Genomic DNA, 48048 nt, shown 5'->3' on the forward strand with positions numbered 1-48048 from the left:
CAACTCTGACACACCGAGCAGGTAGCGGCTCAGTCCAACAAGCGATTATGCAACACAAACTGCGTGTCGCATAAATACTAAAATGTTATGTTTAAGGAAACCTATGCGTATATTTTTACCCTTAGCATTATTAATAGTGCTAATCGGATGCGCTGAAAAAGAATGGACTGAGGGTGTTTCTATTGGAGGTTTTAAGAGAGGCCTTTCTACTCAAGTCAATTATGATATTGGCGGTAAAACTAGTTTTAAAGTATTTCTCGAAAGTGAAATTTATCAAAAGCTAGAGTACCCAATAGAGATAACCATTTTTTTGAACAACGAGGTTTGTGATACTTCAGTAGCAAAAGAAGTTAAATCACAAACAATTGCGAAAGTTGAATGTACCGGTGATTTAGGTGCAGGATTACATACTTATGAAGTTAAGGTCACTTCAAGAAATGGTTTGGAATACATTAGTAACGAAGATGATTTACAATACAATAGTATTCAAGGTTCAATAACTTATGCGCTAGAAAGTAGTAATTAAAACATAACAAGAGCCTAAACCAAAGGACACAAAAACAGCAGGCTTGTGCTCCTTCGTCACCAATTTTAGCCTGCTATTTTATGTCGTTTATTAAGGCTTTATACGTATAAGGGAATCAGCAATGGATAACTTTCCAAATTTCTCAGGTAAATGTCTTTCAATATCCATTGTGGATGATGATGCCAGTCACGATCTATATAACCCTAGATTTGAAAATCAAGCAGGCCGTATTTTTATCGTAGGTGAATCACCTGATGGGTGCACTGAATCTAATTGGGTATCTGGTGTCACTAGCTGTGTCGCATGGGATAGAGTTACCGACTATTTCGTATTTGATAGTTTGGATGAATACAAAAAAGCGGTAAAAATATCAGAAGATTTTCACTCTGAATAATGCGTATGACAAGGATTTTTAAGTCGGACTCGTAATAGATTGCTCGATTTAACTTCGTTTCACATTTTAGCAAGCTATGACTCGCCGCTTAAAACGGCGTTGGTAGAAAAACGCGCGATTCACTCTCTAAAAACTAGTTGTGCTACAAGGTAATTTAAATGTATAAATTTACCACTATTTTAATATCGTTGTTGTTTGTGACGTCGTGCGCATCAACTTCCCCACAGCTTAATTCAGGTACTCCTGTTAATATTTATGGTGTTTCTTCGTTATCACCTAAAAATGGTAGTTGGTCTGTCATTACGTCAACAGGGTATCAGCTTGCTCTCGGAACTAAGCTGAATGATGACAGCAGTGGCATTATAAATTTGTCACTCTATCAAATTCCCGAGTTTGCCTCCGGTGAAGAGTTTCTTTCGCATGTAGTCAAACATCGAGCAAACTCACCGGATATTGGCAGGTTTGATCTTGTGGAAAACTCAGAAGAGTTGGTACAACTTAATGGTGCAACGTGCATCAAGCACAAAACTATTTCTCAAGATAACAGTGCTAAAGTCGGTGGCAATAAAACAGGCGTAATGCTGATAGAATATCTTGGATATAATTGCATACACCCATTTAAAAAATCTATTGGTGTGCATACGGAATACTCTCTACGTCACTATAAGGGTAAAGAATATCCTGAATTAGCTCAAAATGCAGAAGAGTTTTTTAGTGATATACAGTTTAAAGCGTTTTAGTAGCATAACGAAGCAATCAAGGGCTGATTAAAAAAACTGGCTTGTGCTCATTCGTCACAAATTATAGCCAACTATTTTTGCCGCTTAAAACGGCGTTTTATTTCAAGGAAGACTAAGTGCAATTTCCAGAGCTAGAAACATCTCGTTTAATTCTTAATAAGTTATCAAAAAGTGACTGACAGGCTTTACTTGATATTTTCACTGATGAAAACGTTGTTAGATATTACGATATCGATGTTTTTAATTCAGAAAAACAATCATTGGAGTTAATTGATTTTTTTAATCAACGCTTTGCTGACAAAGTAGGTGTTCGTTGGGCTATTCGAGTTAAGAGTTCGGGAAAACTAATTGGTACGTGTGGATTTAACTCAATAAACTTGAAGATGAAAAATGCAGGTATTGGCTATGAGTTATCCTCAAAGTATTGGGGACTTGGCTATGCTTGCGAAGCTGTTAACACGATTATCCAATTTGCATTCTCTAATGACCAACCTTTAGGCGAACTCTACCGGATCCAAGGTGACATTATGATTGGAAATGCTGCTTCTGAGTCAGTGTTAAAAAAGCTAGGTTTCAAAGAGGAAGGAATTAGGCGTTCAAGTGGTTTCTGGAAAAACGAATTCCATGATTTAAAGTGTTTTGGTTTAATAAAACCTGAGTTTAAAGAAATATAACAAGTTAATAAAATAAAGGACTTAAAATAGCCCTTTGAATTACAAACTATAACGGTCTGATTTTGGGCAAAGTGAGTTAAACCTAGCGCTTTAACTCACTGAGATGAAAAGTATAAGACTAACAACATGTCTTACACTATTTAGGCAGGCTTTAAACTTTAAGTTCTGTATAGCACTTTGATTACATGCCAACCAAAGCGAGTTTTCACTAGATGTGGCTCTAAGATTTCGCCGCTGAAAGCTACTTTGTCAAACTGTGGCACCATTTGCCCACGTCTAAATTCACCTAAGTCGCCGCCTTTTTTACCTGACGGGCAGGTTGAATGCTTTTTAGCCAAAGTCTGAAACTTAGCACCTTTTTTTAGTTGCTTGATGATGTCTTCAGCTTGTTCTTTGTGCTTAACAAGAATGTGCAGTGCGTGCGCTGTATTTGCCATGGGAAATCTCGTAAATTAAAACGCGCGTATTTTATCACGGCAATCAACACTGAGCCACTGCGGCTATTTATGTTTACTTGTTGCCTGCAAAAACCCTGTCACCAAACAAAATTGTGCAATGTAATACGTTATCATTATTGCGATATCTGCATGCACTATTTCTAAATAAAAACGGTTAAGGCCAAGAATAGAGTCTGATATTACAAACACTGCCCCACCTAACACTAAAAAACCGTTCGATTTATCAGTCATCCAAGTAAGGCTTGCCATTATGCTAAGTACCAACATATAGAAAATCACCGGAATGAGCATGTCATTCAGGTTTGGATAAAATAAACAAAAAACGATGATGGCCAAAAATAGATAAAGAAGTACAACGTCTAGTCGCCAGTTTTTGATTGGCAACATAGTAATGATATAAAAAGCGTGGCTGACAAAAAATGCCGCTAAACCGCCTATAAACAGTTGCCCCGTATCAAGGGCTAGCAACACATCACCTAGTGCTGAAAAACTAAGAGCGAAAAATAAAGTGATATAAGTGCGATTTTGTAACTGACTACGCTCTTTTAACACCACCACAATCAACAGGCCGATTGGTAATGTTTTAAATAGCGCCATAAAAGGCTGAGGTAATGCTGGTTGTAATAGCAATAAAGCAATGTAGACCGAACTAAAGATTAGAAAGAGTGTGTTCATATTCTTATTATTGTTATTTGTTCCCAATAACGAGAATAGCAAGCTTTACTCTAAATGTTTATAAAAAATGCTGCTTTTGTTTTTCGGTCAGTAACTTACACAGTGTCCGTTTGCCAAAAAAACGATAACGATGACGGCCAACCCAATCATAGATACGATCGCGAAAACCTTTTGGCAGTAGCTTGAACACCTTAGCCAAAGAGAATGGAAAACCTAATTGAGTTGCGATAAATAACACAGCGTCACTTTGTTTATATAGCTGGTTTTTATCAATCACTAACATTGAGGAAAGTGGATCGTCAACTTGATACGCCTTTAATAAACGCTCACCTTTATCGCTTTGCATGGGGCATAACTTAAAGGTTATTTGCTTATCAAAGCGAACAATAAACTGAACACAAAAATGGCACAGGTTGCACTGACCATCAAACAAGATGACTGGGCAGAGAGTATGCAAAATCAACCGCTTACTTGCACTACTTGTTTTCCGGTAAAACCACCAGCAAGTTGTTTATTTAAAGCTGCTGAAACAGCCTCTGCGGTAAAATCAACGGCATGAATTTGCGGCAGTTTAATCTCGCCACGGGCTGCATTATCGAGTAATAAGTTACCCATAAAGCTTAGCTTTTGCTGCGCACATAAGCTATTTGCAAGCCACGCTCCGCCTAACGATACAATGCCAATATTTGGTGCGCGCCTAAACATAAGCTCTTGTTCAAATTTAGGTAATTCATTTAAACAAGCAATACGGCCACAAAAGCGCATAAGCTCAACGTTACGAATAGTGGTATCACCACCAATACAATCAAGCACTGCATCAAAGCCTTGCGGACCTAATTCACGGCGAATCTTATCTTCAAGTTTTGGGTCTTTGTAATCAAACACCACATCAGCACCTAATTGCTTAAGTAACTTATGATTGTGTTTGCTGGCAGTGGTAAACACGGTGGCACCACGTTGCTTAGCAAATTGAATAGCGAATTGGCCAACGCCGCCTGCACCTGCATCAATAAACAGTGAATCCCCTTCGCTTAGCTGTAACTTATCAAGGGCAATTAATGCCGTCATACCTGAACAAGGTAAGGTTGCAGCATCTGCCGGTGATACGTTATCTGGCACAACCGATACCGCATAGTTTGGTACCGTTGTGTATTCAGATAACACGCCTTGATCACCAAGGCTGGCGTGCCATACCACACGTGCCCCCACACCAGGGAATACACCTTTATTTGCTTTAACAACCACCCCAACAGCATCATGGCCTAGTACATGCGGGTAATGCCATTTGCAAAAACCTTGTTTTGCAAAGTTGGCATCACCATGATTTAAGCCCACATATTCAACTTTTATCAAGAGCTCGTTGCCTTCAGGGCTCGGTACTGGCACAGAAAGCTCAGATAACGCAATCGCGTCATTTGGCTCAAGCAGTGCAAGCGCGCGCATTGTTGACGGAAGATCTGTAGTTTGTTGAATATGTGACATTTAATACTCTGGGTTAAAGGTTGTTTAGTTCAAAGCTCCAACGACCATTAAATGCTTGATAAGCACTTACTTTGGCCTGTAATGAAGCAATTGTTGAATCAACAGCGTTCTCTTGCGCTATTAAAACATCCTGTCTCGCATCTAACAACTCTAAGTAAGGAATTTGTCCTTCTTGATACATTGCTTGAGCTTGACCAAATGCTTTATTCGCATAATTAAAACGCTGATCAGCATAACTTAACTGTTGCTGTTGTTTGACTAGCCTTTGTAAAGTAAGTTCACTATCGCTAATGGCTTTTAATACTTTACTTTGATAGTCACTGTAAGCGGCTTCACTTAAAAACTGCTGGGCATCACGCTGAGCTAATAATGCAGGATAGCTGAGTAATGACCATTCAAGTTTTGGCGTTACTTGCCATTGTTGCACAGTATCTTCTAAACCATTACTGGTTAAGCTCACCACACCTGCAAACCCTGCCAAACTAATATCTGGCAGTAGCGCTTTTGAGGCGGCAACACTTAGCGAATAAGCCTGACTAAACTGATACAAAGCACTGGTGATATCTGGTCTCAGTGCCATTGCTTCACTGGCTTTAGTAAACGATACGCTAAATTCATGGCTTAATAACTCAGGCTCTTCAACCAATGTTATATCGCTTGCAAGTCGCCCGGTTAGCACCGCAAGGGTAGCGAGGTCGCGATACTGCAAGTAGCTAAGCTCAGGAATAAGCGCTTGTTGCTGTTTTAACTGCGCAAGAGTACGGTTAAGATCAAGCTCATTCGCAACCCCCTCTTCTACTCGCGCTTTTAATACATCAATACTTTGCTCGAGCGCCTCGATTTGCATCTCAATGATAGCTTGCTTTTGCACATTACCTTGATAGCTTACATAGCCTTGCACCACGGCTGAAACCACTTCAACCTGTAATGCTCTTAACTGCTCTGCTTGGTTTAGCGCGCCCGCATTAGCAGCATCGACAAGTGCGGTAATACGACCAAACAAATCAAGCTGCCAATTAACATTAACACCAGCGTTTGATTGGCGGGTAATAACACCATCTAAGCTGCTGCGCTCTGCGCCCACGCTTAGGCTGCCCTGCGGATAATAATCCGCGCGGGCTGCACCTAAACGGGCAATGGCTGCATCAAGTTGAAGTTGACTGGTTTTTAGGTCGTGATTCATTGCTAATGCATCAGTCACTAAATTGTTTAACTGGGTTGAATCTAAACGGCGCCACCAGTTATTCTCGCTCGCACCTTCGTTTTGTTCACCAATTTGTGTATCGCTAACAAATTGTGTCAGGCTCACTTGCTGCTCTTGGATATCGACGCTTTGTGCGCAGCCTGCCAGTGCTCCGGCTAATAGCATTGCACTAACTAGTTTGCCGTGTTTAAAGATTGCATGAAGAGGCTTATGCATCATGTTGCTCCTTCTGCGATTTTTTAGTGACTAACATATAAAACACCGGGGTGAACAATAAGCCAAACACAGTTACACCAATCATGCCTGAGAATACTGCGTTACCCATGGCATGACGCATCTCAGCACCTGCACCAGTTGCTAAAACAAGAGGTACAACACCTGCTGTAAAGGCAATTGACGTCATTAAAATTGGGCGAAGTCGTAAGCGACACGCTTTGATGATAGCTTCAAGATGAGACAGCCCCGTTTTATGCTGATCTCGTGCAAATTCAACCATCAAGATGGCATTTTTACTTGCCAGTGCAACCAGTACGATTAATGCGATTTGCGTGAAAATGTTGTTGTCATCACCAACAAGCCACACACCTAACAAGGCCGAGAAAATCGTCATAGGTACAATCAGAATAATAGCCAGTGGTAATCTTAAGCTCTCGTATTGCGCAGCTAGTACCATGAACACAAGTAATACAACCAGTGGGAAAACATACACCATGGTATTACCCGCTAATATTTGCTGATACGTTACTTCTGTCCATTCAAACTCAATACCATTTGGTAGTGTATCGGCAAGGATTACTTCAATCGCATGCTGTGCTTGGTCTGAGCTATAACCTGGCGCTGGGCTACCATTTAATTCAGCTGTTGGATAACCATTGTAATGCATTACCCGATCTGGGCCTGTTGTTGGTGTGACCGTTAATACAGAACCGAGTGGCACCATCTCACCCATGCGGTTACGTACTTTAAGATTCAAAATTTGCTCAGGTTCTTGCCGATAATCAGCATCAGCTTGTGCATTAACCTGATAGGTACGACCAAACAAGTTAAAGTCATTCACGTACACAGAACCTAAGTACACCTGTAAGGCATTAAATACTTCATCAAGTGGAATACCTTGAATAAGTGCTTGCTCGCGGTCAATGTCGATATCCATTTGTGGCACTTGAATTCTAAAGCTTGAATAAAGGCCCATTAATGCAGGGTCTTGCTGCGCTTTAGCAATAGTTGCTTGTAAGCTATTAAAGAGTGCTTCAAAACCTTTATTAGCACGGTCTTCAATTTGTAGTTTAAAGCCACCCGTAGTACCTAAGCCTTGAATTGGCGGTGGCGGAAATACCGCAACAAACGCTTCATCAATACTAGCAAACTTTTGATTTAACTGAGCCGCAATAGCCATTGCCGACATACTCGGATCTTGACGCTCTTCAAAAGGGGCAAGCGGTGTAAATACAATGCCGCTATTAGGGCTATTTGTGAAACCATTCACCGATAAGCCAGGAAACGACACTGTATTTGCAACACCCGGTACTTGTAATGCAATTTGTTCCATTTCTTGCACGACTTCTTGAGTTCTATCTAAGCTTGCCGCATCTGGTAGCTGTGCCACAGCCACTAAATATTGCTTATCTTGCTGTGGAATAAAGCCACCTGGTACAGTATCAAACAATTTAACTGTGCCACCGACAAGCGCAATATAGGCTACTAATACAATCACACTCATACGAATTAGTTTTTGTACCAGCTTTTCGTAGCCATTAGCGCCTTTATCAAACAAGCGATTAAATGGTTTAAACAGCCAGTTACCGAATACGCGGTTTAATAACTTAGTTAAACGGTCTGGTTTTGCATCATGACCTTTTAATAATAACGCCGATAACGCCGGCGATAGAGTTAACGAGTTAAACGCTGAGATAACCGTCGAAATTGTAATAGTTAAGGCAAATTGCTTATAAAATTGACCAGATAAACCCGTAATGAAAGCCGTTGGAATAAATACCGCACACAGTACAAGTGCAATGGCGATAATTGGTCCTGTTACTTCGGTCATTGCGACACGGGTTGCTTCAAGTGGCGATAAGCCCTGCTCGATATTACGCTCAACGTTTTCAACCACCACGATAGCATCATCAACAACAATACCAATGGCAAGAACCAAGCCGAATAGCGATAAGGTATTAATCGACACACCCAACCATTGCATTACCGCAAACGTACCAATCAAAGATACCGGTACCGCAATAAGCGGGATAACCGATGCACGCCAAGTTTGTAAAAACACCACAACAACGATTACAACTAATGCGATTGCCTCTAGTAGCGTTTTAATAACAGCATCAATGGAGCCACGTACGAATACAGTTGGGTCATAAACAATGTCGTATTCAACACCTGCCGGAAAGTCTTTTGATAATAATTTCATGGTTTCACGCACTTGATCAGAAAGCTCAATCGCATTTGAACCAGGGCGTTGGAAAATCGGCATTGCAAGGGCTGGTTGCCCATCTAACATCGCTCTAAGTGCATAAGTGTCCTGGCCTAATTCTAGGCGTGCAACATCACTTAAACGTGTAAGCTGACCTTGCTCACCTACTTTGATGATCACATTTTCAAATTCTTCTTGTGAGCTTAAGCGCCCTTTTACATTCATCAGAATTTGAAATTGATTACTTTTCGAAGTTGGTTGTGCACCTAAACTACCCGCAGCAACCTGTTGGTTCTGCGCGCGTAATGCATTTACTACGTCCATGGCTGTTAAGTCACGTGCCGATAACGCATCAGGGTTAAGCCAAACACGCATTGAATATTGACCACCGCCAAACATACGTATATCACCCACACCAGGAAGACGTGCAATTTGGTCTTTGATATACAAATCGGCATAGTTCGCTAAGTAAGTTGTATCATGCGTTTTTTCAGGCGAGTACAAATGCACCACCATGGTTAAATCTGGTGATGATTTTTCAGCTACAACACCTAAACGCTGAACTTCTTGCGGTAAGCGTGGTAGCGCACTGTTAACACGGTTTTGCACTTGGACTTGCGCACGGTCTAAATCAGTCCCTAATGCAAAGGTAACTGTTAAAGTCATACGACCATCACTGGTCGCTTGCGAAAACATATACAACATGTTTTCAGTACCATTGATTTCTTGCTCAAGCGGCGTTGCTACCGTTTCGGCAATCACTGTTGGATTTGCACCCGGGTAACTTGCCGTTACTACTACTGTTGGCGGCACCACCTCTGGGTACTCACTCACTGGCAATTGAAATAACGAGATTGCCCCTGCGATGAGAAAGATAAGCGACAGCATCGCTGCAAAGATGGGTCGCTGGATAAAAAAGTGTGAAAATTTCATTTTGACCTACTGTTTAGCAACCAAATCTGAGTGATTATTTGAAAGAGTGAATGCAATTCCATCGCTATTAATAGTGACTGTGTTTGGTGAAATAGGCATACCAGGACCAACACGCGCCGGGCCATTCACAGCAATCACATCATTTTCGTTTAGACCCGATGTAATCGCTCGTAAGCTGCCGTAACGCTCACCCACAGTCACTAATTTATATTCAAGAACATTGCCTTCACCTACGGTAAGTACAAAGCGATTCTTTAAATCAGTACCAATTGCACGTTCTGGCACGATGACTTTTTCGCTCACTTTATTGGCAGCAAGTTTGATACGAGCAAATGAACCTGCACGTAATTGTTGTTCATCGTTTTCAAACACTGCACGTACACGAAGAGTGCCGGTAGTTTCGTTGATTTGGTTATCAATGAAGTTGATTTTGCCATTGTAGTTAAAGCTGGTTTGACCCACTTTTTGCATCACAACAGCTTGTTCACTTTGCGCTGTCACATCAGCAAATGACCGATTCCACGTGCGTTCATCAATATCAAAATAAGCATACATTTGCTGGTTTGAAACAATGCTTGTTAATACACTTTGACCTGCAAGCACGTTGTTACCTTTGGTGATATTCGCGCGCGATACAACGCCATCAATTGGCGAGCGCACTTGCGTAAATGCTAAATCAAGCTCTGCGGCAGTAAGCTCAGCCTGAAGAGCTAACAATTGCGCTTCGCGTTGTCTTAGTGTTGATTTACGAGACTCAGCTTGCTCCGTTGAAATCGCTTTACGCTCAGTTAAGCGATCTGCGCGTTTTGCTTCGCTTTTAGCTTGCTCAAGTGCTGCCTTAGCACTTTCGATTTGCGCTTTTAAGCTATCTACTACGGCAGCAAATGGACGAGCATCAAGGGTGAAAAGCAAATCGCCTTCTTTAACGCTGTCACCTTCTTTAAAGTTAATTTTATCGATAACACCCGAAACACGCGGCATAAGCGCGACTTCTTGTGGTGCTTCTAAACGCGTTGTATAGGTGTGCCAATTTTGTACCGGCTTAACAAGCACTTGTGCTACATCGATTGGTTGTAAATGCTGTTGCTGCGCTGCTTGATTGGCTTCTGTGCCACACCCTGCAAGCGTTAAGCTCGCAATGGTCACTGCCACTGCAAGAATAGATTTGTTCATCACGACTCTCCTGTTAATAGATTGGAGACAATGTTACGGAACTAATTAGCGGATAAAAATGATAGATTTTTAAATTCATTAATGCCAGAATGGCACCAATAAAGTTTGAGGAACTGCTATGGATACCACCAGCCGCTTATTAATGTTGCTTGAAGTGATTGAACGAGGCTCATTTGCTAAAGCTGCTGAGTCTAGAAATATAGACCGCTCAGTCATTTCAAAACAAATTAGCCGTCTTGAAGATGAATTAGGAGTGCGTTTGCTCAATCGTACCACGCGTTCTTTTTCGTTGACTGCCGCTGGCGCAGAAATGGTAAAAAAAGCAGCTGAACTCAGAGATTTGTTATCAGATACCGTAAGACTGGCAGAGAATTACCACCAAGAACCCCGTGGTACGTTAAAAATTACCTCATCAAGTATTATCGGTAAGCGTTATATCCAACCAGTCATTAACGACTTTCAAAAACGTTTCCCGCAAGTTGAAGTGGAGCTTCGTTTAGACGACAGACTGATTGACTTAGTATCAGAGGGCTATGATTTGGCTTTCCGTGTTGGCGAACCAAAAGACTCATCATTTATTGCCCGTAAAATTGCCCGCAATCGTATGTTATTGCTTGCTTCACCTGAGTTTATTGAAACCTACGGTATGCCAAAACATGTTGAGGATTTAAAAGAGCTACCTGCTGCGAGCTATTCAAGCCCGAGTAAACGTATTAGTGGTATTCGTTATCGCAATGGCGACGGCGATATTATTGAGCAAAATATCAAAAGCGTCTTTCGTGCGAACGATGCCGAAGTACTTTTGATGAAGGCTATCTCAGGCAATGCATATGTTTTAGCACCGGCCTTTATTCTTGATGATGAAGTTAAACGTGGCGATCTCGTACCAATTTTAACCGATATGGAATTACTCGATTACAGCGCGGTGTATGCGGTTTACCCACACAGAGACTTGCCTGTAAGAACACGTTTATTCTTTGATGCTATGCGTGAATACATAGGCAAAGATATTCCAGTATGGGAAGCAAACATTCCTGACTTTGACACTATGTACAAAGGTTAAGTTTAAAACGTTAACTCGCTTTATTTTGTTGGCTTAACTCATACGCCGTTACCACTCTATTTCGACCTTGCTGTTTGGCTTGGTATAGCGCATCGTCAGCACGCTTAATAAAGTTTTTCAGGGTTTGATTTGGCATGTAGCAAGCAACACCAATACTAATGGTCAAATTAATAGCTTGCTCATCAATGTTGTGGATAGTTGTTGCTAAGTGCTCGCGCAGCATATCTGCAAATTCATAGGCACTTTGCGGGTCGCTGTCAGGTAAGAAGATAGCAAACTCCTCACCGCCGATACGAAATACGTAACCTTTACTAATGCGTTGCCTAAAGAAACTGGTGACTTCAATTAAAATGCGATCGCCCACATCGTGGCCATACTGATCATTAATATTCTTAAAGTAATCAAGGTCGAGCATTAAGATGAACAAGCCGTTTTTGTTTTTTAGTTCAACTTCAAAATAATGGGTCATCGCCAAGCGGTTACCTGCCCCGGTTAAAGGATCAAGTAATGCTAAGTTTTCGAGCCGCTTACCATATTCTGCACGACTATTCTCAAAAGTATGCGATACCGCCCAGATACTGATGTAAGTAAACGAAAAATTAAGTAAAAAGTTAACACTATTGAGAGGTTCAAGACTTGATTTGGTTAATAGAATAACACCTTGTAGCACAGCCACTAGAAGCGACAAGACTTTGCCGTATTGTTTACCTAATAATAGATAAAATAAAACCGGTAATGAGCAAGTCCAAATAAACAGCAAGCTTTTAACATTGCTGAGATACGTGCCCAATGTGATGAGTAGCGTTAAAAACACGCATAAGGTAAGCGACTGCCAAAGATGGCCATTGCGTTTTCGAGTATAAAAAAAGATATAAAAACAAAACGATGCAAAAACGACTTCTAATGCCCCAAGGACAAAAAAGTCATTAATAAAAAGATTAAAACCGGCGAATATTCCTGCCAATGCACCCAAACAAAAGCCCATCCATTTAAGAACGTTATTTCGTAATGCTTGAGTGCCTCTTAGCGCCCCAATATCCATCAGGTTTCTCGTTATTGTTTAAGTTGCCTAATTTTAACGCGAAACAAGAATTATAGGAACAAGTTATTAAGCAAACTTGCATAAAAATGCAAACGTTTACATAAACACCAGAAAAACTAATACTTTTTAACTTTGATTTTCAAATGAGAAAATGTGCAATGAGGTACACGATGCTAACAAGAAGCGATTTTAAAGCGCGTCCAAGCACAACGAGCACCTAGCAGCTAATCATTAATCAAGTCACTGACCTCTTCAATTAACTCATCAAACTCATCGCGTACGTTACGACGCTGTTTATCGGTTAATGTAGGTTTTATTTCTAATAACAAGTTAACGTAGTTATCAAGGTTTTTATCATCGGCGGCAATTAACTCATCGCTCATAAAGGCATAACGGTCATTAATGATAACAGCGAGTTGACTATCAAAATCTGCTGGTTTTTGCTTTTGCATAAATAGCGCTTTTAATGCATCTAAACGCTTTTGCTTGTACTGCATCCACAGTAAGAATGTACTGACTCGCGTATTTGATGAGTTCTCTATCAGTGTTTGTTGCTGTGCAGATAGCTTGGTACCGAACCACTCTTTATAGTTTTCAAGGTTTTCTTCTAAACGTTCATTTTTATGTTGCTCAGGCGATTTTTCTTCGTGTTCTTTGTATTCATCATTAATGTTTTCTTGCAGCGCAGCAACAAACTCAACTCGCTGTTCATATGAAAGAGAGTTTGCTAAATCAATAAGTTCAGGCTCTATTTTATCAACCAGCGTTTGCCAATGCTGCTTTGCTTGTACAAAGTGTTCTTTAAGTTCGTTATGATCAACTTGCTTATCTAACATAGTCTTTAAGCTTTCAAGATCACGTTTGTATAAAGGAAGTTGTGTTTCTCGATGCCAATCGCGGCTGGTTTTGACGATATGCTTAAATTTATCAGCTTGGTCACTGTTGAGGTCAACATAATCATCAATCCAAAACCCTGATAACCAACCTAAGTTATTGTAAGTGAAGCTAGGAGAACACCCAGCAACGGTGAACAACAAACTAAATACGATTAGATACTTTGATAGCTTTTTCATTGTAGTTTTTTCAAATCCTGTTTCAAAACAAAGTAAACATACCACCGAGAACAAATATTCAGCAACAGCAATTAAATGAAATTAATTATCATTTAAGTATTGACGAACAGCTAAACCTAAGTAATAATCGTTATCAACAACTTGGTTCGCTAAACTATTCTCACAGCAACATCATGCTGTTAAAGGCTTTGATGCTGTTTAACCAAGTTAGTTCAAGACGTAACTCTTGATTGTCATCTGTTTCCTCGACCCAAACGTAGACATAAAACGTTACACTTTACTTGCTACATTGCTCATATCGGTGACGGTAGATATGACACGAAAAAGCCCGCTACGGGCTTTTTTTATTTCTTTAATTTTTCTGTAAAATCTGTATCTTAAGCCTACTTGTTAATTGCAAAGCTTGCCGCTGTCTATAAATTGGGCATTTGCAGCTGTTGGGTCTAAACTAAAAGTGATGTTTTGCTCAGTGGCTGTTTGGCAATGCATTTTATCAATAGCTCAATGCTTTGTTATTGATACCTAACACACATTTGGAGGCAGACTATGATCAAGCCTAATTTTAAATCACTATTGCTCGCTAGCACGTTAATCTTGTCACCTTTAGCAAATGCCAGTCTTGAAGATGCCCAATTAGCGGCAAATGAAGGTCGTTTTGAAGAAGCGCTTCATGAATTTAATTACCTTGCAGACAGAGGTTATGCCCCTGCAATGTATGAGCTTGCTAAAATGTACGAAGGTGGCTTTGGTGTGCAACGCGACTACCGTAAAGCAGCAGAGTTGTACGAAAAGGCAGTAAAAAAAGTACATGCTGATTCAATGTTTGCATTAGGTGTACTTTATCAAGAAGGTAAAGGTGTAAAACTTGATAAAGAAAAAGCAATTTCATTATATGAAATGGCATCACAAAAAAATCACCCGGCAGCTCAGTTTAATTTAGGGGTTATGTACGCCAATGGCGAAGGGGTAATTCAAGATTACCGCACAGCACTCAGCTGGTACCAAAAGGCGGCAGCGAATAACTTTACTCTTGCTCAGTTCAATATGGCCTTGATGTATTATGAAGGTTTAGGTGTTCCTAAGAACCTCGAGAAATCATACATTTGGAATACCATTGCTGAATACAACGGCAACATGGATGCAAGCCATAGCCGTAAGCTTGATGAGCGCAATATGATGCCTGCAGAAATTGAAGCTGCAAAAGAAAAAGCAGACGCGATTTATGCAAAAATTCAGGCTGGTTTATACGCACCTGATGGGCGTCTATAACACGCAGTGTACTTGCGCTTAACGGCGCAAGTACATCCATTTTAATAGTTTGATCAGCAACTTATTTTGCTTTAGCAACAAGCTGGTACGTGGATTAAACTTACCTGATACTAGGGTATTTCGTGCATGGCTAAAGGTTTTAAAGCCCTCAATACCATGATAGTGCCCCATCCCTGACTCACCAATACCACCAAATGGTAACTGATCGGCTGTTACCTGCATCAGTACATCGTTAATTGCCAATGTACCGCTTCTGATTGATGAACTTAACTTACTTATTTTGTTTTTGTCATGACCCAAAATATACAAGGCAAGAGGTGAGGAGTCGGCGTTGATAGTGTCAATAACCTGTTGCTGTGATTCATAACTCACAATTGGCAGTAAAGGACCAAAGATCTCTTCTTGCATTACCTGCATATCGTCATTTACTTGCGTTAAAATATGCAAACCCATGCGATGTTTAAGTTCATCGACTTGATGCCCTTCTATTGGCTCAAATACTTGAGCACCTTTGTCTTTTGCATCATTTAGTGTCGCAATTAAACGTTGATACTGCCTATCAGAGACAATAGACGTTAGATTCTTACCTTCAACACCTTGTTTAAAATGCTTTTTATACAATTCACTAAGTTGTAAGACTAACTGGTGCTCAAGCTTTTTGGGCACAAACACATAATCAGGCGCAACACATATTTGCCCTGCGTTATTTAGCTTGCCGAATAACAGGGTTTTTGCAGCCTCTTTGATATTCACATCATCAAGAATAACAACCGGTGATTTACCACCTAACTCAAGGGTAACTGGGGTGAGGTTTTTACTGGCCGCTTGCATCACTCTACGCCCTACTGATGTTGAGCCAGTAAATAGTAAATGAGCAAAAGGTAAATCACAAAAAGAGGCGGCAGTGTCGGCTTCGCCTTCAACAATAATACAGTGCTCAGCAAGTGCACCTTCCATTACCTGCTTAATAACAGCATTGGTATGTGGGGTGAATTCGCTCAGTTTTAACATCACGCGGTTACCCGCCGCTAATGCGCTAATAGCCGGTACTAATGCTAATTGAATTGGGTAATTCCACGGCGCAATAACGCCCACGACTCCTTTAGGCTGATAATGAATGTGTGCCGATGAAGGCCATAAACTGATACCCACACTGCGTGATTCGTTTCGTGACCATTTGGGTAAGCGCTTGATGATGTCAGTTAATGATTTTACCGTTGGCAGTAAATCCCCCAGTACTGTATCGAACTCAGTACGGTAACCAAAGTCTTTGCTTGTTGCTGCAACTAGGGCTTGCTCATTTTCAATTAGGCGGGATTTAATCGTTTTTAACAGCTTAATACGCTTATCAATCGCTAAATAAGGCTCTGCCAAAAAGGCGTCATTGAGTTTTATAAACTCGCTCTGTAATTGTGCGTGTATATCAGTCAAAACATCATCTCTTGATAAACGATTTTAGCCACTATAACTAGCTATATTTATCTGAGCAACTTAATAAATGTAAAAACAGCGCTCATAGTGAGCGCTGTTATTGGTTGGAATAGGTTGAAAACTTAAAGGCTTAACTAAAAACCAAATACTACTGCGGCAATAGTCATAGTAACTACAGTGATCATCGCAATAGCAATTATGTTCAGTGCAAATCCAGAGCGGATCATATCGCGCATTTGAATTTGCCCAGAGCCAAATACTATCGCATTAGGCGGTGTCGCAACTGGCATCATAAACGCACAGCTACACGCAATAGCCGCTGGAATGACCCATACCAGCGGTGTACCAAATACTGACTCAGCAACAGGGCCTAATAGTGGTAAGAAACCTGCCGCTGTAGCTGTGTTACTAGTGATCTCAGTTAAGAAAGTGATTAAGGTTGCCACTGCTAGAACACTTAACACCAATGGAATTGCACTCGCCCCTTCAATCATGTGAGCAATATATTCAGCAAGGCCAGATGATTTGATTTGCGCAGCCAGTGTTAAACCACCACCGAATAGTAGTAACACGCCCCACGGTACTTTAGCGGCACTTTCCCAATCAAGAATACGCTCACCATCACCTTTGTTTGCCGGTAACACGAACAATAATAATGCTGCAGCAATAGCAATACCGGTATCAGAGATTTTTAAGCCCGATAAGTCGGCAAGTACAGGTCTGAAGATCCAGCATACTGCCGCTAAAACGAACACGGCTGCTACGCCTTTTTCAGCGCGCTGCATTGCACCAAGTTCTTGTAACTGCGATAAGAATAACGATTTAGTATCTTTACTTGCTGCTTTGGCACAATCGGTATCTACTTTATAAGCAAACTTAGTTAACCAAACCCAACATAAAGCCAGCATCACAGTTGCAAGTGGTACACCTACTTTCATCCACTGTGCAAAGCCAATATCAATTTTGTAGCTGTCTGATAGATACGCAGCCATAAGTGCATTAGGTGGGGTACCAATTAAAGTAGCAATACCACCGATACTAGCACCATAGGCGATTGATAATAACAACGCTTTACCAAATTGATCATTTTCAGGGTTAGACTGTTTAACCAACATAGTAATCGACATAGCAATCGGTAACATCATCACAGCAGTTGCTGTATTTGACATCCACATTGATAAAAATGCCGTTACTAGCATCATGGCTAAAATTTGTAGGCTTGGCTTAGTACCAGCACGAAGCATGGTATTAAGCGCAATACGCTTATGTAAACCCCAACGCTCCATCGCGATTGAGATCAAAAAGCCGCCTAAGAATAAAAAGATCAAAGGGTGTGCATAAGGTGATGCGACCCCTTTGATTGCTGCAATGCCAGCAAGAGGTGATATAACCAGTGGCAATAATGAAGTAGCAGGAATTGGCACAACTTCACTGACCCACCAAGTAGCCATCCAAAATGCAAGGCCTGCGGTACGTAATGCTGATACACTCATACCCGCTGGTGGATCGATTAAGCAAGTTAATAACATCACTAATGGGCCTAGCAGTAACATTACTGTGCTCATTAATGGGCGTGGCTGTGAGCCATCTTTTGTTTGATTTACTAATGACATACCGACTCCTTAGAACTTGTATTTAAGGCCAATTGCAACGCTATTGTCTGATTCAAGTTCTAAATCTAAATCAGTATAGAATAAGTATGCTGTGGTTTGTTTATCAAAAACATAGTCAACACCTGCTGTCCATTGTTTACCTTCTTCAGCATGGCGAATTTTTGAGTCGTCTTTAACATATTGCAGCTTAGGTACCCATTTATCGATTGCATAGCTTGCGCTAAGTGCATAGCCATTGCCTTCTTTCGTACCGTCGGTTGATTCACTGCGCTGGAATAAACCCGCTAACTGTAGGTTATCAAGTTTCCATGCTGCAACAACGCGGCTTGCTGTTAACTTATTAAGTGCATCAACATGGCTGATAGCAACATAATAGTCTTTAGATTTTAATGCACGGTCACCATAAATAACCGTTGCCGCAAAACCATCTTCATCGTTGCTACTGTCATCTTTAGGTGCATAAGTTAGCGCTAGTGATGCCCCACCGTATGTTTTTGAGCTGTAGGTAATGGTATCGCCGATACGGTCTTGACCAGGGATCAACTGAGCGATATCAGCTTGGGTTTCGTTAAAACCGTCTACTTTACCTTCTGAGTATTTAAAACGGGTGTCGTTACGGCCGACAACCACTTCACCAAAATCGCCTGCAAGGCCTAAGTAGGTATTACGAGCTGAAAATGGCTCACTGGTATCGTCATGCTCAAAGCCTTTTACTTGAACTTCGTATTTGAATACTGCTTTTAGCGACTCAGTTAGTTTGTGGCTACCTTTAATACCAATACGAGAAAAAGGTGCTTCGATTTGCGTACCTTCATCTGCATAGCGCATAACGCCTGTATCTGTGTTTGCTATTTGAACTTCTGCTTTACCGTATACCGCGTAGTCTGCTGCCATTGCTGAGCCTGCTGTGCTAGCTAAAATCACAGCCGCTGCTACGCGTGTTTTTGTATGAGTGAATATTGTTGTCATTATGCGCCCCTTATTAGGTTCAAATTGTTGTTCCTAACTATTAAGGCAAGTTGGTTGCCAACTTAGTTAATTTTAAAAAAGCTGTTAAATAACAGTAAATTAACTTTATTGACGTAAAAGGAGCTGTTTTTTATGGGTGGATATCCACACATTTTTAAAAATATGCTGTCACCAGTTCCACCCATTGTGAAGAGTTTAATGTGAGAGGGTTGCTTAGTCTTTGAACATTTCGCGATTAATACCGTATTTGGTCATCTTGTCGTAGAGGGTTTTACGTGCAATTTGTAATGTGACCATGGTCTCTTTTATGCTGCCGTTGTTTCGTTCTAGCGCTTCTTCGATAAGTGACTGCTCATAAAAACTAATTTTCTCGGCAAGGCTTAAGTCTTGAGCAAGCTCATTGTCGCTGTTTGCATCGCTGTACGAGGCAAAGGCCAGATCAGAGCCTAGCAATACCGCACGTTCGGCCTGATTTCTAAGCTCTCGTACATTACCCGGCCAATCGTAGGCAAGAAGTCGTTGTTTTGCTTCACTACTTAGTGGTGCAGGTGGTTTATGAAAACGTGTTGCCGCTATCGAGCTAAAATGTTTAAACAACAGTGGAATATCGGCCTTTCTGTCTCGTAATGCCGGAATACTCACTTTAACTAAGTTTAATCGGTAATATAAATCGGCTCTAAACTCCCCCGCTTCGACTAGTGTCATTAAGTCTACTTTGGTGGCAGCAACAATACGCACGTCTAAATCAATGGCGTGGTTATCACCTACAGGCGTTACTTTACGCTCTTCAAGTACCCTTAATAACTTTACTTGTAAACTTGCAGGCGTTGACTCTATTTCATCTAAAAAGACAGTACCGCCTTTAGCAAATTCAAACTTACCTTGGCGAGATTGCGTAGCACCTGTATATGCGCCACTGGCTGCACCAAAAAGTTCGCTTTCGATAAGCTGTTCGGGGATTGCGCCGCAGTTTATGGCAACAAAATTAGCCGCTGATCTGTTACTTTGATCGTGCAAGTAACGGGCAACTAATTCTTTACCTGTGCCAGTTTCACCTTCTATTAAAACATCAGCGGGAGTATCGATAACCGCATTGAGTAAATGCATCATTTGTTGCATTTGCTCAGTTTCACCTAAAATTCGCACACCGGGCGCAGAGGTTTTTTCTACTGCGATTTTTAATGCGCGGTTTTCCATCACTAAAGCACGTTTTTCTGAAGCGCGCGCGATACAATCTAACAATTGCTCTGTGAGTGGCTTTTCGAATAAATCATAAGCGCCAAGTTGCATGGCTTTAACAGCCACTGATACATCGGCAAAGCCAGTCAGGAAAATAACCGGTAGCTCACTATCAAAGGCCTTAACTTGTTCTAAAAATGCCAAACCGTCCATTTTGGGCATGTTTATGTCACTTAAAACAATCCCTTCAAAACGACGACTTAATTTTGAAAGTGCCGCAGTTGGCTCACTAAAACACTGAACTTGATAACCTTCAATCTCAAGGAGTTGCTTTAATGAATCGCGTATCACCGCTTCGTCATCAATAACGATTACCTGATTACAGGTCGCTGCAACTACACTCATGATGGTTCCTTATTTGTTTGTAAGGTTATTATAAATTGTGCGCCGCCTTCAGGGCGGTTATGCGCAGATAATCGACCGTTAAATGAGTCGATAATTTGCCGTGAAATAGATAAACCTAAACCTAAACCGTTGCTGGTTTTAGTACTGTAAAATGGCTCAAAGATGTTACCCAATGCATGTTGATCAATTCCTGGGCCTGTATCAAGAATTGATAGCTTCACTCGATCGTCGAATAGTTCGAGATCAAAACTTAATTCACGCTTTTCAGACTCACTCATTGCTTGGCTAGCATTGGTGATCACGTTAACCAAGACTTGTTCAAACTTAACGCTATCGACCCACACTGTTATATTTGCATCAATATCAGCAGCTTTTACCTCGATATCGTCTTGCTTTAACTGGGCGCTGGCGATCATTAACGCATTTTTTAACATGGTCGCTAAGCTTTGCTGCCTAAGTTGGGTTTGTGCGGGTTTACTAAAATGCTTAAGCTGAGCGACAATTTTGTGAACACGCTCTATTAGAGATTGCACCAGCACTAAATTTTCGCTGGCTTGCTCAATACTGCCTTTAATAAGCAGCCTCTTTGCACTTACTAAATAAGTGTTCATGGCACTTAAGGGCTGATTGATTTCATGGTTAATGCCCGCACTTAATTGACCTATCGTTGCAAGCTTAGCTGTTTGGATCAGTGCTTTTTGCGCTTTTTCGAGCGCTTGGGTTCGTTCAATTACTTCTTGCTCAAGGCTATGTCTTGAAAACAAAAGCTTTTTGTAGCCCGCAAAGCGCACCATCGCCATATGAATAAGCACAACAGCAATAGCATAAAACACACTAAACCAAAGCAGTCGAGGTATTTGCGCAAGCTCCACATTAGTTACATCCACCAGCACACTGGCTTTGGCCTTTATAATGTCTATTGTTTCGGTGGCACTAATAAAGCGCGCTTGCTTGCCATTAAGCTGAATATTTTGCTGTGCGGTTTGTTCACTTAAAGACTTATGATTATGATTAAGTAAACTCGGTTTATGAGACAAGTAGCGGCGCGACTTAACCAAAGCAGCCATTTGTTCGTCGTTAAGCGATTCAAGTGACTTTAATCGCCAGTCCTCAACGTCTGACATCACTATGACGCTATCTTCTAGTGCAATATAAAAGTGAGTGCTGTCTGATGCATTAAGTAGCTGGCGGTCTTGTTCAAACTTTTTAGCATTCACTTTTAAAGTGACAACGGCAATAACGTTACCTTTATCAATAACCGGCTCTGAAAAGTAAATGCCCCGCTCACTTGAGCGCATACCTAAAGCAAAATAAGCTACTTTTTCACCCTGCTTGGCTAAATAAAAATAAGGTCGAAAAGCAAAGTTACTACCCAAAAAGGTGTAATCGACCTGCCAGTTACTACTTGCCACCACCGAGCCTGTTAAATCCATTAAATAGACGTCAGATGCACCACTGGCACGTTGAATATCTTCTAAATAATAATTAACAGCCTGCTCGCCTATACCTTGCTTAACCACAAAAGATTTAACTAAATCATTGGCACTGACTAAGGTCGGAATTGTTTTAAATCGGGCTAATTCGCTTGAAAAGTAATGACTTAACTGAGTAGCTTGAACACGGCTTTGTTGCTCTGCTTGTTGATAGTCGTGAGCGCGTCCAACGTAAAAAACTAACACAAGCAACAATAAAAGCATTGCACCTGCAATAACTAACTTTTTACTTAATGACGACATTCAAACCTTTGCGAGCAGCGCAACTAGAAATTGAACTGGTAGTGTAACGATAAATCTTCTGTTGTACCAGCGACAGCGCCATTGTCCATTCGTGGATCAAACACGTTATATTTTTTGCCTAACAGGTTTTCTGCTTTCAGCATCAGTTGGCTGTTAGCGTTTAACTGCCACTTTAAGCTGCCACCTAATAAGCTATAGGCAGACTGTTTGAAGTGAGCACCGGTAACCGAACTTACCTCAACTTTATCACGCCACAATAAGTTTAAACTCACTTGCCAGCTGTCAGATAAGTTATAACTACTCACTAAGCTTGCAAAACGCTTAAAGCTCGCATTAATTGGATCTTCAAAGTATTGCGTGTAAGTGCCCGTTACAGAAAACTCTTTACTTGATTGCCAAGTACCATCAAGCTCGATACCACTGTTTTGAGTATTAAATGAGTTTGTAAAAGTAAACAAGGCATCATTAGATTGCGTTGGCTCAATGTTTATAAAATCATTGAGTTCATTATAAAAAAGCACCGCATTAGCTTGTAACTCTGAGGTTTGATAATGCCAAACAAGCTCAGTGGTTTTGACCGACTCAGAGCGAAGTGACGAGTTACCTACGGTGACATCATCATTTGAAAAAAGCTCATTAGTAACCGGAGTTCTGAACGATTCGCCATATTGCACTTTTACGGTATGCTCTGGGTTTATTACATAAACGCCCGCAAGGCGAGGCGAAAGTTTACTGTCGATGTCTTTCACATCGTCATAGCGTGCCCCTACAAATAAAGTAAGTGAATCTGAATAAGGTATTTTTAACTGCCCGTAGGCGCTATATGTTTCGAAGGTATATTTAAGTGATGCAAATTCAGGAAAGTCCATCACAGTCACAATACCTTGCTGATAATAAGCGGGGTCAATAATGACTAACATCGACTCATCATCATAGTAATTAGTACGCACCCCAGCCTCGACCTGTTTAGCCTCTGCGTATTCTATACCTGCTGCAAGCTGCCATTGGTTTTCAAATTGATAACTCAGTTCAGTCTCAAATTTGCTATCAGTTGTTTGCCAAGCTGGGCCAAGTAAAAAGTCAGGTATATCGTCAAAAGCAGCGATTAAACCAGCACTAGAGATATTATGTTTAGTGTACGAGTAACTAGAATCCAGCTTTAACTTGTCGTTATTAATCCAGTTATATTTAATGCCAACAAAAGTGTTATCACTGGTGTGTTGATTTTGTGTTGAATAGCCAGCAAGGTTTAAAAATTCATCAAGGGATGTTTCGTTGTAACGAGCACGTAATTGCAGCTTTTTGTAATCAACACCTGCTTCTAGGTATATTGCTTCAAGAGGATCTTTTACACCTTGCGGGTAGCTTTCGCCGCCTTTTTGATCATAAGAAAAACTCGCGAAGAGTGCGCTATCATCACTAAAAGAGGTATTAAACTGCCCTGTTGCCCCGTAGCGACCATTGTTGCCAACCACAAGTTGCAGTGCATTTCGCTCTTTAGAGGTAACAATATTCATCACCCCTAAAAACGCATTACTGCCATATAGCGCCGAGCCTGGACCGCGAATAAACTCTATTTTTTCAATAACTTCAATAGGTATATAAGGCATGTAAACAGAAGCTTTACCAAATGATGATTCATTGACACGCTCACCATTGATCATCACCAGTACATTGCCGCTATCAAGGTATACACCTCGAGCATGATCTTTAGGCACAGCACCAACCCAATCTCCACGGGTTGATTGCATACCTGGCACAAAGTTCATTACCTCATAGGCGTTATCAACACCAAGCGCTTGAATTTGTTTACGGCTAAATACACTCATGGTTGAAGGAACAGATGACAAAGTTTCGCTGGTTTTACTAGCAATATCGACTTGCACATTAAGCAAGTCTTCAAAACTTAAAGAGAATAAGTCTTGCTCTTCAGTCGCGTTTGCAACCAATGGAATGGTTGAGGCAACTGCAATTGAAAAAAGTGCTGAACATCTTAAAAGCTTCACGCTGCGAGATACCTGTACTAATAGCCTATGCTGCAAAAGCAACACCTTGTTTACACTATTAATACAAAAGATTGGCAAGCTTGCAATGTTTTTATAGTTTTAGTTGAAGAGTTCTCGAAAGTGGATACAAAAAAACCCACTTTCAGCTAAAAATGGGTTTTAATTTTATTGAGCTAAGCTTAATTAAGCTGTTTCAACATTAGCAGTACGCTTTGCCTTGATGTACTTATATAAACCAATAAGTGACGCCGCTATCCAGAAAATTTCGATAACAAAACTAGCAAGGTTAAAGTTATAACAAAGGCTAATTAGTAACAGAATCGCGCCTGTTAAGTTCATCATGTTATACACAAGGCCGGTTGGCGATGCTTTATTCAGTTGTAATAAAAAGAAAGCACCAACCACTAAGAATGTGCCTGTCATGCCAATAATATCAAATAAAAGTGCTATCACGTGCGTGAGTCCATTTTGTTCATGTGTTTATACCCATACAACTGGCCCAATCCATGGGGAGGGTTGTTTTCATTCATTGAAACAGCAAACCGGTCAATAGTATCAGAGCATGAGGGATAAACGAGGATAAATGTCCGTATTTTAATTACAGTTAATATTTACTCAAAGCAAATACTCAGATCTTCATGGTTAAGCTGCTCTAGCTTTGTCAAAGATGATTGACAAAATTCAGTGGTATACATGGTTTTAAACTCCGCAGGCACTTCATTTACCCACCAAGAGGTTCGATCAGCAATAGATAAAGAAAGGTAAAAAACATCAAACTTTAGACCATCTGCCACATAAAAGGATGATTTGCCTAAATGAGTAGTGTCACTTTCTATTTTCAATATGCTGTTTGGGGACTCGACAGTAATCCAATCAAATTGGACGACATTAGCTTTATTTTCTATAGGCTTAAGTCTAAATGCGCCATATTTGTAGAGGTTATCGCTTGGGTTTATAGCTCTTACGAACACATATTCATTTATGTTTATTTTTGAAGCTGTCTCTCCACATGAAGTCAAAATGGGCAAAACGCCAAAAACCATAAGCAAAGCAGCAAATCCATGTTTAACCAAGTTAATCTTTTCCTTCTTGATCGTGTTTCCCAGTAAAGCCAATTTACAGAAATGGTATTAATACTCTTTAACTAACTTTAAATTAAACATCAAAAATGCGGCAAATACTAATCTACTTATGCGTTACCTTACCACCGATAATTTTTAGAGCAGGTGCACCGCGGATCATTGTTTCGCGGGCGAATTGACGTTGGCAGTCAGGGCAAATACCAGTTTCATTGGTAAAATCTTGGCTAATACGTTCAACAAAACATTTAACCAACGCCCCTTTTCCGCCTTTGCGGTATTTAAATAACTGGCTTTTACATTGTGAGCAAAAAATATCGACTGTTTTGGTCGGGCCTTTTTTGTTTGGTTTTGCCATTACAACTACATTGCTAAAATAAAACCTTACTTTATCATGTTAAGGCCAGAGGCCCAAAACTAAGCCGATAACAGAAAACTGTAATATTGAATAACTTGCATTAACTAAGAACAATTTTAATGGGCGTTGTTCAAAAATATAGCCAATACCTAAGGCACAGCTAACCCAGCACAAGCCAATAATAAACCCTGTGCCAACAGCCACTCCCACATTGACATTTGCGCCAATAAATAACGATAAACTAAATGCAATTAAACAACATAAAACAAAGCTGCCGCCAAACACCATAACTGGGTTAATACTCTGTAGGTCAAGTTCAGTTAAACCACAGCTTTCCATCCAAATACGTTTAAAAAGCCAAGGTGAATACCACACAGCGCCCAATAAGAAAGATGCAAGGGCAGCAAAAAAGATCGCGAAGTAATTAAGTTCTGAAAAATGCATACGCCAGACTCATACAACTAACAGGTTTAATTTGACTTTAGTTAAGGATCAGCGATGCAGCAAATCAAAAAGGCTGAGTTTTGTACCTATTAATATCTAAACCATACTTTAGGATTAACCGCAGAATTATTTCAGTTTAATAAACAATCAATTTAGTGTTGTACGGGTTTTTTCTGCAATTTACGCTGTAGGGTTCTTCTGTGCATATTCAGTTGGCGCGCAGTTTCAGAGATATTACCATTGTTGTTATGCAATACATGTTGAATATGCTCCCACTCAAGACGCTCTGGCGACATTATTTGGCTTGGCTCTGGGTTTACCGATGAGGCACCAGCTTCAACATCACCCAAGATTGTTTTTAGTAATGAATTGAAATCGACAGGCTTTGGTAAGTAGTCATCAGCACCTAAACGTATCGCTTCTACTGCACTGGCAATACTTGCAAACCCCGTGAGCAATACGATACGCGCTGAAGGAAATTGTTCTCTTAAAGGTTTAATTAGCGCAAGGCCGTTATCATCCCCGAGTTTTAAATCCACCAGAAAGTGGCTTGCCTCGAAAGTGGTTGTTTTTTGTAAAGCTTGCTCCGCGTTATGAGCAAGTGAACATGTGAAGCCTTGTTTTGTAAAGCGCCTCGCAAGCGTGCTGGCTAGGTTTACATCGTCTTCAATAATTAAAAGTTTCATACAATTTTTAAACTAACCATCGCAATCGCGCCTTGCTGTGGGTGATTACTTAGTGTTAATGAGCCATTTAAGCGCTCTAAGGTTACATTAGAAAGCATAACTGCCATTCCCATTCCATCGCTACTTGGCATGAGCTGACCGCCTAATGATGCCATTTGTTGCTCGCTAAATCCTTGACCGAAATCACGTAACGACAATGAAAGTGTTTGCTCATCAATTTGCCATTTAGCTTCTATGTTGTGTTGCTGATTATGGTTATTTGCCGATACGGCGTTTTGCAACAAGTTTAAAATAGCCGGTAACAGCATGGCATCACTTAAAATCGAACAATCAGGGGCGTCATTTAGCCACTGTAAGCTTTGCTCAGGAAAATGCAGAGTCATCGCATCTTGAATCGTGTTTTGCAGTGTTTTAGCACTAATCACTTGTTGTGTTTCACCGGTTCTTAGTGCATTTGAAAGTGACCTAAAATGAGCAAGTTGCTCTTTACACTGTGCTAATGGCTTAGCCATTTCTTGCACAATAGGGTCATCAGCTTGTTGCTCTTTTAGCTCTTCAAATAATAACTGTAAGTTTGCTATCGGCGTTGCAAGTTGATGCGTTACTTGTGCTGCTGCCCCATCAAGCGTTAATAACTGCTCATGCCTTAATTGTTGCTCGCGGGTACGTGCAATAGTAGCTTCTCTGGCTCTTAACGTGCTGTTTAATGTGCCAATTACAAAGGCAATAACGATGGCGCTTATAACAAAGTTAATCCACATACCAATAAAATGATGAGTCATCTGCATTTGGTGCATGGTATGTTCGGGCATTTTTATCAGTAAAAAACTATAAGCTGCGATTGCTAACACAGCTGTGTAAGCAAGCCCTTTCGCATTAACAGTCACCGCCGCTATCATTATCGGTAACAGTAATAACGAAACAAATGCATTGGTTGCCCCACCACTTAGTGAAAGCAAAATAGTTAAAAACAATAAGTCGGCTGTCAACTGCATCAACACAGCTGCAGGCTTGGCTTTCGTGACATTTCGGTAAGCAAATATACTTAACAGCTGAAAGATTGCTTCAATACAAATTACAGCAAGTAAAGGCAGTAAGGGGATTTGGTATTCAAAAAGAAAATATACCGCAATAACAGCAACAAACTGCACGGCGATTGCGGCGCTTCTTAAAATTAGTAGGCGACTGATCGCCGGATCGGTTTGCATAACGGACTCTTTAAAGCTTAATCATCGTCCATTGAAATTGTAAAAACAGCACAAGGCGTTCCTTGATGAAACACCATTTGCCATTGTTTACCATTAAAACGCCACAGTGACATACGAACTGAGTAGTTAAACTCTGAGCGAGCTGAACGTCTAAAGGCCGCTTGATAGCTTAACTGTGCAATATCATCACTGAGCATTCGGCCTTTAAAATGTTGATTATAAAACTGCGGTACCACCTCAGTTGGCAGGCGGGTTAAAACTTGGAACTTATTAAATGACGTGCCATCAGCGGCTATTTCAATAAAATCATCATCAAGTAATGCATCAAGCGCTTCAGCAGATTGCCGTACCTCTGGCTCAAGGAGCTGTCGCTCTGCATCAATTAAATGATTAAATAACGTCTCTTTAATTTTACCGCCCATAGTAACCCTTACTGTTTGAGCACTTTACCGCCCTTCATAACAAACTGAACCTGACTAAGTTCGCTAATGTTATCAAGTACATTCATATTCACGCTGATAATATCTGCTTGTTTACCAACACTCAAGTCACCGAGGTTATCACTTTGACCTAATAGTTTAGCAGCTTCAACGGTGGCTGATTTAATTGCTTGCTTTGGTGTCATGCCGTATTTAACTAATAACTCGAATTCTTTAGCATTATCACCATGCTTAGATACGCCTGAATCTGTACCAAAGGCTATTTTAACCTTGTTTTTTAACGCTAATTTAAACGATGCTTCCATTTTTGGCGCAACTACTTCAACCTTATCAGCAATTGCTTTTGGCATATTAGGGTTATTTAGCACCTCTTCTTTAACTGTTGCGCCAGCGAGTAAGGTTGGAACTAAATACGCGTCTTGCTTTTTGAAAAGCTTAACCGTGTCTTTATCTAAAAAAGAGCCATGTTCGATTGAATCAACACCTGCTCTAAGTGCTGCTTTTATACCTTCTGTTCCATGAGCATGAGCGGTCACTTTGCGGCCTAAATGATGGGCTGTGTTTACAATGGCACTGAGTTCTTCATCAGTAAATTGCTGATTAACCCCTGCCGCTGTATTACTTAAAACACCACCTGTCGCGGTTATTTTAATCACATCGGCACCGCTTTTAATTACATCGCGCACTGCACGAGTACAATCGGCTGCGCCATCACACACACCCAAGCCACCCCCTTCTGTCGCTTTGGTAATATCACGGCGATAGCCATGCATATCACCGTGACCTCCGGTCGGTGTGATCATATCTCCCGCAGCAAAAATGCGCGGGCCAACAATATCGCCACGTTCAACCGCACGCTTTAATGGAAAGATAACTTGATAGCTGCTACCTAGGTCACGCACAGAGGTAAAACCTGCATCAACCGTACGTTGTAAGTACTTTAGAGAGCGAAGAGCGTAATCGGCTTCGTATTCAGTTGCCCATTGGTGAGGGTTACGTTTTGCATCTCGCTCAAAGGTTACATGAACATGCATATCAATCAGACCCGGCAATACCATCTGATTTTTTAAATCAATAACATCTGCATCACTGAGGTTTAATTGCTGCTTTGATAGAAAACCAGCTTTTATTGCGGCAATTTTATTGTCTTCAATAACCAGCGTTTGCTGCTCTTTGACATCTTGATCAGTGCCTACCAGCATCTTTCCAGCATGAATAATGGTGGTTTGTGCATTAACAACAAACGAAGATAATAAAGACAGTACCGATAATGTGCTTATTTTTAGGTTTATTTTTTTCATAATCGCCTCTTTTTTATACTAGGTTTAACTTAAATACTGAGTAAATGCCATTATTTACGACATAGCGCAGCAATGAACTAGTGTTAACAAGTGAATTTTGATATAACTTCGGAAAAATTTAACAAGTCTGACCACATAAAGAGAACACATTATGTCTTATGCCCAAATTACTGGCTGGGGTAAATGTATACCACCAGCAAGCATCAGCAATGATGAAATTAGCAATATTGTTGATACCAATGATGAATGGATCACAACACGTACAGGCATCAAATCTCGCCGTGTCAGCCATGTTTCTACTGCCGATTTAGCTACCGTTGCCGCAAAGCAAGCGCTTGCTTGTGCTGGTGTTGATGGTAAAGACATTGATCTTGTGCTTCTTGCGACTTGTACACCATCAACTATGGTGGCAAATACGGCCTCTTTAGTGCAGAAAAATATTGGTGCGGTTGGCGCAGCAGCAATGGATACTAACGCTGCATGTTCAGGCTTTTTATATGCATTACAAGCAGCAACGGCACAAATTCGTGCAGGCATGATCAAAAAAGCGGTCGTTATTGCTGCTGAGCGCATGACTTGGTACATCAACTGGGCGCGCCGCGACAGTGCTGTATTATTTGGTGATGGTGCTGGTGCCGTTGTATTAGAAGCCTCAGATACACCATCTGGATTACTTGCGACTAAAACCGGGTGTGACAGTGAAGATCGCGATATCTTGCACATCGAAAACTTTGGTAGCGATTTAAATAAATACGAGCCAATTGGCCCGTCTAACTTATTATTTGAAGGTCGCGAGATCTTCAAACGTGCTGTTAAGGGAATGAGTGAAGCTTGTGACGACGTGCTAAACCAAGCACAGTTAGAGCTTGATGACATTGACGTATTAGTTCCTCACCAAGCAAATTTACGTATTATCCAAGCGATTCAGCAACGCTTGAAAGTAGCTGACGAAAAAGTAATGGTAAACATTGCCGACTACGGTAATACGTCTGCTGCAACAATTGCGATTGCAATTTGTGAAGCTGTTGAGCAAGGCCTTATCAAGCCAAACTCAAACATTATGTCAGCAGCCTTTGGCGCTGGTTTAACTTGGGCGGCGAGTTACATTAAATGGGGCGATCGCGTGACACCTATTGCAGTGTCTGATGCAGCTTTACCTGAATGTGATAAAACAGGCCTTGAACTTGTTGCACCAGCTGTTGCAGCATGTAAAGCGGCAGAGTAATCCTCGACACTCTTTAGTAGAAAAGCGCGGCTTAGTCCGCGTTTTTTTATGAGCAAAAAATGGACTATATAATGGAATTATTAGGCATACATCACGCTGCAATCATTTGTAGCAACTATGAAAAATCAAAGCATTTTTATAATGAAGTATTAAAACTGCCGATTATCCACGAACTATACCGTGCTGAACGTGACTCGTATAAATTAGATTTAGCACTTCCTGATGGTAGCCAATTAGAATTATTTTCGTTTCCTGGAGCACCACAAAGACCAAGCTATCCAGAGGCACAAGGGCTACGCCATTTGGCGTTTAAAGTTGCCGATATTGCAAAATCTAAAAAATATTTAGAACAACAAGGCATTTCGGTTGAAGAAATAAGAGTGGATGAAATCACCGGGAAGCAATTTACATTTTTTGCCGATCCCGATGATTTACCTTTAGAGCTTTACCAACTCTAGATTATTGGAAGCGATCTTGTAGGTAATTAAACACAGCGCGAATACCCAATGCCTCACCACCTGTAGGGCGACCCGGTAATGCACGTAGGTTCCAAGCCATGACATCAAAGTGAACCCAAGGAGTGCTTGGCTCAATAAACTCTTTTAAGTAAAGAGCTGCAGTGATCGCACCACCAAAAGGAGTGGAAGCACAGTTAGCAATATCAGCTACGTCACTTTTTAATAATGCTTTATATTGATCAAATAACGGAAGTTGCCATACAGGATCATGGCAGCTTTCGCCTGCATCCATCAATTTGTTAGCAACATCACGGTTATTTGCAAAAAAGCCCGGTAATTCAGTACCTAGGGCTACACGGCAAGCACCAGTAAGGGTAGCAAAGTCAACGATAAGATCAGGGTTATCGTTTTGTGCTTCAGCAAGTGCATCACACAGCACTAAACGACCTTCAGCGTCCGTGTTATCAATTTCTACTGTGATCCCTTTGCGAGTTTTGATCACATCACCCGGTCTAAATGCATTTCGAGAAACCGCATTTTCAACTGCAGGTACCAATACGCGTAAACGAATTGGTAGGTTGGCAGCCATAATTAACTGCGCAAGACCAATAACATGCGCGGCACCGCCCATGTCTTTTTTCATATTTCGCATGCCTGAGCTTGGTTTTAAATCTAAACCACCAGAATCAAAACAAACACCCTTACCAACTAATGTAATTTGTGGAGCATCTTTTGCGCCCCAACGTAAATCAAGTAAGCGAGGCTTATTCTCAGACGCGCGACCAACCATATGAATTGTTGGGTAGTTTTGCTCTAATAATTCATCACCAACCCATTCGCTAAACTCACCATCAAAGGTGTCGGCTAAATCAGCCATCACTTGCGATAGGTGTTGCGGCATCATATCTGCAGCAGGCGTGTTAACTAAATCACGCACTAAATTAATGGCACTTGCATGCTGCGATAAACGCTTAACTAAGCTTTCATCTTTAATAGCTAGTGTGGCACGTGGCGATGGTTTTTCTTTATATTCACTAAACTCGTAACCACCTAACACAAAACCCAGCGCTACTTGTTCTACAAACTTGTCATCACCTTGAATTTGATAACAACCTGCTGGCAGTTTTGTTGATAAGTCACCCGCTAACCAAAAGTCTTGTAAATCATTAACTAAACAATACACATGCTCAAGAGAACCGGTTTCACTATCAGCAATTAAGGCCATGCCTTTGTTTTTAAAATCACAATTTGTTAGCCAATTTTGTAAGGCTTGCGGCTGCTCGGTTAACCACGTTGATAGGTCAGCTTTAGCAATAAATGACAGGGGAATTCCCGTAGAAGAATGGCGAATTAATGAACTCATTAAACGACTCGATATAAAGAAAAGGTATTTAAGCATACCAATATCTTGATACAAAAGGTATAGGCAAAATCAGATAAGCAAAACCTAATCAGTCTTTGTTTTGCTTCTCTTTTTCTTCTTTTTCTACTTGTTGATCAATCTCTTTAATCGACTTATTGATATTGAATGAGCTAGGTAGCACATCAACACCAACCCATTGACCCAGTTTTACAACCAAAGGAATTGTCACTGGGGCAAAAGGTAATACAGCAAATACGCCCAAACCGAGCCCTTTTAATATATCTAAAAATTGCTCATTGGCAGTATGCAATTCCTCTTTAGTAGCTTGGCCTTGGGTGTATCGCCTATAGATATGAAGCATCTCTTTTGTTTCTTGCTTTTCTTGGGCTAGTGCGATTTTAAGTGCTACCATAGCGCGCTTGAAGCGTAGTGTCTGACGCTTTTTGGTAATTTTGGCCACTCTGAATGGGGCTCGATGAATAACTTTGTATAATCGCATTTGGCTATTTTCACACAGCATGTTAAGTTCACAAAGCATAATTTACTTATATTAGTTTTTGTTTTACTCTTAGTACTCTATTCGTAATTATTTTTCAGTATTAAACATGAACACACCTATACAACAGGCTGAGCCAAAACCCCAAAAGCCGGCCCCAGATGAATGTTGTGGTGGTGGTAGTTGTTGCCCATGTGTTTGGGATGAATACCGAGAAAAATTAAAGCAATGGCAATTAAACAACATTCCGCAACAAGCCTAATAGACCGTTCCAAATCCAATTTCGCTTAAAAACCAATCAAAAAATTCCTTTTTTAAAATATTTTTAGATATTTTATATACTTTCTTACGCTTAAAAGAAAAAATAAGAATAAATTATCCCCTTTGATTTCATGCACATAATTAAAAAAACAATAATAACGTGCAAATAAAAACGCCAAAAACAACATCACATTAACAATTTGCAAAATAAATTTACAGGCTGTATAAGAGATTTACACCAAGTTTATTATTTAACTTCGGTGACATAATCATAAATATTCTAACTGGGGAAGTCAGAATGAAATTCAAAAATAATGCGCTACAACAAGCAATTAAATTTGCTTTAGCGACAACAACAGCTGGCCTGTTTGTGTCGGGTTCAGTTGTTGCTGCAGAGCAAGCAGCAGAAGAAACGAAAGTTAATAAAAATGTAGAAAAAATTGCCGTGGTTGGTACTCGTTCTGCGCCACGTTCAATCGGCGATTCACCAGTACCGATAGATATCATCGGTGGTGAAGAGCTAGATAAAGGCGGCAACACCGATATGCTAGAGCTTTTAAAAGGCTCGGTTCCTTCTTTTAACGTTCACCAAAACCCAATTAGTGATGCAGCGTCACTTGTACGCCCTGCTAACTTACGTGGTCTTCCTTCTGACAGCACATTAATACTTGTTAATGGTAAACGTCGTCATCGCGCATCAGTTATTGCCTTCTTAGGTGGTGGTATCAATGATGGTGCTCAAGGTGCTGATATCTCAGTTATTCCAAGTATTGCCCTAAAGCAAGTAGAAGTACTTCGTGACGGTGCTGCGGCACAATACGGTTCTGATGCAATCGCTGGTGTAATGAACTTTGTATTAAAAGATGCCTCTGAAGGTGGTTCATTCGAAATTCGTCAAGGCGAATACTACGAAGGTGATGGCGATACAACACAAATTTCAGGTAACGTGGGTCTACCATTTACCGATAGTGGTTTTGCTAACTTAAGCTTCCAATACAAAACAGCTGATGCAACTAGCCGTTCAGTACAACGCCCTGATGCGGCGGCACTTAACGCAGCAGGTGTACCTGAAGTATCTTCTTTAGCACAAATTTGGGGTGCACCTGAAGTTGATGATGATATTACAATCTTTGGTAACATTGGTCTTGAGTTAAGCAACTCATCTGAATTCTACATGTTTGGTAACTACTCTGAGCGTGACGTACGTGGTGGTTTCTACTATCGTAACCCACACACTCGCCCAGGTGTTTACTCAAATGACGGCGGTGAAACACTGCTTGTTGGTGATTTAACTGGCGATATGAGCGGTAACTGTCCTACCGATATCATGATTGATGACAACGTTTTAGATAACCCAGATTACATCAATGGTGTTGCTAACAACCCAGACTGTTTTGCATTTAACGAAATGCTTCCGGGCGGTTTTACACCTAACTTCGGTGGTAACATCACAGATACCGCATTAACAATTGGTACTAAAGGTGAAATCACATCTGGTATCCTTGAAGGTGCTTACTATGACTTAAGCGGTACAGTTGGTTACAACGAATCTCGTTACTTCATCTACGACACAATCAATGCATCATTAGGCCCAGAAAGCCCGCGCGATTTCAGCCCAGGTAAATACTCACAGTTAGAGAAAAACTTTAATGCAGATTTATCAAAAGGTTTTGACTTTGGCTTAGCTTACGATGTAAACGTTGCCGGTGGTCTAGAATGGCACGAAGAAACATTCACAGTTGTTTCTGGTGACGAAGCGTCTTTCACAGCTGGCCCACTAACAGAACAAGGTTTTGGTATCGGTTCAAATGGTTTCCCTGGTTTCAAACCATCTGATGCGGGCGAGTATACACGTCGTAACTATGCTGCATACGTTGATGTTGAAGCACCATTCACAGAAGACTTCTTAATGGGCTTAGCACTACGTTATGAAGATTATGATTCATTTGGCTCAACAACTAACTACAAGTTAACTGGTCAATACCACTTAACTGAAGACTTAAACATTCGTGGTTCAATCAGTACAGGTTTCCGTGCACCAACTGTTGGTCAAGCAAATGTAAGTAACGTTCAAACAAACCTAAGCAGCGGTGTACTTGTTGACTCAGCACTTTTACCACCAACAAACCCAATTGCTGTGCAATTAGGTGGTACAGAGCTTGAACCTGAAGAATCACAAAGCTATACATTTGGTGCAGTTTGGACACTTGGTGACTTATTCTTCACAGTTGACTACTACAACATCCAAGTTGATGACCGTATCAGTCAATCAGATAAAATTGAGTTAAGCCAAGCTGATAAAGACACACTTGAAGCAGCAGGCGTACCAAACGTACAAAACTTAGCGCAAGTAAGCTTCTTCACTAATGACTTCGATACAACAACGCAAGGTGTTGATGCTGTAGCTAACTACTCAACTGATTTGTTAGGCGGTAGCTCAACATTCAGCTTAGCGTACAACTGGAACGACACTGAAGTAACTAAGTCAACAGACATTACTGGTGAGTTTAAAGTAAGCCGTTTAGAAAATGACTTACCAAATCACCGTGCAACGCTTAGCTGGGCACAACAGTGGGAGAATTTCTCTGCATTTACACGTGTTAACTACTATGGCGAATACCAAGGCGTACACGTAGATTACGATGCAACAGCGAAAACAGCTGATGCTGCAGTGACGATTGATGCAGAAGTAACTTACTTCCTAACTGAAGAGCTTAGCTTCTCTGTTGGTGCGACCAACTTATTCGACCAAGAAGCAGAGAAACTTGATTTCTATGACAGTACTGACATCCCTAACAACAACTGGGGTGGTAAATACTACGAAACGTCGCCATATGGTATCAACGGCGGCTTCTATTACGTGAAAGCTACGTATACTTTCTAAATAGAACAGCTTTCTAGGTTGAACAATCAACCTAGAAAGTCGATACCCCGGATTTATTCTGGATATTTATAGTTAACCAAGGCGAAAGACATTTCGCCTTTTTCGTTTTATAGTAAATAAAAATAACAAATAACCCGCCATTCCTATGCTGTTAGAAAAAGCGAATCAACTACTGAATGAAAACAAGCTTAAAGAGGCCGAGTTTCATTTTAAAACCATTCTCGATTCAGATCCTGAAAACGGCGAAGCGTTATTTGGATTGGGCCGTATTGCACTGCGTTTAGAACGTTATGATGCTGCTGTTTACCTTCTACAAAGAGCCTGTGAACGATTACCTCATATGCTTGAACCGCTCCATGCTCTTGCCGATGCTTTTAATGGCGTGCATTCACCACAAGATGCCTTAACCGTACTCGAATATGCAAAATCAATTGCCAGCCACAACCCTGAGCCACACTACTATCTTGCCCAACATTATTTAACCTATGGCGAGTTAGACAAAGCCTACGGTATTTTAAAGCATGCCCTTGGTATGGGAAATTACCCTGTAAAGGCGTACATTTTATTTGAGTTAGTGCAGTTTGGGCGTTTTAACAATGAACAAAATTACATAAATGAGCTACACCAATTTTTAACTTTGACCAATAACCTGCGCTTAAAAATGGTGTGTTATTATGCACTGGGTAAAAGCTACGATCAGTTAAATGATACAGAACAAGCTTTTAACTACTTTAGCCTAGCTAATAAGCTACAAACAAAACTCACGCAGTTTAAAACCCGTGACTTAGTGCCTTTTTATCAGCGCATCATAGAGCAAAATACAGCTGAACTAATTGATGCCAGAGACAAAACATTCACCGGCACAATTACACCCATTTTTATTATTGGTATGCCAAGAAGTGGCTCAACGCTGGTAGAGCAAATGCTGGCAAGCCATGATGATTTTGCCAGCCTTGGCGAAGATGCCAGTATCAGTAATCAGGTTGTTGCATACCTTGAACAACAAACACAACTCCCCTACCCAGATTGCTTAGCAGAGCTAAACCAAGGGCTAATTAACAATGCCCGTAATATTTATATCGAACGAATAAAACAAGCGCCAGTTGTACGCCCCTTTATGATCAATAAGCTGCCTGCTAACTATCAGTCACTTGGATTGATTTACTTACTCTTTCCTAACGCCAAGTTTATTAATATGCAGCGCGAGTATAATGCAATTGCTTGGTCGGTGTTTAGCAACTATTTTGCTGAAAACGAACCTTACTTTTGTTCACTCCCAGAGTTTAAGCAATACTTTGATTTGTATCAGCAGTTAATGGAGCATTGGCAAAACGTGATGCCAGAGGCGGTTTTTGATTTAAGCTATGAAGCACTTATCAATGACAGCGAACAAACACTAACAGCCCTGTGTAAGTTCTTAAACATTGAGTACAGTACACAGTTTTTAGATTTTTATAAGTCAAAAAAACCGGTGGCAACGCTCAGCAAAACGGCTGTAAGACAGCCGTTAACTGATAAAGCATTAGAGAAATACAAACGCTACGAGAGCGCATTGCACACGCTTATGCGTGAGTCTCAAACCAGTTCAACAAGTCAGCAAACTGATCAAAACGCGCCTGTGGGTGAGTAAGCATATTTATGTGATCATAATCGACCTTATGGCCAAACTTACACCCATAAATGGTCATCGTTTGCTTGCCGATGCCCGACTCTTCCATAAACTTTTCAATATCAATCGGCTGGCATAGGGCTTTATCTTTAACACCTGCCACATGCATAATGGGCGGTAGTGCCTTATCAGCTAATGCGTTGGCGTAATCAAAGCCATCGTCAGTATCGACCCAAGGTTTACGTTTAGCCCACTGCATACTTTGATAATGTGACTTACGGGTTTCATCATCACTGCCCCATTTCAGTTTTTTAGCCGGCACAAAACCATGCTTACGGGCAACTAATGGCGCCAAACCATACCAAATCAAATTACCTTGAATATACTTGCTTGGGTGATGGTTATACAAAGACCGTTTAGAACCAAAATAACCGCAGGCTTTCACATCATCAATCAACTCAGGAAAACGGGCAAACACACTGTTCATTAACACCCCGCCCCATGAGTGTGCCACCCAATAACGCGCAGGCTCGCCTTCAAGCTGCTTAATTTTATCTAAAAATGCAGGGATATCTTCTAAAATAGCCTCGGTTTGACCATACTTTGCATGCTTTGAAATCGCAGGTTTACTCTCACCACGACCACGTAAATCTGCCACATAGCAAACATAGCCATGCTCAGCTAAAAATGGCGCTAAACCTTTATTGCTGTGGGTGTAAAAGATTTTACCATTTTCAACGGCACCATGCATAAAAAACACCGCAGGGCCTTTCGCATCAGTCTTACTAATACGGCGTAAATGTAAGGTTTGGCTTTCGGCGAGTTTAATAAACACCGATTCTTGTTTAATCGTCACGTTTGACCTTTTTATTCTTATAGACTCATCGTACCAGTGTTAAATTACGCCAGTCTCTTCTGCAAAGCAAGTTTTTGGTGTGGCGATTGCCATTCAAAATGAGAATCTCAGGCACGATGAGATTTTGATTAAATAGTAACACCAATGCAGAGCCAATATTCATTGATGTTAGAAGTTCGAGATACATAAGCCTTTGGCTAATTGTTTGATGATTTCTATGTTACGTAATTAACATATGCGGAGGAGATGGCCTTTTGCCATGAGCGTTCCAAAGGCCATCATTCAGTGTGAACAGATGTTGAGCATGACCATACTTGGAAAAAATGTTAGAGCATTTATTCGTAACGCCCGCATAAAATGCGGATAATGCTTGGCTAAAATTAGCGAAGAATGAGCGCCAGCCAAGCGTTTGACGTCATTTTTGATGCGCTTGTTAGGTATTCTTGTACGCCATAATTTGTTTTTTTATGTCTTGAAACGATTGTTCACCAACTTCTCTTTTAGGAATTATGTGCGCAGTTACGGGCGTGTTATATATAAACACATGGTCATCATTATATATAACTCTTGTTAAAGACTCCCAAGTATTGAAGCTTTCAGAATTAGCCGTTTTTTCTTTTACGCCCTCAGGAGATAAAGAAATAATGTGTTCACAAAACACCTCTTTTTGTTCTATTTCTTTAGCCATTTTCTTAGGGTAATTTTTGTAGCAAAAATATGACCAAATAGAAGAAAAGAGAGCTCCGCCAATACCGCCACCATAAAACGCTGGTTTATCCATCAAAAATGCAAATAATGAGCATACTGTAAGTATGAGCAAAGGCATATAGTAAATGCTCCATGCTTTCTTTTTAGCCCATTGCTTATTATTAGAGATTGCATCTTCACTTAGAGCTAACAGATCATCTAAGTTATTTTTATATGAAATTTGCACCTAACGTCCTTGAATATCTAACGCCGCAAATAAACGGCAAAAATTAGTTGGCTAAAATTTGTGAGGTACGAACAAAGCCAACTGATTTTTGTCCGCCCTTTTTAATTTGCTTTGTTAAATAACACATTAAAAGCCAATTACATTTTTAAATTTATAAGCCAACAAACAGATAATACCAACAACTAGAAAATGTAACCTGTAACTTATTAGAGAAAATGATTTACTAGCTTCAATTTTTAGATAGCTTTCTTCTGAGCTCTGTTTTAGGAAATCAACTGGTAAGAAGTCAGCAATAAACACCAGTGCACCTGCAACTGCTAGAGCTATACCGATTATTAGTAAGATTTTACTCATTTCTCCGATTCCCGAGTGTTATATTACGCGGAGCGCACCGGCGCACTTTAGTGCGCCCGAGTGACGCGAATTGTTATAAATTTTCTCGGACAAACTGCTCAACACCGAGATGCCGCCCCTTGCTTTGGTAGTGCCCATCTAAGGCGTAGGCCATCTTTTCTAGTGGAGCGTTGTCATACCGAAAATCTTGAATCTCTCGAATGTAACGCTCTATGAAACCTTGAGGCCCGAGCTCACGCCATTGCAGCACATGAACCAATTCATGGAAGTGCAGCCGAAGCTCGTTTGCAGCTTCTTTCTTTACGTAATAGGTATCATTGTAGGTAATACCTCCCACATCCATGTCGATGAAGTCTCCTAAACCTGCTTCCCGGAGTCCTGGAAAATCAGGCTTTGGGATTTCGTCGGTAACAACGAAAAACGCTGTCTTCAGAAATTCAGGCGAGTAGAAACCGTTGAAATGCTCTTCAAAGACGGAGCAAGACCGACGCACTTCCCTATGTGAGGAATTCACCTGATGTATCCATTCCTCAATTTCTTCGATAATTACTCCTCCTATTTATAACATTTTAGTATTTATGTCATCACCAACATAAAAGTTAGTGCAATATCAAATTATGGAGCAGAGCCAATATCATTAGGCGAATCACTATATCTGATAGCTCAAAAGTGACCTATAGAGGTGTTTGTTATGCATAGCCAAACTCCAAAAGAGCCATGAATGCAAAAAATGATAGAGCACTTCCAACCAAGTAAACCCTCGCTTGCTTGTAACTATTAGGATTGTCACTTTTATTGAGCATCTTCACCAAACCTGAGCCAAATGCTTGTAGGCTGCCTGTGGATATTTTCTGCTCTAGAACGATCATTCCTAGATTGGCAGCAAAGAACATAAACAGTATTAATAATGTTACCGTTGCAACAATTCCTGCCGTACTTTCAATATTTACCAAGTTGAATCCTTTATATGTATAACGCCTGCTTAACAAGCAATGTGTTGGCATGGCTTTTTGTGTTGTTTTCCAAAACCATGATAACTAATCATTTTCAGAGATAAGGCGTTTGTTATATTGCATTGCAAACGTTTCATAATCTCTCGATTTTAAGTGGGTAATATTAACTAGTACCAAGCGTTGAGAGCCATATGTAACTGCGAAACTTACAGCTACATCAGAGTTGGTATCTAAAACGACATCTGAACGTTTGAAACTAGTCTGTTCAAAATTACTGATTTTAGGAAGTACCAATGCTACTTCTTTTTCTTTAATAGTGAATGTCATTGATGCTTCTGTGACTGGCTCATTATTAGCGTTTTTAGAAGGATAAACTAATACGTTCCAGCTCTGGTCATTGCCAGCGGTTAGCCTGTGAATGCCGAATTCACTCGCTTGCTCAGGCGTAATTATTTTCTCGGAAATAAATACCACATCAGTAGTAGCAACTGAGCACCACGGTAGAATAAAAAATAATAAAGCTAAAAGTCTAATCATACTTCCCTGCAATATACTTAACGCCCACATTTTCGGCTGATTTGGAGCGCAGCAGAAAAGCAGTCCGACAACATGAGCTTGTTAGGCATTCTTGTACTCTTTCTTGGTTTTCCACCATATATAAGGCCCACCAATTAAAAATAGTACCAATATAAACGGCATAAGTAGGTTATCTGATTTCCACGTCTTTTCTGATTCGGCATAGGAACGGATTACATTTTGCTCTATCTTGACTTCAAATACATCGTGAAACTCTTTAGTTGTATATATTGGCTTCGTACTTTCTCTAGGTTCAAATAGAACCTCAACTCTTTTCCCTTTAGAGTTGAATAATGAGTCATAAACTATACTCTGGCCGTTAGATTTAGAAGGATAATTGAAATTATAATTATCATCTACAAATGCAAAGCGAATTCCGTAATCATACTCCTGCACCCAATCGATATACCCATCACGACTAACCAGCTCTTCTTTATAAGGGAAGCCACCGTTTTTTTGAGTTAGTTGAACATAGCTAATAGATATACCAAGAGCAACACAAACAGCAGCTAATATAAGATTTCTATAATATGTAAACTTGGACATGCCTGATTGCCTAACGCTATATTAACGGTTAAAAAATTGTGGGGTAAAATTGAGCGAAGCGAATAGTCCGCAAGTTTTTATCCCTGTTTAATTGCTTGTTAGCTCTCGTTTACTAACTTTGCCTCAACTAAAAATTCATAAAGCCCAGTAGTTATAAAGCGACCATAACTATTCTGAGTGTAACTTTCACCATCATAAACCCGATCTACAACGACAAAATACATTTCACCTCTTTTGGTAAGTGGAACCATCAGATTCAAACCTATGGTGTCGTTCTTTGTTTTAATTCTAATATATAGTTTGGTGTTTTTGGGTGGTCTCTTAGCGGTTGATGCTTGCTCCGCACTAGTAATAGCATTAATTAATAGTTCTTTTGATTGGGTGGAATTTAATGCTGAATTTGTCACATTAATATACTCAGAATTTATCGCTTCAATTGAGACAATATCTTCAAGAGTAAGACTACTAAATTTAGCTAGTTTATTTGATCCTTCTGAATTATCCCAAAAATAACCAATCCACCCATAAAAAATATAAGTGACAATTATAACAGCTAAAACATTCCTCAATAGTCAATCCTTACTTTAAAAGCTAACGCCCGTATAATGGGCGGATTAAGCTTGGCTAAAATTCGAAAGGCACAAGCGCAGCCATGCTTTTTGCGTCCTTACCATTATTAGCTTGTTATTTTACTATTACACCAATTATCAAAACGTTGCGCAAACTCTAAAGAAATATAGAAAAAGCCACCGACAATGAACGCAATTGGTACTGTCCATAATTCATGATTCCACTTCAAAGTGACACAAAGCCAAAATAAGCCAACTGTAGTAGCTCCTGCAATAGCATTCGTTACATGCGAACCTTTTGAGTGTTTAATAGGCAATGTAAACTTAGCAATTCCACGAGCTAATTCTCCAGAACCGATACAACCTATGAAATAACCGCTTAGTTCAAAGTTAACATTAAATTGCCAACCAAAAAGTGGGAATATTAGCCATAGGAATAAGAATCCAATTCCATAAGCTGCTGCAAAAACAAGAACAGTTAAAGCGGAATGTAACTCTTGTCTAGTTTGGCTATATAGGTATTTAATTAATGCTCCGAACATGTGATTGACTCAGACTCTCCGTAAAATATAACGCCCCAATCAGGGGCTGATAATAGTTTGCTAAAATTGTGTAGCGTAGCGGAACCGAGCAAACTGTTAGCAGTCCCATTACTGAATTGGCTTGTTATGTTTTCTTATACACATAGAACCTAAATATCATTGCTTGAGACAATGCCGTCAGAGCAAATAATATAGAATCCTGACTTTGAACAAAGTACAAAATTAAGCTTACTAAGATACTAACTACCACATAGACCTTGAAAGAAGCATTTGCATATTTACAAATTAACCAATGAACAGGGAAGCCAACACATAGCCACCCGACCAAAGATAGAATTAAATAGACACCCAGAAAAAGTAAACTTGATACAAATAAGCCAGCAATATCACTAGCGGTTGTGGATAGTGAACCCATAACAAGAGTTATTACAATTATTCCTAAGGCTACCCATGCCAAGCTTTTGATAATTGCGCTATCCCAGCTTCCTAAGTTCACCGCTCCTCCATGAAAATATAACGCCGTGCTAAACGGCACAAAATGCTTGGCTAAAGTTTGCTAGGAACGAGCACAACCAAGCTTTTTGTGCCCGCCATTTAAGCACTTTGTTATGTGCGTTTGTATGCATCTTCATGTGAGATGCCAAGATTTACTAATAAATCTTCAAAATAGCCAACATCTTCTAACTCACGATTTTCTTCATAAGCTAAGCACAAAATAATTCTCATCTTTGCTACTTCTGGGACAGATATGTTGTAACCATCGTTACTATCAACCCATGACCACAAATCCTCTTTTAACTGCTCAAGGTTAAGATTTATATGTTCAACCCAATAACCTTTTAGTTGTGAAAATGCACTTTTTGCCAAAGGGATTTCCGGCACACCAAGCTTCTCTACCCAAGAAATCATATGGGCTGCATACTTATAATTTTCGTTCAAGCTAGGAAACTCCCATGAGCACATAACATTTTAAATAGTGCGCAAATCACGCATATCTCTACCACACAACTGCTCATATTACTGAGTAAAGAGGAAAGTTGTAAATTCTGAATATAAAAACTATATCAAAAGAAAGTATTCAACGTCAGCTATTCACTCAAAGCTGCCCTTAGATCATTTAGGTTAACTCGTCTTGGAGCAAAAACGTTTTAGAATATTTATTTGGTAACGCCCTATCTGCTGAGCACATAACGCCTCAAGCAGAAGCAACTTTTAAGCTGGCTAAAATTAGGAGCGCAGCGACGGGAGCCAGCTTAAAATTGTCCTGTTGACTTGGCTTGTTATGTTTATTGATTAAAGTACTTTTTTAATTTCTTGTAACTAACTATACGTGAATCTATATAGCCTATTGTACCATTCCTAACTGGTACTGACTCAATTTTATAAAATTCACTCGGTAACTCTATAATCGTAGATAAGCGAGGATCCTTTGCTTCTAGACTGATAGTCAAATTTTCTCTGTTTCGACCATAAAGTTTCCAAAACGATCTACCTATTACTGATTGCTTATATTTGCCATCTTCAGTCTTTTTTAAAAATAAAAGGTGGTAACCATGAATATCATATAAGGCACTACTAACAGTGCTTAAATGCCAACTTACATTAATTTCATTAGAGCTTTGAGAGCCTTTTAATAAATCAACTATTATTACTTTTGTCGTCCCATGACCATCATCGACTACTTCAATATTCTTAATTTTTACTAAAGCAACTATTTCAGAACCATCAACTAAACTTTCCCAAGTTACAGGTCCAATTTTTGCGTATAAAGCGGCTGGATAAAATAAGAATAAGAATATAATTAACCTAGTAGACACTTCCCCCTCCATAGAAACATAACGCTTTGCTTAGGGGCAATTAACGGTTGGCTAAACTTGCGCGAAGCGCCAAGCCAACTGTTAATTGTCCCAGTGAGTTTACGAACGAACTTGAGCAACTTGTTAGACGTAATCATCGCCAAGGTACATTGCTTGACTGTTTAAAAAAAGTACCATCTGTTTGAGTAACCCAATCTAGGTAATAGTAAAACTCTGTATTTTCGAAGTTACCAAGCGCAAGCCAACGTTCACGAGTAAACAACGCTGTATGTGTATGCTTTACAACCTTCGTTATTTTCAAAGGCGAGTTTTCTGGAATGCTAATAACATGCTCGCCTGACTGGCACTTTTCGAATCCCCAGTTAATAACCAATTGATTGGTTAATTCACTATCCAGGTTATTACCACACACAAACAAAGGCTTCGTGGATGAAACAGAGCCCATACTTATATTTACGAAATCTTTGTTTGACACATCTTCTATGGAAGAACAAGCAGAAACAAAGAAAGCTAAAATTAAGGTGAATATTCTCATTACGTATAACGCTTAGCTAACAGGCAAAATTGAATAAGCTACAATTGAGCGAAGCGACGAGCTTATTTAATTTTGTCCTAGTTTAGCGACTTGTTTATAACACGATTTCACCGGATAAAACTTGTTTGAAACAAATCTCTTCATTTAAACCTTTGTTTTTATCAGGGTACCAACATTGATCCAGAGTTTTATAAGTATCAGCTAGAGGTAAAGGTTTAATGTTCTTCGCTTGTAGTTGACATTGTGCCTTATAAAAATAACGATAAGAAAGAATGTCATACTCCATTTGATCGGATATATCGATTTCATACACTTCTTTAGCTATTGCTTTAGTTTCATCGAGACTAAACCCAGCTTTTTCAAATGCGTCATGATGCACTAAGCCAAGCATTCTCCAATCACCTAACTCTTTATCTTTTTGAGTTTTATTTGTTTCCTTAAGTGCCCATTTAGTAGCAACCATAGGCCCTACAGTCTCAGCAATTAAGTCGCATTTAGAGTTTTTAGGTTGTACCTGCACTTTTGAAACATTTGATGTCGAATTACATCCAGCAACAGTGAATACAATCAGGGATAATATTAAATTACGCATCCGTTCCTCATAGTGTTATAACGCCTTACTAATGGGCGTAAAATGCTTGGCTAAAATTAGCGGCGAAGGAGCGCAAGCCAAGCGTTTTACGTCCTTTTGAGTAACTTGTTATATTCACGAAAACACCTTGTCGATGGACTCCCTGTCATAATCGAGTATTAAATGATTATGACTCTTATACAGAGAATCTAAAGGTTCTCTGCGATTTGAAACTACATCCATACCTCGGTCATCATAGAGGTTTAATACAAGTTGCTTTGTTCTGTTTATCAGATAACACTCCCCATTGAGATGAGGCCTTAAACTAGAAAAGTCAGTGTTAATTGCAGCTTTAAAAAGTTGCTCGGTGTTTATTTCAGTAGTTTTGATACCCGAAATAGTTGCTCTTTTCCAGCATTCACTTTTGTAATCTAAGTCTTCAGAATAGATTTCCCGATGATCGGATAGATCGATTTTGGCATTATCGAGTGAGTGCAACTGCTTGAAGATAAAACTGCGCTTCTTTATTTTTCTTCGTCCGTCAGAAAAAATTTGATACGCAATAGCAATGTTATCACTTGGCTCAAATACAGCGTGGAAGATACTCATTGCTCTTTCTAGTGCAACGCTAAAATACTCACTATTTAAAGACTTACTTTCATCCTTCCAAATTTCTAGATCGGATGGACCTATCTCAAATCTCAATCCAAAAGGACATTTATAAAACAACGATCGTTCTAATTTGATTTCAGGGTCATCCATTTACTCAGTACTTCCAAAGTGAATATAACGCCTTACTAATGGGCGCATAAATGCTTGGCTAAAATCAGCGACGAAGGAACACAAGCCAAGCGTTTTGTGTCCTTTTGAGTAACTTGTTAGTAGCCTTTTGCAAACTGCCAAAAGTCGCGGTTACCGTAAAGCACCCAACTTAAATTTTGAGGGACTAAATAAAAATAAAGAATTTCAGTAGACTCCTGAAAATTATTAAAGTCTGCCCAGTTTAAATTGAACTCGGCATTTAGCCTGTTAGTTTTCCCAGTTGCTTTATACATGCGCTCAAAAGACTCAAAAGCAAATACTTCATCACTATTCTTATACTCAGATGTCTCTGAAAATACTTTCAGAAAGAGCTCTTTTGACATCCAGCTCCCACTGACAGAGATTGGGTATTTTATCACTTCCCAATTAGGTGATTTAAGAGTCAGTTCCAGATCCCTGCTGACATCAATGATTGACTTTAAGTCGTCAAATTCCACCAAAGCCTCCGAGGCTACTAACGCCGCAAATTAACGGCTAAAAACAGTTGGCTAAAATTTGTGAGGTACGAACAAAGCCAACTATTTTTTGTCCGCACTTTTAATTTGCTTTGTTAGAAAGTCTGGATTCTATACTCAAGACTTTTATTTCTAAGTTGAAAAGTTACAACACGGCTATATTCGTCATAACTTACGATTTGATTCATAGTCTTACTTTTAAAATAGTCACCAATCTCACTAGCTAAAATATCTCTAGA

52 protein-coding genes are annotated in these 48048 nt (G+C 40.1%); 11 read left to right on the forward strand and 41 right to left on the reverse strand.

Features of this window, described 5'->3' with window-relative positions; genetic code table 11:
• Positions 1-103: 103 nt before the first annotated feature.
• The 4 genes from AN394_RS15805 (at position 104) to AN394_RS15820 (ending at position 2334) form a co-directional block, all read left to right on the forward strand.
• Positions 104-526: a hypothetical protein gene (locus tag AN394_RS15805; RefSeq protein ID WP_055021965.1), complete on the forward strand. Its 423-nt coding sequence runs from the start codon at positions 104-106 to the stop codon at positions 524-526.
• A 121-nt stretch (positions 527-647) separates the two neighbouring features.
• Positions 648-920, forward strand: coding sequence for a hypothetical protein (locus AN394_RS15810; protein WP_055021966.1), 273 nt, complete (start codon positions 648-650; stop codon positions 918-920).
• 158 nt (positions 921-1078) lie between these two features.
• Positions 1079-1660 carry a hypothetical protein gene (locus AN394_RS15815; protein ID WP_055021967.1) on the forward strand — a complete coding sequence of 194 codons (582 nt, stop codon included), beginning with the start codon at positions 1079-1081 and terminating at the stop codon, positions 1658-1660.
• Positions 1661-1854: 194 nt separating this feature from the next.
• Positions 1855-2334 (forward strand): GNAT family protein, encoded by a 480-nt coding sequence (locus AN394_RS15820; protein WP_327077778.1) that lies wholly within the window; start codon positions 1855-1857, stop codon positions 2332-2334.
• Positions 2335-2492: 158 nt separating this feature from the next.
• Here AN394_RS15820 and ppiC read toward each other — a convergent pair whose 3' ends face one another.
• From ppiC to AN394_RS15855, 7 genes are all read right to left on the reverse strand, one after another.
• Positions 2493-2771 carry a peptidylprolyl isomerase PpiC gene (gene ppiC, locus AN394_RS15825; RefSeq protein ID WP_055021968.1) on the reverse strand — a complete coding sequence of 93 codons (279 nt, stop codon included), beginning with the start codon at positions 2769-2771 and terminating at the stop codon, positions 2493-2495.
• Positions 2772-2834: 63 nt separating this feature from the next.
• A complete protein-coding gene (locus AN394_RS15830; RefSeq protein WP_055021969.1) occupies positions 2835-3467 on the reverse strand; it encodes a lysoplasmalogenase in 633 nt (210 codons plus the stop codon).
• A gap of 58 nt (positions 3468-3525) precedes the next feature.
• Positions 3526-3930 (reverse strand): thiol-disulfide oxidoreductase DCC family protein, encoded by a 405-nt coding sequence (locus AN394_RS15835; RefSeq protein WP_082423007.1) that lies wholly within the window; start codon positions 3928-3930, stop codon positions 3526-3528.
• Complete coding sequence (locus tag AN394_RS15840) at positions 3927-4949, reverse strand: zinc-binding dehydrogenase (RefSeq protein ID WP_055021971.1); 1023 nt, start codon at positions 4947-4949, stop codon at positions 3927-3929. Before AN394_RS15840 ends, AN394_RS15835 begins: the two co-directional genes overlap by 4 nt.
• 13 nt (positions 4950-4962) lie before the next feature.
• A complete protein-coding gene (locus tag AN394_RS15845) occupies positions 4963-6369 on the reverse strand; it encodes a TolC family protein (protein WP_055021987.1) in 1407 nt (468 codons plus the stop codon).
• Positions 6362-9508, reverse strand: a complete 3147-nt coding sequence (locus AN394_RS15850; protein ID WP_055021972.1) for an efflux RND transporter permease subunit — start codon at positions 9506-9508, stop codon at positions 6362-6364. Before AN394_RS15850 ends, AN394_RS15845 begins: the two co-directional genes overlap by 8 nt.
• A gap of 6 nt (positions 9509-9514) precedes the next feature.
• Complete coding sequence (locus tag AN394_RS15855; protein WP_054563989.1) at positions 9515-10681, reverse strand: efflux RND transporter periplasmic adaptor subunit; 1167 nt, start codon at positions 10679-10681, stop codon at positions 9515-9517.
• A 118-nt stretch (positions 10682-10799) separates the two neighbouring features.
• Between AN394_RS15855 and AN394_RS15860 the strand changes: the two genes are divergently transcribed.
• Entirely contained in the window at positions 10800-11744 is a 945-nt protein-coding gene (locus tag AN394_RS15860; protein ID WP_054563988.1) for a LysR family transcriptional regulator, read from the forward strand.
• Positions 11745-11754: 10 nt separating this feature from the next.
• Here AN394_RS15860 and AN394_RS15865 read toward each other — a convergent pair whose 3' ends face one another.
• Together AN394_RS15865 and AN394_RS15870 are read right to left on the reverse strand one after the other, a co-directional pair.
• A complete protein-coding gene (locus AN394_RS15865; RefSeq protein WP_055021973.1) occupies positions 11755-12786 on the reverse strand; it encodes a GGDEF domain-containing protein in 1032 nt (343 codons plus the stop codon).
• A gap of 224 nt (positions 12787-13010) precedes the next feature.
• Positions 13011-13859 (reverse strand): DUF6279 family lipoprotein, encoded by an 849-nt coding sequence (locus tag AN394_RS15870; protein ID WP_055021974.1) that lies wholly within the window; start codon positions 13857-13859, stop codon positions 13011-13013.
• A gap of 546 nt (positions 13860-14405) precedes the next feature.
• On the opposite strand from AN394_RS15870, the gene AN394_RS15875 reads away from it, so the two are divergent.
• Positions 14406-15128, forward strand: a complete 723-nt coding sequence (locus AN394_RS15875; RefSeq protein WP_054563984.1) for a tetratricopeptide repeat protein — start codon at positions 14406-14408, stop codon at positions 15126-15128.
• Between the two features lie 18 nt (positions 15129-15146).
• Here the strand turns inward: AN394_RS15875 and AN394_RS15880 are convergent, their stop codons facing one another.
• The 14 genes from AN394_RS15880 to AN394_RS15945 form a co-directional block, all read right to left on the reverse strand.
• Entirely contained in the window at positions 15147-16559 is a 1413-nt protein-coding gene (locus tag AN394_RS15880) for a coniferyl aldehyde dehydrogenase (RefSeq protein WP_055021975.1), read from the reverse strand.
• A 134-nt stretch (positions 16560-16693) separates the two neighbouring features.
• The gene (locus tag AN394_RS15885) at positions 16694-18124 is read right to left on the reverse strand and encodes an SLC13 family permease (protein ID WP_054563997.1); all 1431 of its coding nucleotides are present in this window, start codon (positions 18122-18124) and stop codon (positions 16694-16696) included.
• Positions 18125-18181: 57 nt separating this feature from the next.
• The gene (locus AN394_RS15890) at positions 18182-19141 is read right to left on the reverse strand and encodes a porin (RefSeq protein WP_054563982.1); all 960 of its coding nucleotides are present in this window, start codon (positions 19139-19141) and stop codon (positions 18182-18184) included.
• A 213-nt stretch (positions 19142-19354) separates the two neighbouring features.
• Entirely contained in the window at positions 19355-20725 is a 1371-nt protein-coding gene (locus AN394_RS15895) for a sigma-54 dependent transcriptional regulator (RefSeq protein WP_055021976.1), read from the reverse strand.
• Complete coding sequence (locus tag AN394_RS15900) at positions 20722-22461, reverse strand: ATP-binding protein (protein ID WP_055021977.1); 1740 nt, start codon at positions 22459-22461, stop codon at positions 20722-20724. The genes AN394_RS15895 and AN394_RS15900 overlap by 4 nt, the downstream gene beginning before the upstream one ends.
• Before the next feature lie 23 nt (positions 22462-22484).
• Positions 22485-24467, reverse strand: coding sequence for a TonB-dependent siderophore receptor (locus tag AN394_RS15905; RefSeq protein WP_235576272.1), 1983 nt, complete (start codon positions 24465-24467; stop codon positions 22485-22487).
• Between the two features lie 183 nt (positions 24468-24650).
• Positions 24651-24920 carry a CBU_0592 family membrane protein gene (locus AN394_RS15910; RefSeq protein WP_054563978.1) on the reverse strand — a complete coding sequence of 90 codons (270 nt, stop codon included), beginning with the start codon at positions 24918-24920 and terminating at the stop codon, positions 24651-24653.
• Positions 24921-25078: 158 nt separating this feature from the next.
• The gene (locus tag AN394_RS15915; protein WP_152968944.1) at positions 25079-25540 is read right to left on the reverse strand and encodes a hypothetical protein; all 462 of its coding nucleotides are present in this window, start codon (positions 25538-25540) and stop codon (positions 25079-25081) included.
• Positions 25541-25652: 112 nt separating this feature from the next.
• Complete coding sequence (locus AN394_RS15920; RefSeq protein WP_055021979.1) at positions 25653-25904, reverse strand: hypothetical protein; 252 nt, start codon at positions 25902-25904, stop codon at positions 25653-25655.
• Positions 25905-25943: 39 nt separating this feature from the next.
• Positions 25944-26348 (reverse strand): DUF1761 domain-containing protein, encoded by a 405-nt coding sequence (locus tag AN394_RS15925; RefSeq protein ID WP_054563975.1) that lies wholly within the window; start codon positions 26346-26348, stop codon positions 25944-25946.
• A 152-nt stretch (positions 26349-26500) separates the two neighbouring features.
• A complete protein-coding gene (locus tag AN394_RS15930) occupies positions 26501-27034 on the reverse strand; it encodes a response regulator transcription factor (RefSeq protein ID WP_055021980.1) in 534 nt (177 codons plus the stop codon).
• Positions 27031-28242 carry an ATP-binding protein gene (locus AN394_RS15935; protein WP_055021981.1) on the reverse strand — a complete coding sequence of 404 codons (1212 nt, stop codon included), beginning with the start codon at positions 28240-28242 and terminating at the stop codon, positions 27031-27033. Before AN394_RS15935 ends, AN394_RS15930 begins: the two co-directional genes overlap by 4 nt.
• 17 nt (positions 28243-28259) lie before the next feature.
• On the reverse strand, positions 28260-28664 hold the full coding sequence (locus AN394_RS15940; RefSeq protein WP_054563972.1) for a DUF4440 domain-containing protein: 405 nt from the start codon (positions 28662-28664) through the stop codon (positions 28260-28262).
• An 8-nt stretch (positions 28665-28672) separates the two neighbouring features.
• A complete protein-coding gene (locus AN394_RS15945; RefSeq protein WP_055021982.1) occupies positions 28673-29983 on the reverse strand; it encodes an amidohydrolase family protein in 1311 nt (436 codons plus the stop codon).
• A gap of 151 nt (positions 29984-30134) precedes the next feature.
• Here AN394_RS15945 and AN394_RS15950 point away from each other — a divergent pair, with 151 nt between their 5' ends.
• Positions 30135-31208, forward strand: coding sequence for a ketoacyl-ACP synthase III (locus AN394_RS15950; protein ID WP_055021983.1), 1074 nt, complete (start codon positions 30135-30137; stop codon positions 31206-31208).
• Positions 31209-31279: 71 nt separating this feature from the next.
• Positions 31280-31666: a VOC family protein gene (locus tag AN394_RS15955; RefSeq protein WP_055021984.1), complete on the forward strand. Its 387-nt coding sequence runs from the start codon at positions 31280-31282 to the stop codon at positions 31664-31666.
• A 1-nt stretch (position 31667) separates the two neighbouring features.
• On the opposite strand, the gene AN394_RS15960 is transcribed toward AN394_RS15955, so the two are convergent.
• Both AN394_RS15960 and AN394_RS15965 read right to left on the reverse strand, forming a co-directional pair.
• Entirely contained in the window at positions 31668-33029 is a 1362-nt protein-coding gene (locus AN394_RS15960) for a M17 family metallopeptidase (protein WP_054563996.1), read from the reverse strand.
• Positions 33030-33117: 88 nt separating this feature from the next.
• Positions 33118-33528, reverse strand: a complete 411-nt coding sequence (locus AN394_RS15965; RefSeq protein ID WP_054563995.1) for a hypothetical protein — start codon at positions 33526-33528, stop codon at positions 33118-33120.
• A 106-nt stretch (positions 33529-33634) separates the two neighbouring features.
• On the opposite strand from AN394_RS15965, the gene AN394_RS21740 reads away from it, so the two are divergent.
• The 3 genes from AN394_RS21740 (at position 33635) to AN394_RS15975 (ending at position 38300) form a co-directional block, all read left to right on the forward strand.
• A complete protein-coding gene (locus AN394_RS21740; RefSeq protein ID WP_082401749.1) occupies positions 33635-33787 on the forward strand; it encodes an oxidoreductase-like domain-containing protein in 153 nt (50 codons plus the stop codon).
• A 297-nt stretch (positions 33788-34084) separates the two neighbouring features.
• Entirely contained in the window at positions 34085-36670 is a 2586-nt protein-coding gene (locus AN394_RS15970) for a TonB-dependent siderophore receptor (RefSeq protein WP_054563968.1), read from the forward strand.
• Positions 36671-36815: 145 nt separating this feature from the next.
• Positions 36816-38300, forward strand: coding sequence for a sulfotransferase (locus AN394_RS15975; protein WP_054563967.1), 1485 nt, complete (start codon positions 36816-36818; stop codon positions 38298-38300).
• On the opposite strand, the gene AN394_RS15980 is transcribed toward AN394_RS15975, so the two are convergent.
• The 16 genes from AN394_RS15980 to AN394_RS16055 form a co-directional block, all read right to left on the reverse strand.
• The gene (locus AN394_RS15980; RefSeq protein WP_054563966.1) at positions 38233-39135 is read right to left on the reverse strand and encodes an alpha/beta fold hydrolase; all 903 of its coding nucleotides are present in this window, start codon (positions 39133-39135) and stop codon (positions 38233-38235) included. The two genes, AN394_RS15975 and AN394_RS15980, sit on opposite strands and share 68 nt — an antisense overlap.
• Before the next feature lie 433 nt (positions 39136-39568).
• On the reverse strand, positions 39569-40069 hold the full coding sequence (locus AN394_RS15985) for a YcxB family protein (RefSeq protein WP_054563965.1): 501 nt from the start codon (positions 40067-40069) through the stop codon (positions 39569-39571).
• A gap of 126 nt (positions 40070-40195) precedes the next feature.
• The gene (locus AN394_RS15990) at positions 40196-40423 is read right to left on the reverse strand and encodes a hypothetical protein (protein WP_054563964.1); all 228 of its coding nucleotides are present in this window, start codon (positions 40421-40423) and stop codon (positions 40196-40198) included.
• A gap of 73 nt (positions 40424-40496) precedes the next feature.
• Positions 40497-40970: a hypothetical protein gene (locus tag AN394_RS15995; RefSeq protein ID WP_054563963.1), complete on the reverse strand. Its 474-nt coding sequence runs from the start codon at positions 40968-40970 to the stop codon at positions 40497-40499.
• Positions 40971-41112: 142 nt separating this feature from the next.
• On the reverse strand, positions 41113-41376 hold the full coding sequence (locus AN394_RS16000) for a hypothetical protein (protein WP_054563962.1): 264 nt from the start codon (positions 41374-41376) through the stop codon (positions 41113-41115).
• Positions 41377-41460: 84 nt separating this feature from the next.
• Positions 41461-41913 (reverse strand): hypothetical protein, encoded by a 453-nt coding sequence (locus AN394_RS16005; RefSeq protein ID WP_055021985.1) that lies wholly within the window; start codon positions 41911-41913, stop codon positions 41461-41463.
• A gap of 81 nt (positions 41914-41994) precedes the next feature.
• On the reverse strand, positions 41995-42498 hold the full coding sequence (locus tag AN394_RS16010; RefSeq protein WP_054563960.1) for a hypothetical protein: 504 nt from the start codon (positions 42496-42498) through the stop codon (positions 41995-41997).
• Between the two features lie 98 nt (positions 42499-42596).
• Positions 42597-43067 carry a hypothetical protein gene (locus AN394_RS16015; RefSeq protein ID WP_054563959.1) on the reverse strand — a complete coding sequence of 157 codons (471 nt, stop codon included), beginning with the start codon at positions 43065-43067 and terminating at the stop codon, positions 42597-42599.
• A 107-nt stretch (positions 43068-43174) separates the two neighbouring features.
• Positions 43175-43609 carry a hypothetical protein gene (locus AN394_RS16020; RefSeq protein ID WP_054563958.1) on the reverse strand — a complete coding sequence of 145 codons (435 nt, stop codon included), beginning with the start codon at positions 43607-43609 and terminating at the stop codon, positions 43175-43177.
• 124 nt (positions 43610-43733) lie between these two features.
• A complete protein-coding gene (locus AN394_RS16025; protein WP_054563957.1) occupies positions 43734-44105 on the reverse strand; it encodes a hypothetical protein in 372 nt (123 codons plus the stop codon).
• Between the two features lie 110 nt (positions 44106-44215).
• Positions 44216-44548: a hypothetical protein gene (locus tag AN394_RS16030; protein WP_152966997.1), complete on the reverse strand. Its 333-nt coding sequence runs from the start codon at positions 44546-44548 to the stop codon at positions 44216-44218.
• Between the two features lie 347 nt (positions 44549-44895).
• The gene (locus tag AN394_RS16035) at positions 44896-45426 is read right to left on the reverse strand and encodes a hypothetical protein (RefSeq protein ID WP_152966996.1); all 531 of its coding nucleotides are present in this window, start codon (positions 45424-45426) and stop codon (positions 44896-44898) included.
• A gap of 133 nt (positions 45427-45559) precedes the next feature.
• Positions 45560-45961, reverse strand: coding sequence for a hypothetical protein (locus AN394_RS16040; protein WP_152968945.1), 402 nt, complete (start codon positions 45959-45961; stop codon positions 45560-45562).
• Between the two features lie 94 nt (positions 45962-46055).
• Positions 46056-46553, reverse strand: a complete 498-nt coding sequence (locus AN394_RS16045) for a hypothetical protein (protein WP_054563953.1) — start codon at positions 46551-46553, stop codon at positions 46056-46058.
• Between the two features lie 114 nt (positions 46554-46667).
• Positions 46668-47294, reverse strand: a complete 627-nt coding sequence (locus AN394_RS16050) for a DUF3885 domain-containing protein (RefSeq protein WP_054563952.1) — start codon at positions 47292-47294, stop codon at positions 46668-46670.
• Between the two features lie 116 nt (positions 47295-47410).
• A complete protein-coding gene (locus AN394_RS16055; RefSeq protein WP_054563951.1) occupies positions 47411-47791 on the reverse strand; it encodes a hypothetical protein in 381 nt (126 codons plus the stop codon).
• Between the last annotated feature and the right edge of the window lie 257 nt (positions 47792-48048).

Origin of the sequence: Pseudoalteromonas sp. P1-26, assembly GCF_001401795.1 — a bacterium.
Taxonomy (GTDB): Bacteria; Pseudomonadota; Gammaproteobacteria; order Enterobacterales; family Alteromonadaceae; genus Pseudoalteromonas.

What these genes read in the sequence shown, in the direction of transcription:
- AN394_RS15805 (WP_055021965.1), top strand. Translation starts at nt 104, where the DNA reads ATGCGTATATTTTTACCCTTAGCATTATTAATAGTGCTAATCGGATGC.
- AN394_RS15810 (WP_055021966.1), top strand. Translation starts at nt 648, where the DNA reads ATGGATAACTTTCCAAATTTCTCAGGTAAATGTCTTTCAATATCCATT.
- AN394_RS15815 (WP_055021967.1), top strand. Translation starts at nt 1,079, where the DNA reads ATGTATAAATTTACCACTATTTTAATATCGTTGTTGTTTGTGACGTCG.
- ppiC (WP_055021968.1), bottom strand. Translation starts at nt 2,771, where the DNA reads ATGGCAAATACAGCGCACGCACTGCACATTCTTGTTAAGCACAAAGAA.
- AN394_RS15830 (WP_055021969.1), bottom strand. Translation starts at nt 3,467, where the DNA reads ATGAACACACTCTTTCTAATCTTTAGTTCGGTCTACATTGCTTTATTG.
- AN394_RS15840 (WP_055021971.1), bottom strand. Translation starts at nt 4,949, where the DNA reads ATGTCACATATTCAACAAACTACAGATCTTCCGTCAACAATGCGCGCG.
- AN394_RS15845 (WP_055021987.1), bottom strand. Translation starts at nt 6,369, where the DNA reads ATGCATAAGCCTCTTCATGCAATCTTTAAACACGGCAAACTAGTTAGT.
- AN394_RS15850 (WP_055021972.1), bottom strand. Translation starts at nt 9,508, where the DNA reads ATGAAATTTTCACACTTTTTTATCCAGCGACCCATCTTTGCAGCGATG.
- AN394_RS15855 (WP_054563989.1), bottom strand. Translation starts at nt 10,681, where the DNA reads ATGAACAAATCTATTCTTGCAGTGGCAGTGACCATTGCGAGCTTAACG.
- AN394_RS15860 (WP_054563988.1), top strand. Translation starts at nt 10,800, where the DNA reads ATGGATACCACCAGCCGCTTATTAATGTTGCTTGAAGTGATTGAACGA.
- AN394_RS15865 (WP_055021973.1), bottom strand. Translation starts at nt 12,786, where the DNA reads ATGGATATTGGGGCGCTAAGAGGCACTCAAGCATTACGAAATAACGTT.
- AN394_RS15870 (WP_055021974.1), bottom strand. Translation starts at nt 13,859, where the DNA reads ATGAAAAAGCTATCAAAGTATCTAATCGTATTTAGTTTGTTGTTCACC.
- AN394_RS15875 (WP_054563984.1), top strand. Translation starts at nt 14,406, where the DNA reads ATGATCAAGCCTAATTTTAAATCACTATTGCTCGCTAGCACGTTAATC.
- AN394_RS15885 (WP_054563997.1), bottom strand. Translation starts at nt 18,124, where the DNA reads ATGAGCACAGTAATGTTACTGCTAGGCCCATTAGTGATGTTATTAACT.
- AN394_RS15890 (WP_054563982.1), bottom strand. Translation starts at nt 19,141, where the DNA reads ATGACAACAATATTCACTCATACAAAAACACGCGTAGCAGCGGCTGTG.
- AN394_RS15895 (WP_055021976.1), bottom strand. Translation starts at nt 20,725, where the DNA reads ATGAGTGTAGTTGCAGCGACCTGTAATCAGGTAATCGTTATTGATGAC.
- AN394_RS15900 (WP_055021977.1), bottom strand. Translation starts at nt 22,461, where the DNA reads ATGTCGTCATTAAGTAAAAAGTTAGTTATTGCAGGTGCAATGCTTTTA.
- AN394_RS15920 (WP_055021979.1), bottom strand. Translation starts at nt 25,904, where the DNA reads ATGGCAAAACCAAACAAAAAAGGCCCGACCAAAACAGTCGATATTTTT.
- AN394_RS15925 (WP_054563975.1), bottom strand. Translation starts at nt 26,348, where the DNA reads ATGCATTTTTCAGAACTTAATTACTTCGCGATCTTTTTTGCTGCCCTT.
- AN394_RS15930 (WP_055021980.1), bottom strand. Translation starts at nt 27,034, where the DNA reads ATGAAACTTTTAATTATTGAAGACGATGTAAACCTAGCCAGCACGCTT.
- AN394_RS15935 (WP_055021981.1), bottom strand. Translation starts at nt 28,242, where the DNA reads ATGCAAACCGATCCGGCGATCAGTCGCCTACTAATTTTAAGAAGCGCC.
- AN394_RS15940 (WP_054563972.1), bottom strand. Translation starts at nt 28,664, where the DNA reads ATGGGCGGTAAAATTAAAGAGACGTTATTTAATCATTTAATTGATGCA.
- AN394_RS15945 (WP_055021982.1), bottom strand. Translation starts at nt 29,983, where the DNA reads ATGAAAAAAATAAACCTAAAAATAAGCACATTATCGGTACTGTCTTTA.
- AN394_RS15950 (WP_055021983.1), top strand. Translation starts at nt 30,135, where the DNA reads ATGTCTTATGCCCAAATTACTGGCTGGGGTAAATGTATACCACCAGCA.
- AN394_RS15955 (WP_055021984.1), top strand. Translation starts at nt 31,280, where the DNA reads ATGGAATTATTAGGCATACATCACGCTGCAATCATTTGTAGCAACTAT.
- AN394_RS15960 (WP_054563996.1), bottom strand. Translation starts at nt 33,029, where the DNA reads ATGAGTTCATTAATTCGCCATTCTTCTACGGGAATTCCCCTGTCATTT.
- AN394_RS15965 (WP_054563995.1), bottom strand. Translation starts at nt 33,528, where the DNA reads ATGCGATTATACAAAGTTATTCATCGAGCCCCATTCAGAGTGGCCAAA.
- AN394_RS21740 (WP_082401749.1), top strand. Translation starts at nt 33,635, where the DNA reads ATGAACACACCTATACAACAGGCTGAGCCAAAACCCCAAAAGCCGGCC.
- AN394_RS15970 (WP_054563968.1), top strand. Translation starts at nt 34,085, where the DNA reads ATGAAATTCAAAAATAATGCGCTACAACAAGCAATTAAATTTGCTTTA.
- AN394_RS15975 (WP_054563967.1), top strand. Translation starts at nt 36,816, where the DNA reads ATGCTGTTAGAAAAAGCGAATCAACTACTGAATGAAAACAAGCTTAAA.
- AN394_RS15990 (WP_054563964.1), bottom strand. Translation starts at nt 40,423, where the DNA reads ATGAGTAAAATCTTACTAATAATCGGTATAGCTCTAGCAGTTGCAGGT.
- AN394_RS16005 (WP_055021985.1), bottom strand. Translation starts at nt 41,913, where the DNA reads ATGATTAGACTTTTAGCTTTATTATTTTTTATTCTACCGTGGTGCTCA.
- AN394_RS16010 (WP_054563960.1), bottom strand. Translation starts at nt 42,498, where the DNA reads ATGTCCAAGTTTACATATTATAGAAATCTTATATTAGCTGCTGTTTGT.
- AN394_RS16020 (WP_054563958.1), bottom strand. Translation starts at nt 43,609, where the DNA reads ATGTTCGGAGCATTAATTAAATACCTATATAGCCAAACTAGACAAGAG.
- AN394_RS16040 (WP_152968945.1), bottom strand. Translation starts at nt 45,961, where the DNA reads ATGAGAATATTCACCTTAATTTTAGCTTTCTTTGTTTCTGCTTGTTCT.
- AN394_RS16045 (WP_054563953.1), bottom strand. Translation starts at nt 46,553, where the DNA reads ATGCGTAATTTAATATTATCCCTGATTGTATTCACTGTTGCTGGATGT.
- AN394_RS16050 (WP_054563952.1), bottom strand. Translation starts at nt 47,294, where the DNA reads ATGGATGACCCTGAAATCAAATTAGAACGATCGTTGTTTTATAAATGT.